The sequence below is a fragment of the Streptomyces sp. NPDC060205 genome (genome assembly GCF_042728395.1).
In the GTDB taxonomy this organism is placed as follows: Bacteria; Actinomycetota; Actinomycetes; order Streptomycetales; family Streptomycetaceae; genus Streptomyces.
Map to the genome: position 1 here is coordinate 1 of NZ_JBHWZP010000035.1, position 47,141 is coordinate 47,141.

The following is a 47,141-nucleotide window of genomic DNA, read 5'->3' on the forward strand; positions in this document are numbered from 1 at the left end:
ACCCCGGGGTGCGTTCTCGGCTGCGGGCCGGTGGGGGCTGGTCGCGCAGTTCCTCGCGCCCCTGGAGGGCGGGGCTGCGCCCCTGGCCCCCGGGGGGGGTTGTCGGGTGCGGGGTGGTGGGGGCTGGTCGCGCAGTTCCCCGCGCCCCTGACGGGGCTCCCGGGCCTGTCGACAATTCCCGTCCGCCGCGCGACGGGAATTGCCAGACAGGCCTACGACCAGGTGGCCACCACGTAGCCGACGCCGTAGGGCGCGTCCTCGTACAGCAGGCAACCGCTGAGGGGCGCTCCCTCGGCCGCGCCCGCCAGGACCTGCCAGGGGGCCCGGCCCGACGCCTTCAGTTCGTAGGCCAGCTCCACGTCCAGGGACTTGAGGGCGGCCACGTCCGCCGTGGCCAGCGCGCGTGCGACCTCCGCGTCGAAGGGCGCCGCCCGTTCGTCCAGGTAGCCCGGCGCCTTGAGCGTGCGGCACGCGCTGGAGTCGCCCATCACCAGCAGTGCCACTCTCCCGGGGCCGGCGGCGATCTGCCGCCCGACTTGGATACACCGCTCGGCGGCAAGTGGTTCCCCCACGCCGAGGCCCTCGACAGGAGCGTCGGACCAGTCCGTACGGCCGAGGAGCCAGGCGGCGACCGCCAGTGAGGCCGGCAGCACTCGTCCGGCGGCCGCGGAGGCGGGCTCGGCCGGGGCCTCGGACACCCCGGTTCCGTTTCGGAGACCGTTCCCGCCCAGCCGCACGTCGAGGTCCACACCGAAACCGCGGAACGAACCGCGCGAGCCCTCCGGATAAGGTCCGCGCCCGCTCTCCTCGGCCGGTCCCACGACCACCAGCCGGTCCGGGCGGGCGGCGGCCAGTACCCCCAGGGCGTCCGAGCAGGCGGCCCGCGCGGCGTCGAGTTCGGGCGCGGCCCCCGCGGCCACGTCGGGCACGAGCAGGGGCGGGCAGGGGCACACGGCGGCGGCGACAAGCATGATCGGCAGCGTAACCCCGAGCGGCGGCCGGGTGTCAGTCCTCGATCAGCACGTCGGTGAGGTCGATGAGGGTGAGCACGAGAACAACCAGTTTGCCGTCGCTGATCACGTACTCGACGAACAGGTTGCGCGACAACGCGATCTCACGCGTCGCCTCGTCACCGCGGACGGAATGGGAGAGCTTGTGCCGCGGCTCGGTCACCAATATGGCCAGACCGCGCTCCAGCACTTCACGCCGGTCGGCGGGCAGGCTGTCGCGCACCTGGGCAGCCTCTTCGGTGAACGCAACTCTGTAGGGCAACACGTGATGCTCCTTCCCGCCCGTAATGTGCCAGGACGTCAGTCCAGGCCGCAACCACTGCCCGTGGCGACCGGCAGCGGCTCCGGGACGCCGATCTGCGGCAGCCCCAGCATGACGCCGGCCGGCTTCGCGGCCTCGGCGGTGTTGCGCTTCTCCCAGGCGTCCCCCGCGCGCGTGCGGCGCACGTCCAGCGGGGCGCCCTCGGCGAGGAGGTGGTGCGGGGCGGCGTACGTGATCTCCACGGTGACGACGTCCCCGGGGCGGACCTCGGTGTCGGGCTTGGTGAAGTGCACCAGGCGGTTGTCGGGGGCGCGGCCGGAGAGGCGGTGTGTGGCGCCGTCCTTGCGGCCCTCGCCCTCGGCGACCATCAGCTCCAGCGTGCGGCCGACCTGCTTCTTGTTCTCGTCCCAGGAGATCTCCTCCTGGAGGGCCGACAGGCGCATGTAGCGCTCCTGCACGACCTCCTTGGGGATCTGCCCCTCCATGGTGGCCGCCGGGGTGCCGGGGCGCTTGGAGTACTGGAACGTGAAGGCCTGCGCGAAGCGGGCCTCACGGACCGCGTGGAGGGTCTGCTCGAAGTCCTCCTCGGTCTCGCCGGGGAAGCCCACGATGATGTCGGTGGTGATCGCGGCGTGCGGGATCGAGGCACGGACCTTGTCGATGATCCCGAGGAAGCGCTCCTGCCGGTACGAGCGGCGCATCGCCTTCAGGACGCTGTCCGAGCCGGACTGCATCGGCATGTGGAGCTGCGGCATGACGTTCGGGGTCTCGGCCATCGCGGCAATGACGTCGTCGGTGAAGTCGCGCGGGTGCGGCGAGGTGAAGCGCACCCGCTCCAGGCCGTCGATCTTCCCACAGGCCCGCAGGAGCTTGCTGAAGGCCTCACGGTCGCCGATGTCGGAACCGTAGGCGTTCACGTTCTGGCCGAGCAGGGTGATCTCGGAGACGCCTTCCCCGACAAGAGCCTCGATCTCGGCGAGGATGTCGCCGGTCCTGCGGTCCTTCTCCTTGCCGCGCAGCGCCGGGACGATGCAGAAGGTGCACGTGTTGTTGCAGCCCACGGAGATGGACACCCAGGCCGCGTACGCGCTCTCGCGGCGGGTCGGCAGCGTCGACGGGAACGCCTCCAGCGACTCGGCGATCTCGACCTGCGCCTCCTCCTGGATGCGAGCGCGCTCCAGGAGGACGGGGAGTTTGCCGATGTTGTGCGTCCCGAAGACGACGTCCACCCAGGGCGCCCTCTTCACGATGGTGTCGCGGTCCTTCTGGGCGAGACAGCCGCCCACGGCGATCTGCATGCCGGGCCGCTTCGTCTTCATCGGCGCGAGCCTGCCGAGGTTCCCGTAGAGACGGTTGTCGGCGTTCTCCCGCACCGCGCAGGTGTTGAAGACGACGACGTCCGCGTCACCGTCGGATCCTTCGGGAGCACGTACGTAACCGGCGCCCTCCAGCAGCCCGGACAGCCGCTCGGAGTCGTGGACGTTCATCTGACATCCGTAAGTGCGTACTTCATACGTTCTGGTCAGGTCCACTGCCCGGCTCCGGTCGCTGCTGCTCATGCGACAAGGGTAGGTGGTGCCCGGAGTGCGCCCCGCCCCATGGGTCCCGCGTGCGCCCCGCCCAGGGAGCCCCGCGTGCGCTCCGTAGACACCGCCCTGGTCATCCGTGCCGGTGAGCTGGCAGGATCGCGCGCATGTTCCAGGCACTCTCCCCCCTCGGCCGACGCCGGGCCCTGCAAGGCTCGGCCGCCGCCTTCGTGGCCTTCGGTCTGCTCCTGTGGTGGCTGCTGCCGCTGGGCGAGAGCTCGCCGGGCGGAAAGGTCGTCTTCAGTACGGGGACCCGGACCGGCGTGTACCAGCTGTACGGAAACCTGCTGCAGGACGCGCTCGCCAAGGACATGCCCCGCCTGGAGGTCGATCTGCGGCAGAGCGAGGGCTCCCAGGAGAACGTGGCACGGGTGGCCACCGGAAAGGCCGACTTCACCATCGCGGCGGCCGACGCGGTCGAGAAGTACAAGAACAGCGGCAAACCCGGCGCGGACCAGCTGCGCGGCTGCGCGCGGCTGTACGACGACTACGTGCACGTGGTCGTTCCGCAGGACTCCCGTGTGGACTCCATCGCGGACCTCAAGGGCAAGAGGGTGGCGATGGGGCAGCCGGGTTCCGGGGTGCTCCTGATCGCGGAGCACGTGCTCGCGGCGGCGGACCTCGGCCCGAAGGACGTCAAGCCGGTGTACGCCGGTATCTCGAAGATGCCGAAGATGCTGGAGGAGAAGAAGATCGACGCGTTCTTCTGGTCCGGCGGACTCCCCACCGGCGCCGTGAGCGAGCTCTCCAAGCGTTTCGACATCAAGCTGGTCCCGATCACGGCCGACCTGGTCGAGAAGCTGCACAAGCCGGGCGCGGGGTCCAGCTACTACCGGTCGGCCCTCATGCCGGCGGACACCTACCACGGGGACCGCAACGAGGTCGCGGTGCAGACGGTGGCGGTGGCGAACCTGCTGGTGACGCGGGCCGGGACGGACGCGACCCTCACCGAGGGAATGACCAGGACGGTGATCAACAGCCGCGACCGCATCGGCAAACAGGTGCACGCCGCACAGCGCGTGGACCTGAGGACCGCCATCTACACCGACCCCCTGGATCTGCACGAGGGCGCACAGCGCTACTACCGCTCGAACAAGCCGTAGCCGGCCGGGCGGATACGGGCAGGTGCACGCGCCTTTCCTGACCCCGCGGAGGGGCTCGCCTGACCCCGTGGGGACCCCGGCCTCGGAACGCCCCGCGCAGGCCCATGCGGCCCATGCAGGTTTGCAGGCCCTCTGAGGCCCCTGTACGCCCGCTCAGAGCCCGGACATCGTCCGAGGGACCGTAACCGTCACCTTGAGCCCGTGCGGCTCGTGGTGGGCGTACGCGATGGAGCCGCCGCCCGCCGAGAGCAGCGCCCGGGAGATCGACAGGCCGAGTCCTGAGCCCTTGATGTTCTGGTGGCCCGCGCTGCGCCAGAAGCGGTCGCCGACGCGGGCCAGGTCCTCGTCGCTCAGGCCGGGTCCGTGGTCGGTGACGACGATCGTCGAGACCTCGCCGTTCGAGGCCACCGCGACCTCGACGGACTCCCCCTCGGGTGTGAACTTCAGTGCGTTGTCGATGACCGCGTCCAAGGCGCTGGAGAGGGCGACGGCGTCGACCCACGCGGTCGTGGCGGGACACGTCCCGACGAGCCGTACGCCCTTGTCGTCCGCGACCGGCGACCAGGACGCCACGCGTTCGGCGGTGAGCTCGCCGATGTCGGTGAGCCGCAGGTCGGCGTCGGCGTGCTCGGCGAGGGCGAGGTCAAGGAGGTCGTCCAGGACGTGGGCGAGGCGCTTGCCCTCCGTACGGACGGCGCCGATCTCCTCGTTGCCCTCGGGCAGTTCCAGTGCGAGCAGTTCGATGCGCAGCAGCAGGGCGGACAGGGGGTTGCGCAGCTGGTGCGAGGCGTCGGCGACGAAGGCGCGCTGCTGCTCCAGGACTTCCTGGACGTTGTCGGCCATCTCGTTGAAGGACCGGGCCAGCCGCCTGAGTTCCGGCGGTCCGCCTGCGGCGGCGACCCGGGACTTCAGACGGCCCGTCGCGATGTCGTGGGTGGTGGCGTCGAGGACGCGCACGGGCCGCAGCACCCAGCCGGTCAGGCGCAGCGCCGCGCCGAGCGCGAGGAGCATCGCGCCGATCTCGCCTGCGCCGATGACGAGCCAGCCGTGCAGGATCCTGGAGCGCATCTGTCCGGTGGGCGAGTCGGTGACCACGACCGCGACGACGTCACCGTCCCGGATGACGGGGGACGCGACGACGAGACGGTCCCGCTGCCACGGCCAGACCTGCTCCGGGTCATGGCTGCGGCGGCTCTGGAGCGCTTCGTCGAAGGCGGCGCGGATCTCGCCCTTCCTGGGGATGGTCCAGTTCTCGGGCGCGTTGGCCATGATGTCGTCGTCGCGGTAGAAGACACCCGCGTTGATCCCGTACAGCTTCTGGTATGTGCGCAGTTCCTGCCGGAGTGTCTCGCCGCGCTGTTCGGTGGCGCTGACCCGTGAACCCTCCGGGCGGTCGGCCACGAACTGCGCCAGGGACGCGAAGCGCGCCGTGTCGTCGATGCGGTCGACGACGACCTTCTGCTGCTGGGCGGCCGCCAGGCTCGCGGCGAGGGGGATGCCCAGGGCGAGCAGGATGGCCGCCATCAGGACGATGAGCAGCGGAAGAAGACGTGTGCGCACCTGGACCCGCTACGCGGCGGGCGCGACGAGCCGGTAGCCGACGCCGCGCACGGTCTCGATCAGGGCCGGCATCCGCAGCTTGGAGCGCAGCGAGGCGACATGCACCTCCAGGGTGCGGCCGGTCCCCTCCCAGCTGGTGCGCCAGACCTCGCTGATGATCTGCTCCCGCCGGAAGACCACGCCGGGCCGCTGGGCGAGGAGCGCCAGCAGGTCGAACTCCTTGCGGGTCAGTTGGACGACCGAACCGTCGACGCTGACCTGCCGGGTGGGCAGCTCGATGCGTACGGAACCCAGGTGCAGCGCGTCGTCACCGGGGGCCGCCGTGTCGTCGGGGACGGTGCGCCGGGCGACGGCGTGGATACGGGCGAGCAGTTCCCCGGTGTCGTACGGCTTCACCACGTAGTCGTCGGCGCCGAGGTTGAGTCCGTGGATCCGGGAACGTACGTCCGCGCGCGCGGTGACCATGATCACGGGCGTGCTGGTCCGCTTGCGGATCTTGCCGCAGACCTCGTACCCGTCCTGGTCGGGCAGCCCGAGGTCGAGGAGCACCACGCCGAAGCCGTTGCCCTCCGGAACGAGGGCCTGGAGGGCCTCCTCGCCGCTGCGGGCGTGTGTGACGGCGAAGCCGTGGCGCGCGAGGACCGCGGACAGAGCGGCTGCTACGTGGTTGTCGTCCTCGACGAGGAGCAGTCTCATTACGGCCCCCTTCAGTTCATCGTTCGTACGTCGTCGGTGCATGAGCGGTGGATAGACATGCGTTCCCGGTGGTCGGACACGGCCACGCGCGCGTGTCACCTGGCAGTCAGGCCGATGGACGCCGATGGCGTCAAGCATGTTCGGGGCGCGGCCCCCATCCGTTACGCAGCCGGTACGCGCCCGAGGCGGGCTTCACGAAGAGTGTCTGTTTGCCGCCGGATCGTTATGCTCAATTTCCCCTCAGATGTAATGACGCTGATCGTGCGGCGTTACTACTGTCCTCCGCAACCGAGGAGGACGGAGCTAGAGGCCGATGACCGAAGTATCGGTGACCAAGGACGCCCTGCCCGCGGCCGACGATCTGGTCGTGCTGAAGAACGTGAACAAGCACTTCGGTGCGTTGCATGTACTTCAGGACATCGATCTGACGATCGCCCGTGGTGAGGTTGTCGTGGTCATCGGACCCTCCGGGTCCGGAAAGTCCACCCTGTGTCGCGCGATCAACCGCCTGGAGTCGATCGAGTCGGGAACGATCACGATCGACGGAAAGCCACTGCCCGAGGAGGGCAAGGCACTCGCCCGCCTGCGTGCAGACGTCGGCATGGTCTTCCAGTCGTTCAATCTGTTCGCGCACAAGACAGTGCTCGAAAACGTGATGCTGGGCCAGCTCAAGGTTCGTAAGGCGGACAAGAAGGACGCCGAGGAGAAGGCCCGCGGTCTGCTCGACCGGGTGGGTGTCGCCGCTCAGGCCGACAAGTACCCCGCGCAGCTCTCCGGCGGACAGCAGCAGCGTGTCGCGATCGCCCGGGCGCTGGCGATGGGCCCCAAGGTCATGCTCTTCGACGAGCCGACGTCGGCTCTCGACCCGGAGATGATCAACGAGGTCCTGGAAGTCATGCAGCAGCTCGCGCGTGACGGAATGACGATGGTCGTGGTCACCCACGAGATGGGATTCGCCCGTTCGGCGGCCAACCGCGTCGTCTTCATGGCGGACGGACGCATCGTCGAAGAGGCTGTGCCGGATCAGTTCTTCAGCAATCCGCGCAGTGACCGGGCGAAGGACTTCCTGTCGAAGATCCTGCACCACTGACGACCTACGGCACCCGCACGCCGGATCGCACTTCTTCACCACTCAAAGGATGTTCACCATGAAGCTCCGCAGGGTCACCGCCGCCTCGGCCGCCGTCCTCGCACTCGCCGTCGCCGCCACCGCGTGCGGTTCCGACGACAAGGACGACAGCAGCTCCTCTTCCTCCGGGGGCGGCAACAAGAAGATCACCATCGGCATCAAGTTCGACCAGCCCGGCATCGGCCAGAAGACGCCGGACGGCTACGCGGGCTTCGACGTCGACGTGGCGACCTACGTCGCCAAGAAGCTCGGCTACAGCGAGGACCAGATCACCTGGAAGGAGGCGAAGAGTGCCGACCGCGAGACCATGCTCCAGCGTGGTGACGTCGACTTCATCGCCGCCTCCTACTCGATCAACGACGAGCGCGCCGCGAAGGTCGACTTCGCCGGCCCGTACCTCCTGGCCCACCAGGACGTCCTGATCCGCTCCGACGACAACTCGATCAAGTCGCCGGAGGACCTCAACAGCAAGAAGCTGTGTTCGGTCACGGGCTCGACCTCGGCGCAGAACGTCAAGGACAAGCTCGCCCCGAAGGCCCAGCTGCAGCAGTACCCGACGTACTCCGCGTGTCTGACCGGTGTGCAGAGCGGTGCCATCGACGCGCTGACCACGGACGACTCGATCCTCGCCGGCTACGCCTCGCAGGCGAGCTTCAAGGGCAAGTTCAAGCTCGGCGGCTTCAAGATGACCAACGAGAACTACGGCATCGGCGTCAAGAAGGGCAGCGACCTCAAGGCCAAGATCAACACGGCCCTTGAGGCGATGGTCGCCGACAAGTCGTGGGACAAGGCCGTGGAGGCCAACTTCGGCCCGGCCGAGTACAAGAACGAGCCCGCCCCGAAGATCGGCAACGTCGTCAAGTAAAGCGGGATCCGTCCTGACCGGTGCGTCGCCCTCCTGGGGCGGCGCACCAGTCAGGAGGAGCCCTCCCCACACGCGGAAGCGCGGGAGATCGTGTTCGATTTTCTTGAAGGTTACGACTTGTGGGCAGCCTTCTGGACGACGGTGAAACTGACCGTGTTGTCCGCCGTAGGCTCCCTGATCTGGGGAACTCTGCTGGCCGCCATGCGGGTCGGCCCGGTGCCTCTTATGCGCGGTTTCGGAACCGCCTATGTCAACATCGTGCGGAACATTCCGCTGACTGTGATCATTCTGTTCTCCTCGCTGGGCCTCAGCCAGACGCTGGGCTTCAACATGGGCTCCAGCAACTTCGACGACGTCAACTTCCGGCTCTCGGTCCTCGGCTTGGTCCTCTACACCTCGGCGTTCGTGTGTGAGGCGCTGCGGTCCGGCATCAACACCGTGCCGGTCGGCCAGGCGGAGGCGGCCCGCGCCATCGGTCTGAACTTCACCCAGGTGCTGACGCTGATCGTGCTGCCTCAGGCGTTCCGTTCGGTCGTCGGTCCGCTGGCGAACGTCCTGATCGCGTTGACGAAGAACACCACGGTGGCCGCCGCGATCGGCGTGGCCGAGGCAGCGGCGCTGATGAAGGAGATGATCGAGAACGAGGCGCAACTCCTGCTGATCTCGGCAGTGTTCGCCTTCGGATTCATTTGTCTGACACTGCCGACCGGTCTGATCCTCGGTTGGGTGAGCAAGAAGGTGGCGGTGAAGCGATGAGCTCGGTCCTCTACGACTCGCAGGGCCCGCGCGCCAAGCGCCGGAACGTCGTCTTCACGGTGGTGTTCTTCGCCGCCCTCGTCGCGGCACTGTGGTGGGTCTACAAGACGCTGGACGACAAGGGCCAGCTGGAGTGGGTGCTGTGGAAGCCCTTCTTCACCGGCACCGAGGCCTGGACGGTGTACATCTGGCCCGGCCTGAAGAACACCCTGATCGCCGCGGCGCTCTCGATGATCATCGCTCTGCCGCTCGGTGCGTTCTTCGGCATCGCCCGGCTGTCCGACCACGCCTGGGTCCGTGTGCCCGCCGGCGCGGTGGTGGAGTTCTTCCGCTCCATCCCGGTGCTGATCCTGATGATCTTCGCCAACGCGGCGTACTCCGAGTACACGAACGTCAGCTCGGACGACCGCCCCCTGTACGCGGTCGTCACCGGCCTGGTGCTGTACAACTCCTCGGTCCTCGCCGAGATCGTCCGGGCGGGCATCCTCTCGCTGCCCAGGGGACAGGCCGAGGCCGCGTCGGCCATCGGTCTGCGCAAGAACCAGGTCATGCGGTTCATCCTGCTCCCGCAGGCGGTCACGGCGATGCTGCCGGCGATCGTCAGCCAGCTCGTGGTGATCGTGAAGGACACGGCGCTCGGCGGCGCGGTCCTCACCTTCGCCGAGCTGCTCGCGGCGGCCAACACGATGAGCGCCTACTACGGCGCGAACACCATCGCCAGCTTCACCGTCGTCGCCGTGATCTTCATCGTGATCAACTTCACGCTCACGAGCTTCGCCGGCTGGCTGGAGACCAGGCTGCGGCGCGGCAAGAAGTCCACGGGTGCGGTTCTCGGCGCGGACGCGGTCGAGGAGCTCAACACGCCCGGCGAGCATGTGGACGGCCAGAAGTAGGCACCCCCTGCGAACAGGGCACGCCCGACGCAGAACTGACGAGATGTGAGCAACCGGAGGCAGTGGCGTCGTCGCCACTGCCTCCGTCACTTGACGCAAGCACCGGCAATAGGTTGCATACGTTCTGTGATCGTGTACCCCGCTCCACCTGCAAGTCCCGGTAGGACACCCAGTACGGCTCTCCGGGCAGGGGGCACCACGCCGTGGACCCGGTGATCATCGTCGGAGCGGGGCCCGTAGGACTCACGCTCGCCCTGGCGCTGGCGCGTCAGGAGGTCCCTTCGGTCGTCCTGGACGAGGGCCCCGGCAAGGACGAACAGCGGCTGGCACGTACGGCCGTCCTGCGCGAGGACACGGCCGCGCTGATCGGCCGGCTGACCGGCTTCCCCGTCGCCGAGACCGGCTTCCGTTGGGCCGGATGGCGGTCGATGCGGCGCAAGCAGGTGATGCGGGAGATCACGTTCGGCGAGGACGATCCCACGCTGCTGCACCTCCCCCAGCACGTTCTCACCGCGGCCCTGCGCGAGGCGATCGGCACCGAACGCCTGGTCAAGGTCGCCGTGGACAGCCGTCTCGACTCCCTTGAACAGGAAGCCGCCGGCGTCACCGCGCACACCCGGGGCCCCAAGGGCACCTGGTGGCGCGGCAGCTACCTCGTCGGCTGCGACGGACCCCGCTCGACGGTACGCAAGCTCCAGGACATCCGTTTCCCCGGACGTACGGCCGTGGAACGCCACGCCGTCGCAGCACTTCGTACGGAACTCCCCTGGCCCGGCGAAGCGTTGCTGCACCGCATGCCACCGTGGCGGACCTCGGGCCCTCCGGTCTCCGAGGTGACCGCGCGCCCCCTCGCCGACGACGTGTGGCGCATGGACTGGCTGCTGCCGCCGGGCAAGGACCTGGTCACCCCGGACCTCTTGGTGGCACGCGTCCGGGAGACCCTCGCGGGCTGGAGCGGGGGCACCACCCCGCCGTACGAGCTGCTCGACACCGGGGTCCACACGGTCCACCACCGGCTGGCGCGGCGCTGGCGGGCCGGCCGGGTCTTCCTCGCCGGGGACTCGGCGCACCTGCTCGGCGCACTGGGCACCCAGGGCCTCGACGAGGGACTGCGGGACGCCGACAACCTCGCGTGGAAGCTGGCCCTCGCCTGGCACCACGGTCCGCACGAGGCACTGCTCGACAGCTACCAGGTGGAGCGGCGCGCGATCGTCGCCGCGCGCCTGCGCGCCGCCGACCAGGCACTGCCGCTGCTGCGCGGTGGAGGACTGCGTTCCGCGGTGCCCGGGGCGGCCCGCGGCCATGACGCCCTCCTCACGGACGGCCACCTGGGGCGCGGCCCACTTGGCGCGCCGGGGGCGTACGCCGATTCACCGCTCGCACCTCCGTACGCCGAGTCCGCGGTCGAGGTCGACACGGCGCCCGGTGCCGCGATCACCGATGTACGGGTGACCGCCGAGGACGGCTCGTCCGTGGCACTGCGCGACCGGCTGGGGCGGGGCGCGCTGCTCGTGCTGCTCATCGCGCCGGGAACCGTGGTGTGGGACCGCAAGCACTGGGTGACGGCCGGGATCATGCCGCGGCTCGCCGCCGCCGTGACCGCGCTGCCGCACCGGGCCGAACTGCTGGTCGCCGAGAGCTATCCGGGCGCGGCGGCGCACACCGTGCTGCTGATCCGCCCGGACGGACACCTGGTCACGGCGTTCGGCGGGGTGCGCCCCGCCGACCTGTACGAGGCCGCCGAGGCGGCCCTGGGTGGCCCCCGGACCACCGCGGAGGCGCCCGCGGGCAAGCCCTGAAAGGGGCTTGTGACCCCTGGGAAGAGGGCCACTGTCCAACCAATGACACTGAGTTGACCGGCCCGCACCGTCATGGTGTACTCCGGATCGTGACCGACACCTGTGTGCGCCTGTGGCGGAGGGTCCATATGGACCTCGTCCGCTATGCGGGCTGCGTGTGTCGCCCGTCCTGCTGAATTCGCATCTTCTGCAATCTCGCGCGTGAGGCCCTTCGGCTGCCGCGCGCACCCACGCGAACGCTCATCAGGACGGTACCCGTGTCTGTGTCACCCTCTGCTCCCGCTTCCGCCGGTTCCGCCGCCTCCACCGAGGCCCGTACGCCCACCCAGGCCGAGCTGCTGGACTTCGTACGGCGCACGGCCGCCGACGCCGAACTGATCGCCTCCCTGCCGCTCGACCCCGAGGGCCGTACGTGGGTACGTCTCGAAGGTCCCGGCGGAAGCGAGGCGTGGCTCATCGGCTGGCCGCCCGGGACGGGCACCGGCTGGCACGACCACGCCGAGTCGGTGGGCGCCTTCCTCACCGCGTCCGGCGAACTCAAGGAGAACTCGCTCGTCGCCCGGCTGCCCACCGACGGCTGGAAGACCCTCGAACTCAACGAGGGAATCGACCGTGAGCGCCGGCTGTCGGCCGGCAAGGGCCGCTCCTTCGGCCAGCACCACGTGCACGAGGTGCTCAACGAGTCCACCGAGGAGCACGCCGTCTCCGTCCACGCGTACTACCCGCCGCTGCCCCGGATCAGCCGCTACAGCCGCACCGGCCAGGTGCTGCGCCTGGAGCAGGTCGAGCGCCCCGAGGACTGGCAGTGACGGCCGAACACCCCGTGGGCATCGACGAGTTGTTGGAGCGGGTCCGTACGGACCTGGACCGGGTCGAGGCGGAGGCCGCCCACGACGCCGCCCGGACGGGCGACGCGCTGCTCGTCGACATCCGGTACGCGGCACTGCGCGAGCGCGACGGCCTGATCCCCGGCGCGCTCGTCGTCGAGCGCAACGAACTGGAGTGGCGGCTCGATCCGCAGGGCAGCCATCGCGCCCCCGAGGCCACGAGCCACGACCTGCGTGTCGTGGTCGTCTGCAACGAGGGCTACGCGTCGAGCCTCGCGGCCGTCTCCCTGCGACAGCTGGGACTGCACCGGGCCACGGACCTGGTGGGAGGCTTCCAGGCTTGGCGATCGGCGGGACTGCCGGTGACCACGGCTCCGGCTGCTTCGGCCACGGCCTAGAAGGCGTCGGCCTGCGGCTGCGGCACCGTCTGTGCACAGGCATCTGTGCACAGCGGTCGCCCGGCGTCCTGAGAGGGCACCCCCTCACTCCGAACCCGAGCGCGATGGGCGCCCCCGCGCGTGCACCGTGCCTAGCCGCCCCTGTCACTGCCCCCTCATCACAGGGCGCGCATCACAGGGCCCGAAAACCCCTCGTTGAAGCCCCTGGGCCGTCCTGGAACCGTCGGCCCCCTCAGAACTCCTCGTCGCCGAGGAACTCCGTGTCCTCACCCTCTTCCGCAAGCGCCTGCCGGACCACGCGCAGGGCGGTGCCCTGGGAGTAGCCCTTGCGGGCGAGCATGCCCGCAAGACGCCGTATGCGTTTGTCGCGGTCGAGACCGCGTGTGGAACGCAGCTTGCGCTCCACGAGTGCGCGTGCGGTCTCCTCCTCCTGGTCGGAGTCGAGTTGTGCGACCGCCTCGTCGATCAGCGTGGGGTCCACGCCCTTGGTCCGCAGTTCCTGGGCGAGTGCCCGCCGGGCGAGCCCCTTGCCGTGGTGGCGGGACTCCACCCATGCCTCCGCGAAGGCGCTGTCGTTGATCAGCCCGACCTCTTCGAAGCGTGACAGCACCTCGTCCGCCACGTCGTCCGGGATCTCGCGCTTGTGCAACGCGTCCGCCAACTGCTTGCGCGTCCGCGCGGTCCCGGTGAGCAGGCGCAGACAGATCGCCCGCGCCTGCTCAGCCGGGTCCTTCGACTGCTCCGCCTTCTCGGCCCTCGACGAGGAAGGGGCGCCTCCGTCCTGTGCGTCGCCGGACGCCTCTCCGAAGCCGCTACGCCGGCCCCGCCCCCGCCGGGCGCGGCCTCCACGCCCCGGGGCGCCCTCGTCCCGCGCCCCGCCGTTCCGGTCTCCTCCGTCCGCGCCCCCGTTCCCGTACGGCCACTCACCGACGCCGGACCCTGAGCCGGCACCCGATGAACCGCCACTTTCCCGCGAACCGTCACCGCGCGACATGCCACGGCCGCCTCGCCGACCACCTGCAGACCGGCTGTCCCCGCGCTCGCCGTATCCCCCGTTCGTGCCTGTGCCCGTGCCCGATCCCGAGGCGCCGGGACCGAACGGCTCGTCCCCGCCGTACGGTCCACCGTCCTCGTACACGCTGCCGTCTTCGTCCTCGCCACCTCTGCCGGCAGAGCCGAAGTCTCCCCCGCGACCCTGGCCCTGCCCTTGAGGAGCGACGGGGTAGACGTACTCGGCCCAGTCCGTTCGTCGTGTCACGGACTAGCTCTTGGCCGCCGCGGCCTTGGGCTTGACGGTCTTGGCCGCGGGAGCGGGAACAGTCTTCGCGGCCTCCCCCGCCGCGTCCGCGCCCGGTTCGGCAGCGGGCTTGTCCTTCTCCGCCTTCACCCCGACGCCCAGCTTCTCCAGGATCTTCTTCTCGATCTCGTTGGCCAGATCGGGGTTGTCCTTGAGGAAGTTGCGCGCGTTCTCCTTGCCCTGGCCGAGCTGGTCGCCCTCGTACGTGTACCAGGCGCCGGCCTTGCGGACGAAGCCGTTCTCCACGCCCATGTCGATCAGGCCGCCCTCGCGGCTGATGCCCTGCCCGTAGAGGATGTCGAACTCGGCCTGCTTGAAGGGCGGCGCGACCTTGTTCTTGACGACCTTGACGCGGGTGCGGTTGCCGACCGCGTCGGTGCCGTCCTTCAGGGTCTCGATACGACGGATGTCGAGACGCACCGAGGCGTAGAACTTCAGCGCCCGGCCACCGGTCGTGGTCTCCGGCGAGCCGAACATCACGCCGATCTTCTCGCGGAGCTGGTTGATGAAGATCGCGGTGGTCTTCGACTGGTTGAGCGCGCTGGTGATCTTCCGCAGTGCCTGGCTCATCAGACGGGCCTGCAGACCCACGTGCGAGTCGCCCATCTCGCCCTCGATCTCCGCGCGGGGCACGAGGGCCGCGACGGAGTCGATGACGATGAGGTCGAGCGCGCCGGAGCGGATCAGCATGTCCACGATCTCCAGAGCCTGCTCGCCGTTGTCCGGCTGCGACAGGATCAGGTTCTCGATGTCGACGCCGAGCTTTTTCGCGTACTCGGGGTCGAGGGCGTGCTCCGCGTCCACGAAGGCCACCTGGCCGCCGGCCTTCTGCGCGTTCGCCACGGCGTGCAGGGTCAGGGTCGTCTTGCCGGAGGACTCCGGGCCGTACACCTCCACCACTCGGCCACGCGGCAGGCCGCCGACGCCGAGTGCGACGTCGAGGGCCGTCGAGCCGGTGGGGATGACCTCGATGGGCTCGTTCGGCCGCTCGCCGAGGCGCATCACCGCGCCCTTGCCGAATTGCCGTTCAATTTGTGCGAGCGCGGCGTCGAGTGCCTTCTCGCGGTCGGTTCCTGCCATGGGTTCCACCCGATTTGCTTGTGTCGATCGCTTCACGTCAAAGACGCTAACGCCTGCCACTGACAATCCGCCCCGACGCCCGTCCAGCCTGTGGATAACTCGGGCACTTCCGCATGAAATCCCCGCCCGCATCCCGTTCCGGGCTTCGCCAGAGCCTCCATAAGAATGGATGTTCGATTTTGATGTCAAGCGCATCCCGCACCGGGGCGGGGGTGTGTCGCGGCCGTGCCGCCGAACCGTTCCGGGGCCGTGCGGGCGGCCCGGAACGACCTCAGGAAGAGGCGCGGGGCCCGTCGCCCTCACTCTGCGGCGGCCCCTGGGAGTCTCCGCTCTCCCGGGAGCCTCCGCGCAGCAGCTGCCGTACACGCTTCAGAAGGGTGCCCGAGCCCCGTTCGCGGCGCCCGTGCACCCGCGGGTCGTCCGTGACGGCGTACCGCTTCACGTACGCCCCCAGGAAGGCCTGCAGGGTGGCGACCGCCGGGATGGCGATCAGTGCGCCGACGGCTCCGAGCAGGGCGGTGCCCGCGATGACCGACCCGAAGGCGACCGCCGGGTGGATGTCCACGGTCTTCGCGGTCAGCTTGGGCTGCAGCACGTAGTTCTCGAACTGCTGGTAGACCACGACGAAGACCAGCACCCACAGCGCGTACCAGGGGTTGACCGTGAAGGCGATCAGCATCGGCAGGGCGCCCGCGAGATACGTACCGATCGTGGGGATGAACTGCGAGACCAGTCCCACCCAGACGGCGAGCACGGGTGCGTAGTCCACGCCGAGGAACTCCAGCAGGACGTAGTGCGCCAGGCCGGAGACGAGCGCCATCAGGCCGCGCGAGTAGAGGTACCCGCCGGTCTTGTTGACGGCGATCTCCCATGCGCGCAGGACCTCCGCCTGCCGGGACGGGGGCAGCACCGAGCACAGCGCGCGCCGCAGCCGCGGGCCGTCGGCGGCGAAGTAGAACGCGAACAGCGTGATCGTCAGGAGCTGGAAGAGGCCGCCCAGCACCTGCGCGGACACGTCCAGGACGCCGGTGGCGCTGTTCTGCACGTACTTCCGGAGCCAGTCGGAGCGCAGCAGGCTGTCCTGGATGTCGACGCGGCTCAGCTCGGTGTGGAAGGTGGTGTTGATCCAGCTGATCACCGACTCGACGTACTTCGGGAAGTCCTCGACGATGTCGATGATCTGCCCGGCGAGCATCGAGCCGAGCAGTGTGATGAAGCCCGCGCTCACGATCATCGTGATGAGGAACACGAGCCCGGTGGCCAGCCCTCTGCGCATGCCGAACGAGGACATCCAGCTCACCGCGGGCTCTATGGCGAGGGCCAGGAAGAACGCGATCAGGATGTTGATCAGCAGCCCGGTCAGCTGATGAAAGGCCCAACTGCCCAGTTGGAAGCAGGCGATGAGGGTAAGGGCGAGCACCATGGCCCGCGGCAACCAGCGCGGCATGCGGCTGCCCCCCTCGGCCGCGCCTCCGGCCGGGGGCCTGGGAGGTGTCGTGCCGAGCGGTGATGCGTGCTGTCCGACCTGCGCGGTCTCGTCTGTCGATGCCACGGGCCAAGTCTCGCCCACGTCAGGGGCAATCGACCCCACTCCCCGGGATCTTCGTGATCGCTCAGCGCGATTCGTGGGGAACGTTCACCGCCGTACACACCGCGCGCCACACGTCCTTCGCCTCCCAGCCCGCGTCCAGCGCCTGCCGCACCGTACGCCCGCCGAGTTCCGACATCACATGATCGCGCGCGAAGGTGTCGGCGTACTCCGTACCGAAGTGCTCCGACATCCGCTCCCAGAAGACCGTCAACCGCATGACTCCATTATCCCGCCCCTGAGAGTGGGCCCTGGCCGGGACCGCTTGCCGAGAACGCTTTCCGCCCTACGGTCTGACCCATGGCCGAAACAGGAGCATCCCCACTCCCCCCGACGCCCCCGGCGCACACTCCCGTCGCCCGCGCCGAGCATTTCGTCTGGCTCACCGCGCGCGTACTGGAGCAGCGGCGTTTCGCGTACCACTTCCTGGACGGCGGCGCGGACGCGGTCGAGACCGCGCTGTCCGCCTACCGCAACGAGGACGACGGGTACGGCCACGCGCTGGAACCCGACCTGCGCGGCCCGGTCAGCCAGCCCCTGCACGTCGGGCACGCACTGCGCGTCCTGGACTCGATCGGGCGCTGCGGCGGACAGCGGGTGGAACGCGTGTGCCGTTACCTGACCTCCGTGTCGACGCAGGACGGCGCGCTTCCGGCGATCCGTCCCAGCCAGCGGGGTTATCCGTCGGCCCCCTTCGTCCCGATCGTGGACGACCCGCCCAGCGAACTGCTCGCCACCGGCCCCGTGGTGGGCCTGCTGCACCGCAACGAGGTGTGGCACGCCTGGCTGTTCCGGGCCACCGACTTCTGCTGGCAGGCGGTGGAGTCCCTGGAGAAGACACATCCGTACGAGATCGAGGCCGCCGTGGCCTTCCTCGACTCCGCCCCCGACCGGCCGCGCGCGGAGGCGGCCGCCGACCGCCTCGGCCGTCTGGTGCGCGAACAACGACTGGCGGTGCTGGATCCGGAAGACCTCGACGCGTTCCCTGTGGCACCCGGTTACGCGCCGGGGGAACACCACCTGCCGCACGACTACGCGAAGACTCCGGGCTCCCTCGCGCGCGCGTGGTTCACCGACGAGGAGATGACCCGCTCCCTGGGCTTCCTGAGAAAACAGCAGCAGGAGGACGGCGGCTGGCCGATCCGCTGGCGCCAATGGGCCCCTGGCACGGCCCTGGAGGCCCGCCCCATGGTCACGATCGAGGCCCTGCGCACCTTGAGGGCACACGGCCTCCCCATCAGCTGACGCCACCCCACTCCGCCTCAACCGGACATGGCCCGCACCCCTGCCGTCACCACCACAGCCGCAGCGACGACCACCAGGAAGGGAGCACGCAGCAACAGCGCCACGGCGGCCGCCGCAAGCCCCGCGGCCTTCGCGTCCAGCACAAGGAGACGGCCGTCGGCGAAGGTCTGCTGGGCGGTCAGGGCGGCCAGCAGGGCGACGGGCAGCAGAGCGGCCAGCCGCTGGACGAGCGGCCGCTCCAGAACGCCCGCGGGAATCAGCAGCCCGATGAGTTTCACCGCATAACAGCCGACAGCGGTCACACCGATGGCGATCCAGACGTTCAACGCTTCTCCTCCACCACGTCCCGCCCACCGACGGACTCCGTACGCACCCTGCGCCGACCGTGGACCCACAGGGCGACCGGAGCGGCCAGCGCAGCCACCAGGACGGGAACACCGGCAGGCAGGACGGGCAGCAACCCAAGCCCGAGAACGACCGCAAGACACGCGACGACACGCTCCAGGGCCGTCCTGACCATGGGCGCGAGCAATGCCAGGAAAACGGCCGGCCCGGCCGCGTCGAGCCCCCAGACATCGGTGTCCCCGATGGCCTCGGCACCCAGCGCGCCAAGCAGCGTGGTCAGGTTCCACAACACATACAGAGACAGTCCGGTCACGGTGAACCCGATCCGCACACTGCGCCGCGTGGGCTGCGCGAGAGCCACGGCCGTGGTCTCGTCGATGACCCACTGAGCGGCGAACGGCCGCACCGCGCGCGGGAGGGCCAACAACTGCGACAGCCGAAGTCCGTAGAAGGCGTTGCGCACCCCGAGGAAGAACGCGCCCGCCGCGGCGGCGAACGGATTACCGCCACCCGCCAGCGCCCCCACGAGGGCGAACTGCGAGGCACCGGTGAACACCAGAAGACTGAGAGCACAGGTCTGCAGCACGGTGAGTCCGCTACCCGCCGAGGTCACCCCGAAGGCAAACCCGGAAAGCCCGACAGCCACTCCCACCCCGAGCGCATCCCGCACGACAGCGGCATCAGCTTTCCCACGCGGCGCATCCGCCCGTACACCTACCCCACCCCTCGCATCCCCTACGCCCGCTCTGTCCGTTATGCCCGCGAAACCTGTTTCATCTGCCACGCCTGGGACGGTAGAGGGGCCCTTCCCGCGAATCTTGTACGTTCTTGCGCTCGCGCTGGTAGGCCCCCGGCGGCACACCCACGATCCGGGTGAAATGCCGGCTGAGGTGCGACTGATCGGTGAAGCCCACGGTCAGCGCCACCTCGGCAGGCACGATCCCCGCGTCCAGGAGCCGACGCGCACGCCGCACGCGCACATCGGTGAGCCAAGCGTGGGGCGGCATGCCATAGGCGTCGCGAAAGGCACGCAGCAACGCGAAGGAACTGGTCCCCAGATCCCCGGCGAGCCGCTCCAGAGTGGGCGGCCGCACGATCCGCTCTTCGAGAACGGCACGCGCGCGTGCCGCCACCCGGGCCCCCGCCGTCCGCGGAACCCGCTGAGGCAACGTTCCCCCGTTGACCCTCAGCAGCCGGGTGACAGCCACCCGCAACAACGTGTCGGCGGCCAGCGCATTGCCCTCATCGGCGGCGCGCAACACCTGATGCACCAGCCCCACGGCATACGGATCATCGACGACCGGACGCACAAAACCGGGCGCACCACGAAGAACGACGGTCTCGGCGGCGATCTCCGCCACCAGCTCGGGCGACGGATAGACAGCCCCGTACCGCCACCCCTCGGGAACACCGGCACGCCCCGTGTGCGGAGTATCGGGATTGACCAACGCGAGAGCCCCGGCCCCGGCGTACTGATCGCCCCCACCGTGATGGAAGACCTCCACCCCGTCCGAGATGGCAGCGATGACGAAGTTCTCATGCGTATGCCGCACAAAGGTCTTACGAACATACCGAGCACGCAGCAGATCGACACCGGGCAGCTCCGCATACTGCCAGTGCCGAGCCAGCTCCTGCCCCACACCCGCCATGCAGCCATTCTCCGCCACCCCACCAAACGACAGAGACCACTCCCCAGCCCCAGCCCCAGCCCCAGCCCCAGCCGAGGCCTACCCGCAGACGCCGGACGACAGCGAGGGCCTACCCGCAGACGCACGACGACAGCGAAGGCCTACCCGCGGACGCCGGACGACAGAAGGGGCCGGTCCGGGGGTATCCGCCCGCAGCGGCTGGCGCGCAACGGGAGCACTCAAAAAACACACAGCATCGCGCCAGACCGAGGACGGATACCCCCGGACCGGCCCCGCCCCCACCGAACAGGCAAGCGCTCCGGGCCTGCCACCTCCCCCGCAGGTCAAAGCCATTGTCAGTGCCCGGGTGCAGGATGGACGCATGGTCAGCCACGCACACCGAGCCCTGGACGGCTTCTCCCCCGCGACCCGCGCCTGGTTCACGGGGGCCTTCTCCGCGCCCACAGAAGCCCAGGCCGGCGCGTGGAAGGCCATCGGCGAGGGCTCGGACGTGCTGGTGGTGGCCCCGACCGGCTCCGGCAAGACCCTGGCCGCATTCCTGGCCGCACTGGACCAGCTGGCCTCGACCCCACCCCCCGCCGACCCCAAGAAGCGCTGCCGAGTCCTCTACGTCTCCCCACTCAAAGCCCTCGCGGTGGACGTGGAACGAAACCTCCGCAGCCCCCTGACCGGCATCCGCCAGGAAGCCGTCCGCCTGGGCCGGCCCGAGCCCGAGGTGAAGGTCGGCATCCGCTCGGGCGACACCCCACCCGCGGAGCGCCGCACCCTGGCCACCCGCCCCCCGGACATCCTGATCACGACTCCCGAGTCACTGTTCCTGATGCTCACCTCGGCCACGCGCGAGGCGCTGACGGGCATCGAGACGGTGATCCTGGACGAGGTGCACGCGGTCGCGGGCACCAAGCGCGGCGCCCACCTCGCCCTCACCCTGGAGCGCCTCGACGAACTACTGCCGAAACCGGCCCGCCGGATCGGCCTGTCCGCAACGGTCCGCCCGGTGGACGAGGTCGCCCGCTACCTCTCCCCCCACCGCAAGGTGGAGATCGTCCAGCCCCCCTCCGGCAAGGAATTCGACCTCTCCGTGGTCGTACCCGTCGAGGACCTGGCCGAGCTGGGCGGCTCCCCGGTGGCCGACGCCAACGAAGGCGCGGAGAAACCCTCCATCTGGCCGCACGTAGAAGAAAAGATCGCCGACCTGGTCCAGTCCCACCGCTCGACGATCGTCTTCGCCAACTCCCGCCGCCTGGCGGAGCGCCTCTGCAACCGCCTCAACGAGATCGCGTACGAGAGGGCGACGGGCGAACCCCTGGAGGAGCACCACTCCCCCGCCGAACTCATGGGCGGCTCAGGCGCCACCCAGGGCGCCCCCCAGGTCATCGCCCGAGCCCACCACGGCTCGGTCTCCAAGGAGCAGCGCGCCCTGGTCGAGGAGGACCTCAAGGCAGGCCGCCTGCCCGCGGTGGTGGCCACTTCCAGCCTTGAGCTGGGCATCGACATGGGAGCGGTGGACCTGGTCATCCAGGTGGAGTCCCCGCCCTCGGTGGCATCGGGCCTCCAGCGCGTGGGCCGCGCGGGCCACCAGGTAGGGGCGGTCTCCACAGGCGTGGTCTTCCCCAAGTACCGAGGCGACCTCGTCCAGGCCGCGGTGGTCACCGAGCGCATGCGCACCGGCTCCATCGAGTCCCTCCGCGTCCCGGCGAACCCCTTGGACGTGCTGGCACAGCAGATCGTCGCGATGACGGCGCTGGACACGTGGCAGTACGACGACCTCCTCGCCACGGTCCGCAAAGCGGCACCGTTCGCCTCGCTCCCCGAGTCGGCGTTCACGGCGGTCCTGGACATGCTCGCCGGCCGGTACCCGTCGGACGCCTTCGCGGAACTGCGCCCACGCGTCGTGTGGGACCGCGTCGCCGGCACGGTCACGGGCCGCCCCGGCGCCCAGCGCCTGGCCGTCACCTCCGGAGGCACGATCCCGGACCGCGGCCTCTTCGGAGTGTTCCTCGCCGGCTCCGACCCGAAGAAGGGCGGCGGCCGGGTGGGCGAACTCGACGAGGAGATGGTCTACGAGTCCCGGGTGGGCGACGTCTTCACCCTGGGGACCAGCTCCTGGCGCATCGAGGACATCACCCGCGACCGCGTCCTGGTCTCCCCCGCGCCCGGCGTGCCGGGCAGGCTGCCGTTCTGGAAGGGCGACCAGCTCGGACGCCCGCTGGAGCTGGGCCGCGCGCTGGGCGCGTTCCTGCGCGAGGTCGGCTCGATGTCCAAGGACGAGGCCCGCCCACGCCTCCTCTCCGCGGGCCTGGACGCCTGGGCCGCGGAGAACGTCCTCTCCTACCTGGCCGAGCAGCGGGAGGCCTGCGGCCACATCCCGGACGACCGCACCATCGTCGTCGAGCGGTTCCGCGACGAGCTGGGCGACTGGCGGGTGGTCGTGCACTCCCCGTTCGGCGCGCAGGTCCACGCCCCCTGGGCGCTGGCGCTGGCTGCCCGTCTCTCCGAGCGGTACGGCATGGACGCGCAGGTCATGCACGCCGACGACGGGATCGTGCTGCGCCTCCCGGACGCCGACCTGATGAGCCTGGACCTGCTGGACCAGGAGCCCGTGAAGCTCGGCGCGGAGTACGACGCCGAGCAGGCCCCCGTGGGCGCGGCTGACATCGCCTTCGACAAGGGCGAGGTCAACCAGATCGTCACGGACCAGGTAGGCGGCTCGGCCCTGTTCGCGTCCCGCTTTCGCGAGTGCGCGGCCCGCGCGCTGCTGCTGCCGCGCCGCAGCCCGGGCAAGCGCACTCCCCTGTGGCAGCAGCGTCAGCGCGCCGCACAGCTGCTCCAGGTGGCCAGCGAGTTCGGCTCCTTCCCGATCGTCCTGGAGGCGGTCCGGGAGTGCCTCCAGGACGTCTTCGACGTACCGGGCCTCGTCGAGCTGATGGGCGACCTGGAGTCGCGCAAGGTCAGACTCGTCGAGGTCACGACCCCGGAACCGTCCCCGTTCGCCCGCTCCCTGCTGTTCGGCTACGTCGCCCAGTTCCTGTACGAGGGCGACTCGCCCCTCGCCGAGCGGCGCGCCGCGGCCCTGTCGCTGGACTCACGCCTGCTCGCCGAACTGCTGGGCCAAGCGGAGCTGCGCGAGCTTCTGGACGCGGATGTCCTGACAGAGCTGGAGCGTGAGCTGCAGTGGCTGACGGAGGACCGCCGCATCAAGGACGCCGAGGGTGTCGCGGACCGGCTGCGGATGCTCGGCCCGATGACCGAGGCCGAGCTGTCCGAGCGGGGAGCGGATCCGCAGTGGGCCCGTGACCTGGCCGCGGCCCGCCGCGTGATCCAGGTCAGGATCGCCGGGGCGGACCACTGGGCGGCGATCGAGGACGCGGGCCGGCTGCGCGACGCGCTCGGCACCGCGCTGCCCGTCGGCGTCCCAGAGGCTTTCACCGAGCCGGTCAAAGACCCACTCGGTGACCTCCTCGCCCGGTACGCGCGCACGCACGGCCCCTTCACGTCGACCGCGGCGGCGGCACGCTTCGGGCTCGGTGTGGCGGTCACCGAGGGCGTCCTGCAGCGGCTCGCGGGCAGCGGCCGTGTCGTCCAGGGCGAGTTCCATCCGGCGGGCATCGGCCAGGAGTGGTGTGACGCGGCGGTGCTGCGCAGACTGCGGCGCCGTTCGCTCGCCGCGCTGCGCCATGAGCTGGAGCCGGTGCCGCCGACCGCACTGGCGCAGTTCCTGCCGCAGTGGCAGCACCTGGGCAGCGGGCACGGCCTGCGCGGCCTCGACGGACTCGTACGCGCGGTGGAGCAGTTGCAGGGCGCCTCGGTACCGGCGTCCGCACTGGAGAAGCTCGTTCTGCCGTCCCGCGTCTCGCACTACGCTCCCGCGATGCTCGACGAGCTGACGGCCGCGGGAGAAGTGGTGTGGGCGGGCGCCGGCGCACTGCCGGGCAAGGACGGCTGGGTGTCCCTGTACCTGTCGGACGCGGCCCCTCTCCTCCTGCCGGCCCCGCACCCCCTGGAACTGACGGCGCTCCACCAGTCGGTCCTGGACGCCCTTTCCGGCGGCTACGGCCTCTTCTTCCGCCAGATCACCGACCAGGTCCGGGCCACCACGCACCCGGGGGCCACCGACCCCCAGCTGGCTGACGCCGTCTGGGACCTGGCGTGGTCGGGCCGCCTGACGAACGACACGCTCGGCCCGATGCGCTCCCTGCTGGGTTCGGGCCGCACCGCCGGCTCCACCGCGCATCGCGCGAAGCGCACGGTGCCCCGAGGGAGGTACGGAAGCCTGACGGCGTCCGCGCGCCCCACCTCGCGTACGGGCCCGCCGACCGTGGCGGGCCGCTGGTCACTGCTGCCCGACCAGGAGCCCGACGCCACCGTGCGGGCGCACGCCCTGGCCCGCACCCTGCTCGACCGGCACGGGGTGGTCACCCGTGGCGCGGTCGCCGCGGAGGGCGTCGAGGGTGGCTTCTCCGCGGTCTACCGCGTCCTGTCCGTCTTCGAGGAGAGCGGCCAGGCGCGCCGAGGCTATGTGGTGGAAGGGCTGGGGGCCGCGCAGTTCGCGATGGACGGCGCGGTGGACCGGCTGCGTGCGGCGGCCACGGCACGCGAGCGCGGCGAGTCCCTTCCGGAGCCGGCTTTCGCGGGTGCTCCGGCGCTCGGTCATTCCGGCGCGCCCACCCCGAACCCCTTCGACGGCTCCGCCGGACACCCGGACCCCTTCGACGGCAACCTGGACTTCCTGTCCACCGACACGGACACAGGCACAGGCACAGGCACAGGCACAGGCACAGGCACGAACAACGACCCGTACTCCTTGAACGGCGCTTCCGCACGCCCTTCCGGCTCCCGCCCGGGCTCCTCGGCAGCCGGGTCCGGGCGAGGTTACGCGTCCCCGTACGCCGACTCCCCCCGTTCGGCCCCGCAGGCGTTCCCCGGCGGCCCTTCCTCCCGCACCCGTGCGAGCAGTGCGAACCGCGCTGTCGTGCTGGCCGCCGCCGACCCCGCGAACGCCTACGGCGCGGCGCTCCCCTGGCCGGAGCCCCCCACCGGTGCCGGCCACAAGCCCGGCCGCAAGGCAGGCTCCCTGGTCGTGCTGGTGGACGGCGAACTGACTCTCTACATGGAGCGAGGCGGCAAGACGCTCCTGGCCTGGCCCGCCACCCCGGACGAGGCGACCCTGCACGACGCCCGTCTGCGCACGGCCGCCGAGGCGCTCGCCGCGTCCGCCGGCGCGGGTGCCCTCGGCACGGTCACCGTGGAGCGGGTGAACGGCGCCTCCGCGCTGACGTCCGAGTTCGGCACGCTCCTGGAAGCGGCCGGCTTCCACGCGACCCCCCGTGGCTTGCGGCTACGCGCTTAAAAGCACCCACGGTGGGACACCCAACCCAGCCGACCCACCCCACCCCAGACCACAACCAGCCAACCCCACCCCCAGACCACAACCCACCACGCACCACCCACCACGGACCACCCGCCACTCACCACCCGCCACCGACCCACAAGACGCCCCCACCCACCCCATGCCACCCTGGATCCCATGCCCGAAGGAGACACGGTCTGGCAGGCCACCCGGCGCCTGCACAACGCCCTCGCGGGCCACGTACTGACCGTTTCCGACCTCCGGGTCCCCAAGTACGCCCTGACCGACCTCACGGGGCGCAAGGTCCTGAGCGTCATCCCGCGCGGAAAGCACCTGCTCACGCGCGTCGAGGGCGGCCTGACCCTCCACTCGCACCTGCGCATGGACGGTTCCTGGAAGATCTACGCCCCGGGCGAGCGCTGGCGCGGCGGCCCCGCCCACCAGATCCGCGCGATTCTCGGCACCGAGGAACGCACGGCCGTCGGCTACCGCCTCCCCGTCCTGGAACTGCTCCACACCGCCGACGAGGACCGCGCGGTCGGCCATCTCGGCCCCGACCTCCTCGGCCCGGACTGGGACCCCGACAAGGCCCTCGCGAACCTCCTCGGCGACCCCGACCGCGCCCTCGGCGAAGCCCTCCTCGACCAGCGCAATCTCGCCGGCATCGGCAACGTCTTCAAGAGCGAGATCTGCTTCCTGCTCCGCGTCACCCCCTGGCTCCCCGTCGGCGCGCTCCCCACCGAGTACGCCGCCCACCTGCCGACGGTCTCCAAGAAGCTCCTGGACTTCAACCGCGAGCGTCCCACCCGCGTCACCACCGGCCGCAGCGACCAGACCCTGTTCGTCTACGGCCGCGCGGGCCGCCCCTGTCTGCGCTGTGGCACCCGGATCCGCGTGGCGAACCAGGGCGACGGCTCCCGCGAACGCCCCACGTACTGGTGCCCGTCCTGCCAGCCGGGCCCGTCCCCGCAGCCCGGCCGACGGTGAGGTCGTACGCCGTTCCCGACGCCCGCCCCGCCCCACTCAGCCCCGCCAGGTGAGATCGGCCCCGCCCAAGCCGCCCCGCAAGACCAATTGACGACCCGTCAGATCGCTCGTACGTTCCCTGCATGCCCGTCATGGCGTACGACCTCACCGGACGCACCGCTTTCGTCACCGGCGCGGCGAGCGGCATAGGCCGCGCCTGTGCCGTGCTGCTCGCGGAGGCGGGTGCGGCCGTCCACTGCGCGGACCGGGACGCCCAGGGTCTGGACGAGACGGCGGCCCTGATCAAGGACGCGGGCGGTACGGCCCGTACCCACCCCCTCGATGTCACCGACCGCGTCCGGCTCGACGAGGCGGTCGCGACCTGCGCGCGCCTGGACGTGCTGGCCGCTGTCGCGGGGATCATGCACAGCAGCCCGGTGCTGGAGACGCGCGACGAGGACCTGGACCGGGTCCTGGGGGTCAATTTCAAGGGCGTCCTGTATGCCTGCCAGGCGGCGGCCCGTTCGATGCTGGCCGCCAAGACACGCGGCAGCATCATCACGATGGCGTCGGGAGCCGTGGACACCGGTGGGCCGGGCCTGCTCTGCTACGGAGCCGCGAAGGCGGCCGTCGTCCAGCTGACGAAGACCCTGGCGACCGAGATGGGCCCGCACGGCATCCGGGTGAACGCGGTCGCACCGGGCTGGATCCGTACCCCCATGACCGACCGCCACGACGACGGGGCTCAGGCGCGGACGGAGGCGTTCATGGCACGGATGTCGCCGCTGGGCCGGGTCGGCGAGCCCGAGGACATCGCCCACGCGGTGCTGCACCTCGCCTCCGACGCCTCGACGTTCACGACGGGCCAGATCATCCGCCCCAACGGAGGCGTGGCGATGCCTTGGTGAAACCCGCACCCCCCACAGACACCACAGGCACCGCAGGCACCGCAGACGCCACGGGCACCACAGACGCCCCAGACTCCACGCACACCACAGGGCCTACAGGCTCACAGGCACCACAGAACCAGCCGAACAAGCACCTCAGTAGGGTTCACCCCGCTCCAGCACCGGCCCACGCCACCTCCGCCAAACCCCGGAAGCCCGCCGCATCCACTGATCGGACCCCGCCGCCCCCACGGCCCGCCCCTTGGGCACGCAGTGCACCGGAAGGAGGCTCAGCCCCCATCCGCCGGCCGCGACCGCCCCCTCCAGCACACCGGCATCGGCGGCGAAGGCCAGCCGTATCACCGCCCACCACCACAGCCCTCCGGCACCCAGAGCAAGCCCCCACCTGCCTATTCGCCCGACCCGCCCCATCCGTTTCGTTCGCCCAGTCATGGCACCGCCTTCAGCCCGACGCTAGACCGCCGCGTTTCCCTCTCGACAGGGCGCACCAGCACAACGGGAGCGCGCCGGGCGCACCAACGGCTCCCGTCCCGTCGCGGCACGCCCCGAACCGAAGCGACCGCGCCGCTACCCGTTCTCCGCCTGGAACATCCAGTGGTGCTTCTCCAGGTCCGCGGTGATCTGGATGAAGATGTCCTGGCTCACCGGGTCCGCCTCGCCCGTCGCCTCCACCCGCTGACGCATTCGCCCGATCACGGCTCCGAGGGCGTCCACCAGGGTTCCCACCGCGTCGGTGTCCTTCACCCAGCCGTCCTTGACGGATCCGATCCCGCTGCTGTGCGCGACGGTCGCGGCCCGTCCGTCGGGCGAGACGCCGAGCGTGGAGGCACGCTCCGCCACGGTGTCGGAGTGCAGCCGGGCGGTGTCGACGACCTCGTCGAGCTGGAGGTGGACGGACCGGAAGCGCGGGCCGACCACGTTCCAGTGGATCTGCTTCGCCACGAGCGACAGGTCCACCAGGTCGACCAGGGCGCCCTGCAGCGCCTCGGACACGGTCTTCAGATCGGCATCGGACAGCGGGCTCTTCACGACGTACATCGACATCCTCCGGTCAGCAGCACCCCCGGCCTTGCCCCCGACCTCCACCATCGCCGCCCCGACCGATACCGGCAAACGCGACAAAGCCACCTCTCCCCGGAAGCCGCGCCTCCCTCTTCCCGGAAGCCGCGTCCTCGACGCAACGCAGAAACCCCGGCCGCGCTCCCCCGGGTCTCCCCGGAGAAGCCCCGGCCGGGGCTCTCGCACAGTTCTTCTCAGTGCCGCTGTCAGCTCTTCCCAGTGCCGCTGCCGGCGCTGCGAACGGCGCTCTCCTCAGCCCACGGACGTGGACCGATTCAGCTCACAGGCGTGAGCCGGTGAGCGTCACGCGGCGACGACGTCGACCGCCTCCGCAGGCGCCTTGATGGTCACCCGTTCCGGCGGCACACTGCTCACCGAGACGGAGTTGAGCCTCGGGCGTACCGGTGTGGGTACAGGCTCGGTGGCCGCTGCCGACTGGGCCAGCTCGGCCAGAGCGAGTTCGTCGCTCACTTCCCGCATGAGCTCGGACATCCGTACGTCCAGCGCGTCGCAGATCGCGGAGAGCAGTTCGGAGGAAGCCTCTTTCTGCCCCCGCTCCACCTCGGAGAGATAGCCGAGTGAAACTCGGGCGGACGAGGAGACTTCGCGCAGAGTACGGCCCTGGCGCTGGCGCTGCCGACGCAGCACGTCACCAAGCAGGCGACGGAGCAGAATCATCGGTGGCTCCCTCCTCGGTCCGCGTAGCCGCATCCTTCTCGCCCCACCGTACCGCCTTGCGCCGCGGCCGTGCGGGGAGCGATGTCGTGTTCACTCAGGGCTGCAAACATCAAAACCCCCCGTTCTGTTCCGTATCCTGTGCCCGATCATTCCCAGGGTGTTCGCTCACAAGCCGCTCCAGAAGCAGGGCGAGCACGCTCCGTACACTCTCCATACGGATTTCCGTCCGGGAGCCGTTCAACCGCAACGCGGACACTTTCCCGCCAAGAGCGCGTTCATGCGTCGTCCCGGACGGCCCGTCCACGGCGATGTATACCGTGCCGACCGGCTGCCCGTCCTGGGGCTCCGGGCCCGCGACTCCGGTGGTCGATATCCCCCAGTCCGCGCCGAGGACCTTGCGGGCGCCGGCCGCCATCTGGGCCGCGACCTGCGGATCCACCGCTCCGCGCTGATCCAGCAGGGTGGCGTCGACGCCGAGTACGTCACGCTTGAGGTCGGTGGCGTAGGCGGTCACCGAGCCGCGGAAGGCCTTGGAGGCGCCGGGCACCGCGGCGAGTTCCGCGGCCACCAGACCGCCGGTCAGCGACTCGGCGACAGCAAGGGTCTCGCCCCTCACTGTGAGTAGTCGCAGCACTTCGGCGGCCGTGGAGGTCACGCCTGCGCCTCCTCGGCGGCGGCCTTCCGCTCGGCGATTCCCTCGCGCCGCAGCACAATGGCCTGTCTCACATAGTCGGCTCCGGTGACGACGGTCAGAGCGACCGCCCCGGCCATCACCCAGAACCTCAGGGTCGCCAGCGGCCCCGTCAGCGCCAGGACGTACATCCCGACGGCGATGCCCTGCGTCAGTGTCTTCAGCTTGCCGCCGCGGCTGGCCGGGATCACGCCGTAGCGGATCACCCAGAAGCGCAGCAGGGTGATCCCGAGCTCCCGCCCGAGGATCACCGCCGTCACCCACCACGGCAGATCGCCGAGGTAGGAGAGACAGATCAGCGCCGCCCCCATGATGGCTTTGTCGGCGATCGGGTCGGCGATCTTCCCGAAGTCGGTGACGAGGTTGTACGTCCGCGCGAGGTGGCCGTCGAAGACGTCCGTGATCATGGCGACGGCGAAGGCCGCCCAGGCCCACGCCCGCCACACGGGGTCGTAGCCGCCGTCGGCGAGCATCAGCGCCACGAAACCCGGCACGAGTACGAGCCGGAGCATGGTGAGCAGATTGGCGACGTTCCAGACGCTGGCCTGGTTGACGGCCGCGTCGATCAGCTTGCCGCCGCGCGGCGGCTTCGGACCCTGAGCACCGGATACGCCCGTACCGGACGTACTCGTACCGGAAGCGCTCGTACCGGAGCCGACGGCTCCCGAACCGGTGACTCCCGAACCGCTGACTCCCGAACCAGTGATTCCCGAACCGGAGGTTCCCGTACCGGAGATCCCCGCGCCAGGGGCGCCCGGAGCACCGGCGGCACCGCGTGTACCGGGCGCGCCGGAGCCGCCCGCCGCAGGTGCCGGGACTCCGGTCATCTGGCCGCCTCCTCAGTACATACGAGCGAGCCCGGGAGCGGCTCGGCCACCAGGTCGACACCTTCCGTACCGACCACCTTCGCCTCGACCATACGGCCGACGGTCAGTCCTTCGCCGCTCGTGAACACGACCTGGCCGTCGGTCTCGGGGGCCTGGTGCGCGGCGCGCCCGTGGGCGGGCTCGCCCTCGGCGACCGATCCGAGGGACTCGACCAGCACCTGGAGGGTCTCGCCGACGCGCTCCTCCGCCCGCTGGGAGACCAGTTCCTCGGCGAGCCGGGACACGCGCGCGAGGCGCTCGGCGACGACGTCCTCGTCCAGCTTGTTCTCGTACGTGGCGGCCTCGGTGCCGTCCTCGTCGGAGTACCCGAAGACACCGATGGCGTCCAGGCGCGCGGCCGTGAGGAAGCGCTCCAGCTCCGCCAGGTCCTCCGCGGTCTCGCCGGGGAAGCCCACGATGAAGTTCGACCGCACACCGGCCTGCGGGGCCTTGGAGCGGATCGTGTCGAGGAGCCCCAGGAACTGCTCGGTGTTCCCGAAGCGCCGCATCGCGCGCAGCACTCCGGGGGCGGAGTGCTGGAAGGACAGGTCGAAGTAGGGGGCGACGTTCGGCGTGGAGGTCAGTACGTCGATGAGTCCGGGGCGCATCTCGGCGGGCTGGAGGTAGCTGACCCGCACCCGCTCGATGCCCTCGACCTCGGCCAGCTCGGGCAGCAGCGTCTCCAGGAGGCGGATGTCGCCGAGGTCCTTGCCGTACGACGTGTTGTTCTCGGAGACCAGCATGACCTCCTTCACGCCCTGCTCGGCGAGCCAGCGCGTCTCACCGAGGACGTCGCTGGGGCGGCGCGAGATGAAGGAGCCGCGGAAGGACGGGATGGCGCAGAAGGAGCAGCGCCGGTCGCAGCCGGAGGCGAGCTTCACGGAGGCCACCGGGGAGCCGTCGAGCCGCCGGCGCAGGGGCGCACGGGGGCCGGACTCGGGGGCGAGTCCCTCGGGGAGGTCGGCGGGGCCGTGTCCCGGAAGGGCGACCTCCGCTCCGGCGTCCTGGCGCTCGGCGGGGCTGATCGGCAGCAGCTTGCGCCGGTCGCGCGGGGTGTGGGCGGCGTGGATGCCGCCGTTCAGGATGGTCTGGAGCCGGTCGGAGATGTCGGCGTAGTCGTCGAAGCCCAGTACGCCGTCGGCCTCGGGCAGGGCCTCGGCCAGTTCCTTGCCGTACCGCTCGGCCATGCAGCCGACGGCGACGACCGCCTGGGTTCTGCCGTGACCCTTGAGGTCGTTGGCTTCCAGGAGGGCGTCGACGGAGTCCTTCTTGGCGGCTTCGACGAAGCCGCAGGTGTTGACGACGGCGACGTCCGCGTTCTCGGCGTCCTCCACGAGGTGCCAGCCGTCCGCCTCCAAGCGGCCTGCGAGCTCCTCCGAGTCCACCTCGTTACGGGCGCAGCCAAGGGTGACGAGTGCGACGGTACGGCGTTCAGGCATGGGCTCAAGACTACTTCGTCCCACCGACAGCCCACGTCGACGGGGTTGGCCGATCCTGGCCAACCCCGTTCCCGCCTGCCCGAGAGGCCGGGCGGATGTACGAACAAGCGCCTCTCGGTACGCCGGCTCAGCCGACCTCGGGGTCGCCCTTCGTGTACGTCAGGCGCTCCACCTGGCCGGGCTGGAACTCGTCGTCGATCTTTTTGCCGTTCACGTACAGCTGGATGGCGCCCGCGTCGCCGAGGACGAGGTCGACCTTCTCCTTGTCCTGGAAGGTCTTGGAGTCGCCCTGCTCCAGGAGGCCGTCGAAGAGGAGCCGTCCGTTGTGGTCCTTGGCCGAGATCCAGCTGCGGCCGTCGGGGGCGCTGACCTGGACGGTGACCTTGTCCTGCGGCGCGGCCGCGATGGCGTCGGACGGGTCGGTCTTCGGGGTCTCCTGCTTGGTCGGCGTCGGCTTGGTCTTGACGGGCTTGCTCGCGGTGGGCGTCGAGCCCTCCGCGACCTGCGTCGTCCTGCCGTCCTCGTCGTCGCCGCTGAACATCGTGAATCCGACGAAGCCGATCACGGCGACGATCGCGGCGACCATGGCCGCGGTCCAGTTGGGGCCCCGGCGCTCGGGACGGATCCGCTCCGCCTCGAACATGGGTGCGGCCGGGGTCGGCGCGGGCCGCCCACCGTGGTCCGCGTCGTAGCGCGCGAGCAGCGCGGCGGGGTCGAGACCGACGGCGCGGGCGAGCGTCTTGATGTGCCCGCGCGCGTAGACGTCGCCGCCACAGGGGCCGAAGTCGTCCTGCTCGATCGCGTGCACGATGGCGATACGGACCCGGGTGGCGTTACTGACGTCGTCGACGGTCAGCCCCGCCGCGATGCGCGCCTGCCGCAGGGCGTCGCCGACCGAAGGCCGATCGTCCTCTACGGAGGGGCGCTCGTCCTGAGGGGAGTTGTCGTCAGAGGAGTGGTCGTCAGAGGAGTTGCCGATGGACACGGGGGCGCCTTTCGAGCGTAAAGCCACCTGTGCTGGGGGTTCAGTCTAGGGGGGGTGCGAAAGGGTGGGGCAACCGGGCGGTAGGACTTTGTACGCCATCAGAATGGCCGGTCATCCTGATGCTGGGACATGGCTCTGTCCCCTCCCTCAACTTGACGTGCGACGAAGGGAAACGGTTGCTCACCGTTTCCTTACGGGTGAGTCACGTTCGGATCACCCCGGCTGCCCCGACAGGGACACCCGGGCGGTCCGACCCACCGCACGGAGGGAAGCGGTCCACTCGCGTGGAGGGAAACGGCCCGCTCTCCCGGAAGGCCGGCCCGCTCTCGCCCGGAAAGCGGCCGTCCTGTCTCCCTAGGACTCCGCCTGCCCCCGGATCACCGCAAGCACTCCGTCCAGCTCGTCAGCCTTCACAAGAACGTCACGAGCCTTGGATCCCTCGCTGGGCCCGACGATGTTGCGGGACTCCATGAGGTCCATCAGCCGCCCGGCCTTGGCGAACCCGACGCGCAGCTTGCGCTGGAGCATCGAGGTCGACCCGAACTGCGTGGAGACGACCAGTTCGGCGGCCTGGCACAGCAGGTCGAGGTCGTCGCCGATGTCCTCGTCGATCTCCTTCTTCTGCTTGGTGCCCACGGTGACGTCGTCCCGGAAGACGGGCGCCATCTGGTCCTTGCAGTGCTGCACGACGGCGGCGACCTCGTCCTCGGTGACGAAGGCACCCTGCATACGGGTGGGCTTGTTGGCCCCCATGGGCAGGAAGAGCCCGTCGCCCTTGCCGATCAGCTTCTCGGCGCCGGGCTGGTCGAGAATGACGCGGCTGTCCGCGAGCGAGGAGGTGGCGAACGCGAGCCGGGACGGCACGTTCGCCTTGATCAGACCCGTGACGACGTCGACGGACGGCCGCTGGGTGGCGAGCACGAGGTGGATGCCGGCCGCGCGCGCGAGCTGCGTGATGCGCACGATCGAGTCCTCGACATCGCGCGGCGCGACCATCATGAGATCCGCGAGCTCGTCGACGATCACCAGCAGGTACGGGTACGGGGACAGCTCCCGCTCGCTGCCCTCGGGCAGCTTGACCTTGCCCTTCCTTATGGCGGCGTTGAAGTCGTCGATGTGCCGGTACCCGAAGGCCGCCAGGTCGTCGTACCGCAGATCCATCTCCCGTACGACCCACTGCAGCGCCTCGGCGGCCCGCTTCGGGTTGGTGATGATCGGCGTGATCAGGTGCGGAATGCCCTCATACGCCGTCAGCTCGACGCGCTTGGGGTCGACCAGGACCATGCGCACGTCCTCGGGCGTCGCCCGCACCATGATCGAGGTGATCAGGCAGTTGATGCACGACGACTTTCCGGAGCCGGTCGCTCCGGCCACCAGGACGTGCGGCATCTTCGCGAGGTTGGCCATCTCGTAGCCGCCCTCGACGTTCTTGCCGAGCGCGACGAGCATCGGATGGTCGTCCTCGGCCGCGTCCGCGAGCCGCAGGACGTCACCCAGGTTGACCATCTCGCGGTCGGAGTTCGGGATCTCGATGCCGACCGCGGACTTGCCGGGGATCGGGCTGATGATCCGCACGTCGGGGCTGGCGACGGCGTACGCGATGTTCTTGGCGAGCGCCGTGATCCGCTCGACCTTCACGGCCGGGCCCAGTTCGACCTCGTACCGGGTGACCGTCGGGCCGCGCGTGAAGCCGGTGACCGAGGCGTCGACCTTGAACTCCCGGAAGACGTTCTGGAGGGAGGCGACGACCGCGTCGTTGGCGGCGCTGCGCGTCTTGCCGGGGCCGCCGCGCTCCAGCAGGTCGAGCGACGGCAGGGAGTACGTGATGTCGCCGCGGAGCTGGAGCTGCTCGGCCCGCGCCGGGAGGTCCCGGGAGGTGTCGGGAGCGGGTTTGGTGAGGTCGGCGACCTCGGCCTTCAGCATCTCCTGCTTGGGCCTGGCGCCCTTCGCGCGCGCGGCGGGCACCGGAGTGGGCTCCTCGCGCCGGCCGGCCTCCTCGCCGGTGCCCGAGTCCTCGTACTCGCCCCGGTCGGTGCCGACGCCCTGCGTGAGGTCGGCCACCAGGGGCGAGGGCGGCATCCCGTGCATCACCGCGCCGTCGAGGGCAGCGGCGGCGGCAGCGGCCACGTCGACGGCGTCCAAGGGCCGGTCCAGCGCGGGCTGCTGCACGGCGGGCCGCCTGCGGCGGCTCCGGCGCTCCGAGAGCGCCTCCTGCTCGGCCTCGTCCGGGTCGTACGCCTCGGGCGCCGTACGGCGCCTCCGGGGGCTCTCAGGCAGCACCTCACGCCACTGCTCGTCGTAGCGCTCGTCGTCGTCCTCGGCGAACACGTCGTCGCTCGCCCGCGGCTGCAGGACGCCAAGCCGGACCCCCAGCAGCCGCAGCCGCTGCGGAATCGCGTTGACCGGGGTCGCGGTGACCACCAGCAGCCCGAAGACCGTGAGCAGCACCAGGAGCGGCACCGCCAGCACGTCCCCCATGGTGTACGTCAGCGGAGTCGACGCGCCCCAGCCGATGAGCCCGCCCGCGTCCCTTATCGCCTGCATGCCGTCGCTGCGCGCGGGCGCCCCGCAGGCGATGTGGACCTGACCGAGCACACCGACGGCGAGCGCGGACAGACCGATGACGATGCGTCCGTTGGCCTCGGGCTTCTCGGGGTGCCGGATGAGCCGGGCGGCGACGACCGCCAGCAGTATCGGCACGAGCAGGTCGAGACGGCCGAAGGCACCGGTCACCAGCATCTCGACGAGGTCGCCCACCGGGCCGCGGAGGTTGGACCAGGTCCCCGCCGCGGTGATCAGGGTGAGACCGAGCAGCAGGAGCGCGAGACCGTCCTTGCGGTGCGCGGGGTCGAGCCCCTTGGCGCCACGCCCTATGCCGCGGAACACGGCGCCGACGGCGTGCGCGACGCCGAGCCACAGGGCGCGTACCAGCCTGTACAAGCCCCCTGTGGGACTGGGCGCCGGCTTCGGGGGCGGGGCTTTGCGGACTGCGGCCTTCTTCGCGGGCGGCCTTTTCGCGACGGCTTTTTTCGCGGCGGGAGCCCGCTTCGCCACAGCCTTGGTCGGAGCGACCGCCTTCTTCGCGGGCGACTTCTTGGCTGCGGGCTGACGTGAGGCCATGGGTGTGAGGTTACCGGTGGAGACCACTGCGGACACGTGTGCCTACTGCTTCACCCGTTCGTGTCGCCCGTTCCCCGGCGCCGGGCTGACGCCGCCTCGGCCGCAACCCCGGCCGTGCAGAACGCCGTTCGGCCCACCGACAGCCGAGCGGCGCGAGGGGCCGATCAGGGTGGACCCACCGTGCCCGCGGCAACCCGCAAGCCGCACAAGGCGCCTGAGCCGCCACCGCCGAACCCGCGGACGCCTCGCGGCCAGGGGCCGAGCCCGCCGGAGTTCAGCTCCGTAAGGACTCAGCTCCGCGAGGGCTCAGTTCTGGGAAGGCTCAGTTCTGGGACGGCAGCGAAGCCGCCCCGCTCCCCGTGCCCGGCTCCAGCGCGTCCAGCGCGCGGCGCAGCCCCGTCAGTTTCCGTTCGAGATGGGCCGCGGTGGCCACCGCCGCCGCGTCCGCCGAATCGTCGTCCAGCTGTTTGGAGAGAGCCTCGGCCTGCTCCTCGACGGCCGCGAGCCGCGCGGAGAGTTCGGCGAGCAGTCCGGCCGGCTCCTTGGTGTCGCCGAGCACCGACTTGCCGCCGCCCTCCAGCTGCAGACGCAGCAGCGCCGCCTGCTCCCGCAGTTGGCAGTTCTTCATGTAGAGCTCGACGAAGACCGAGACCTTCGCGCGCAGCACCCACGGATCGAACGGCTTGGAGATGTAGTCCACCGCACCCGCCGCGTACCCGCGGAACGTGTGGTGCGGCCCGTGGTTGATCGCGGTGAGGAAGATGATCGGGATGTCCCGGGTCCGTTCCCGCCTCTTGATGTGCGCGGCGGTCTCGAAACCGTCCATGCCCGGCATCTGGACATCCAGCAGAATGACCGCGAAGTCGTCCGTGAGCAGCGCTTTGAGCGCTTCCTCCCCGGAAGATGCCCGTACCAGTGTCTGATCGAGCGCAGAGAGGATGGCCTCCAGCGCCAGCAGATTCTCCGGCCGGTCATCGACCAGGAGGATCTTGGCCTTCTGCACCATGGCCCGCCCTCCTCGTCCCGGCAGTGCACCGGGCGCCGCCCCAGGGGACGGCTTCTGAGCGCCGCCCGTCCTTGTGCCGGTCATGGTAGCCGCACCCCGCCTGTCGCCACACCCTGTCACCGCGATGTCACTGTGCACGTAGCAGAAACGCAGCGGGAGACCAGAAGGTTCCCCGAATCCCGGGTTTCTACACGGCTCCGGGCACAGTCAGTCAGCAACTCGCCATGGCGCGCCGCCGTCCGACCGGCCCGTGGACGCGATCATTTCCCTGCCACTCAATCATCCTCGGCCGCCCGACGAAACCCGCCCCTCGATCACTGCCCCCGCATCCACTGCTCCATCACCGAGAGCAGATGATCGGGATCGACCGGCTTCGTCACGTAGTCGGAGGCACCCGACTCGATGGCCTTCTCCCGGTCGCCCTTCATCGCCTTCGCGGTGAGCGCGATGATCGGCAGCCCGGCGAACTGGGGCATCCTGCGGATCGCCGTCGTGGTCGCGTATCCGTCCATCTCCGGCATCATGATGTCCATCAGGACGACCGTGACGTCGTCGTGCTGCTCCAGGACCTCGATGCCCTCGCGGCCGTTCTCGGCGTACAGCACCGAAAGGCCGTGCTGCTCCAGGACGCTGGTGAGCGCGAACACGTTGCGGATGTCGTCGTCGACGATCAGCACCTTCTCGCCCTCGAAGCGGAAGACGGCACGCGCGCGCGTGGCCACCTCCTCGCCGTTCGAGCCCCAGGCCTCCGGGACCTGCGCCTGGGCCCCCGGCAGCGCGGGCCGGTTCTCGGCCGCGGACACCGCCCTGCGACGCCGCCTGAAGAGCGCGGCGGGCCCGTTCTGGGTCTCCTGGTACGACCTGACCTCCGCCGGTGTCTCCACACGGGCCTCGGCCTCGTCGTCCGCTCCGGCCGGCAGCGCGCCGTTCTCCATGGGCGGGGACAGCTGCGGGTAGCCCTGCGGCGGGAGTTCGCTCGGGTGCAGCGGCAGGTACAGCGTGAACGTCGAGCCGCGCCCCGGCTCGCTCTGCGCGTGGATCTCGCCGCCCAGCAGCCGCGCGATCTCCCGCGAGATGGACAGACCCAGGCCCGTACCGCCGTACTTGCGGCTCGTCGTGCCGTCCGCCTGCTTGAACGCCTCGAAGATCACCCGCATCTTGCTGGCCGCGATCCCGATGCCCGTGTCGGTCACGGAGAACGCGATCAGGTCGGCGTCCGCGTCCCGCAGCGAGCCCGCCTCCAGCAGCTGCTCCCGGATGGCGACCGGCACCTCCGCGCCCGCGGGCCGGATGACGAGTTCGACGGCTCCGGAGTCGGTGAACTTCACCGCGTTCGAAAGGAGGTTGCGCAGCACCTGGAGGAGCCGCTGCTCGTCCGTGTGCAGCGTGGCGGGCAGTTCCGGCGACACCCGTACGGAGAAATCGAGCCCCTTCTCCGCCGTCAGCGGACGGAAAGTGGCCTCTACGTAGTCGACGAGCTGGACCAGCGCGATACGCGTCGGCGACACGTCCATCTTGCCCGCCTCGACCTTCGACAGGTCGAGGATGTCGTTGATCAGCTGGAGCAGGTCGGAACCCGCCCCGTGGATCGTCTCGGCGAACTCGACCTGCTTGGGCGTGAGGTTGGAGTCCGCGTTGTCGGCGAGCAGCTTGGCGAGGATCAGCAGCGAGTTGAGCGGCGTACGCAGCTCGTGGGACATGTTGGCCAGGAACTCGCTCTTGTAGCGCATGGAGACCGCGAGTTGCTCGGCGCGCTCCTCCAGGACCTGCCGCGCCTCCTCGATCTCGGTGTTCTTGACCTCGATGTCGCGGTTCTGCTGGGCCAGCAGTTCGGCCTTCTCCTCCAGCTCGGCGTTGGACGCCTGGAGGGCCTTCTGCCGGTTCTCCAGCTCCGCCGACCGCTCCCTGAGCTGCTCGGTCAGTTCCTGCGACTGCTTGAGCAGGACCTCGGTCTTGGTGTTGACCGCGATGGTGTTGACGCTCGTCGCGATCATCTCGGCGATCTGGCTGAGGAAGTCCTTCTGGATGTGCGTGAACGAGTGGAACGACGCCAGCTCGATCACCCCGAGTACGGTCCCCTCGAAGAGCACCGGCAGCACGATGACATGCGCCGGGGGTGCCTCCCCGAGGCCGGAGGCGATCTTCAGGTACCCCGGCGGCACGTTCTCCACGAGAATCGTGCGCTTCTCCTTGGCGGCCGTCCCGATCAGCGTCTCCCCGGGCCGGAACGACGTCGGCATGGAGCCCATCGAGTAGCCGTACGACCCCAGCATGCGAAGTTCGTACGAGTCGTCGTTCGCGGCGCCCACGTGCTTGCCGTCGTCCAGCGGCATCGCCATGAAGAACGCGCCGTGCTGCGCCGAGACCACCGGCGTCAGCTCGCCCATGATGAGCGAGGCCACGTCGGCGAGGTCGCGGCGGCCCTGCATCAGACCGGAGATCCGGGCGAGGTTGCCCTTCAGCCAGTCCTGCTCCTTGTTGGCGATGGTGGTGTCGCGGAGGTTCGCGATCATCTTGTTGATGTAGTCCTGAAGTTCCTGGATCTCGCCGGAGGCGTCCACGTCGATCTTCAGGTTGAGGTCGCCGCGGGTCACCGCGGTCGCCACGCGCGCGATGGCACGCACCTGCCGGGTCAGGTTCCCGGCCATCTCGTTCACCGACTCGGTGAGGTCGCGCCAGGTGCCGTCGACGTCCCGCACCCGCGCCTGGCCGCCCAACTGCCCCTCGGTGCCCACCTCGCGGGCCACCCGGGTGACCTCCTCGGCGAACGACGACAGCTGGTCGACCATCGTGTTGATGGTGGTCTTCAGCTCCAGGATCTCGCCGCGCGCGTCGATGTCGATCTTCTTGGTCAGGTCGCCCTTGGCGATGGCCGTGGTGACCATCGCGATGTTGCGCACCTGCCCGGTCAGGTTGGACGCCATGCCGTTCACGGACTCCGTGAGGTCCTTCCACGTGCCCGACACGCCCGGTACGCGCGCCTGGCCGCCCAGGATGCCGTCCGTGCCCACCTCGCGGGCCACCTTGGTGACCTGGTCGGCGAACGAACTCAGCGTCTTCACCATGGTGTTGAAGGTGTCGGCGAGCTGCGCGACCTCGCCGCGCGCCTCGATCGTCACCGTCCGCGTCAGGTCGCCGTTGGCGACGGCCGCCGCAACCTGGGAGATGTTCCGCACCTGCACGGTCAGGTTGTTGGCCATCAGGTTGACGTTGTCGGTGAGGTCCTTCCAGATGCCCGTGACACCCGACGCGTGCGCCTGCCCGCCCAGGATGCCCTCGGTACCCACCTCACGCGCCACCCGCGTCACCTGCTCGGCGAACGAGGACAGCTGGTCGACCATCGTGTTGACGGTGGTGACGAGTTCGAGGATCTCGCCCTTCGCGTCGACGGTGATCTTCTTCGACAGATCGCCCTTGGCGACGGCGGTCGTGACCTCGGCGATGTTGCGCACCTGGATCGTCAGGTTGTTCGCCATGAAGTTCACGGACTGCGTGAGGTCCTTCCAGGTGCCGGAGACACCCTGCACCTCGGCCTGCCCGCCGAGGATGCCCTCCGTACCCACCTCACGGGCCACCCGCGTCACCTGCTCGGCGAAGTTCGAGAGCTGGTCCACCATCGTGTTGAGGGTGTTCTTCAGCTCCAGGATCTCGCCGCGCGCGTCCACGTCGATCTTCTGCGAGAGGTCACCGCGGGCCACCGCGGTCGCGACCTGCGCGATGTTGCGCACCTGCGCGGTGAGGTTGCCGGCCATGCCGTTCACCGAGTCGGTGAGGTCGCGCCACACGCCCGCGACGCCCGGCACCTGCGCCTGGCCGCCGAGACGGCCGTCGGTGCCCACCTCACGGGCCACCCGGGTCACCTGCTCGGCGAAGGCGCTGAGCTGGTCGACCATCGTGTTGATCGTGTTCTTCAGTTCGAGGATCTCGCCGCGCGCGTCGACCTCGATCTTCTGCGAGAGGTCACCGCGCGCCACCGCCGTCGTCACCTGGGCGATCTGCCGCACCTGGGACGTGAGGTTGCCCGCCATGAAGTTGACGGAGTCGGTGAGGTCCTTCCACGTACCGGACACGCCGTCCACGCGCGCCTGGCCGCCCAGGCGGCCCTCCGTGCCCACGTCACGCGCCATCCGCGTCACCTGGTCGGCGAAGGACGACAGCTGGTCGACCATCGTGTTCACGGTGTTCTTCAGCGCGAGCATCTCGCCGGAGACGTCCACGGTGACCTTCTGCGACAGATCACCGTTGGCCACCGCCGTCGTCACCTGGGCGATGTTCCTCACCTGTCCGGTGAGGTTGCGGAACGCCGTGTTGACGGAGTCGGTGAGGTCCTTCCACGTACCGGCCGCGCCGGGCACCTGGGCCTGACCGCCCAGCTCGCCCTCGACACCGATCTCCCGCGCCACCCGGGTGACCTCCGCGCCGAAGCTGGAGAGCTGGTCGACCATCGTGTTGACGGTGTTCTTCAGCTCCAGCATCTCGCCGGCGACCTCGACACTGACCTTCTGCGACAGATCACCGTTGGCGACCGCAGTAGTTACTGCGGCGATGTCCCGCACCTGGGTGGTGAGGTTCCTGAAGACCGTGTTCACCGAATCGGTGAGGTCCTTCCACGTGCCCGCCGCGCCCGGCACGTTGGCCTGCCCGCCGAGCCGCCCCTCGCCACCGACCTCGTTGGCGACACGTGTGACCTCGTCCGCGAACGTCCGCAGCGTCTCGGTCATCTGGTTGATCGTCTCGGCGAGCTGCGCGACCTCGCCGCGCGCGGACACCGTCACCTTCTGCGACAGATCACCGTTGGCGACCGCCGTCGTGACCTGCGCGATCCCGCGCACCTGCGCGGTCAGGTTGCCGGCCATGAGGTTCACCGAATCGGTGAGGTCCTTCCACACCCCGGCCACCCCGGGCACCTGCGCCTGCCCGCCCAGCTCGCCCTCGGTGCCCACCTCGCGCGCTACCCGCGTCACCTCGGAGGAGAACGAGGACAGCTGATCCACCATCGTGTTGACGGTGTTCTTCAGTTCGAGCATCTCGCCGGCCACGTGAACCGTGACCTTCCGGGACAGGTCACCCTTGGCGACCGCCGTCGTCACCAGCGCGATGTCCCGCACCTGGGCCGTCAGCCGGTACGCCATCGTGTTGACCGAGTCCGTGAGGTCCTTCCACGAACCGGACATACCCCGCACCCGGGCCTGCCCGCCCAGCTTGCCCTCGGTACCGACCTCACTGGCCACCCGTGTGACCTCGTCGGTGAACGTGGACAGCTGGTCGACCAGGTTGTTGACCGTGCGCCCGACCTTCAGGAACTCGCCGCGCAGCGGATGCCCGTTGCCGTCCGCGGCCTGCGCCCGCAGCTCCATGCGCGGCGACAGATCGCCCTCCGCGACCGCGGACAGCACCCGGCCGACCTCGGAGACGGGCCGTACGAGATCGTCGACGAGCGCGTTGGAGGCGTCGATCGCCGCGGCCCAGGAACCCTCGCAGGCGCCCGTCTCCAGCCGTTCCGTGAGCTTTCCCTCACGACCGACCATCCGCCGCACCCGCGACAGCTCACCCGTCAGCTGCAGATTCCGGTCGCCCACCTCGTTGAAGACAGCCGCGATCTCGGACATCACGCCGTCGCCGGAGACCGTGAGCCTCTTGCGGAAGTTGCCGTCCCGCATCGACACCAGGGCCGCCAGCAGCCTGTTGAGGGCCGCCGTGTCCACCTCGGTGGTGCCATTGCGCGGTTTACGCTGATTACTCAGGGACTGTCCGCCTTTCGCGCGCGTTTTAGTGCCCCGCGTCGCTGCGCCAGACTCCACTGTGTCCCTCCCGCAAGGGTCGACCATTTACTGCTCGGCGTACTCGGGTACTTCTCGCTCCGCGTGCCGGAAGGCTCTCAACCTGCCCGGACCTTCCCTTGAAGCCTGCCCAGTGTTTCACCATGGCAGAACCAGGCCATAACAGTTCGGCAGCTTCGCACACGGTCCGCACACCCTCCGGACGTAAACACTGGCGACCGGCATCCGCATGGACCGCGAAGGTAAGTAACCTTGCATGCGGCTGTCCAGCCACGCCGGTCCTTCCGGCCTGGGCGGTGGCACGAGCACGAGCGGGCAGGCAGGCATCGGAGGGCACCGCACCATGACCACCGGACTGCATCCTGGGGGACCACCCCAGGATCCCCGGCCGACCGAGAACCAGCTCCTGCCCCGGCAGGGGCAGGTCGGCCACGGAGCCCTGCCCGCCGACGACCGGACAAGGAGTTCTGTGATCACCGCGCGCGCGGCCGCCAGCTTCGACCCCGTCGGGCGGTCCGTCGCGACCGCTCGTTCCTTCGTCCGTGACACCCTCCAGGGCTGGGGCTTCGCCGACATCGTCGACGACGCCGTGGTCCTCACGAGCGAGCTGGTCACCAACGCCGTGGTGCACGCCGGCACGTCCGCGGACGTCCTGTGCCTGCGCAGCGACGACGGCGTACGGATCGAGGTGGCGGACCACTACCCGGAACGGGAGATTCCACTCCAGGGCAGCGCCATCAACATGGGCAACCCCGACCGCGAGGGCGGACGCGGCCTCCAGCTCTGTGCCGCCCTGGCGGGCCGCTGGGGCGTCGAGTACACGCCCACCCGCAAACAGGTCTGGTTCCAGCTGGACCTCCCCGAGCGCGCGGTGGGCACCCGCACCGCGGGCCCGTCCCTGCCCTCCCACCTGCTCCCCCTCGCCGACGGCCGCGTCCGCGTGGCGGTCGTCCAGATCGACCGGGCCGGCGCGATCAACGCCTGGAACGAGGACGCGGAAGAGCTCTTCGGCTACGCGGCGGAGCAGGTCGTCGGCAAGCCGCTGACCGATCTCGCGGCCTGGCCGCACACCCCCGGCACCAGCACCGGCATCGTCGAGGCCCTCAAACTCTCCCGCTGGGAGGGCAGTTACGGCCTGCGCGGCGCCAACGGCCGCGTCACTCCCGTATACGCCTCGCACCTGCGCGTCCGCGACACCGGCGGCGAGCCCTCCACGGTCTGCCTGCTGGTCCGCGACCACGAACGAGCGGTCCTGCAGACCCCGTTGCGCGTCTCGGCCACGGACACGACCACCAGCTCCGAGGGCCACGCCTCGGACCCCTTCGAGGTCTTCATCGGCTCACCGGCCCCCGACGACCTGGACGGCCTCCTCCAGCGCACGGTGGAACGCGCCCGCGACATGCTCGACGGCGACTCCGCCTTCCTCCTCCTCGCGACCGACGACGAGACGGAACTGGAAGTACGCGCCTCCACCGGGCTCCCCTCCGCCCGCCAGCGCTTCGCCCGCGTCCCTGTGGAGGCGGGTACCGGCCGTTACGGCTCGGCCCGCATGCCGGCCGTCCACGAGGACCTCACGGCCGTCCCAGGGGCCGTACCGCTCCTCAGCGGCACCGGTATGCGTTCGGTCGTCACGGTCCCCCTGAAGGTCGAGGGCAGACTCACCGGCTCGCTCGGGGTGGCCGCCGAATCACCGGCCCGCTACTCGAACGAGGAGGCCCTGCGCCTCCAGTTCGCCGCCGACCGCATCGCGCTCGCCGTGGAGTCGGCCCGCCTCGGCGAGCTGGAACGGTTGCGCCGCGGCTCGCTGTCCTTCCTCGTCGAGGCCTCGGACCTCCTCGCGGGCACCCTGGACCGCGACCAGACACTGGCCCTGATGGCCCAGATGACGGTCCCGACCCTGGCCACCTGGTGTGCCGTCTACACGATTGCCGACCAGGCCTCCGACCCCTACCTTTCGTACGTCCTGCACGAGGACGAGGAGCGCATCGACGGCCTCAAGGCCCTCCTGTCGAAGATCGACCCCCCGGACCCGGTCCCCACACCGGGCGCCCGCGTGTGGGCGGCTCCCTCGGAGGCGGCCCACACGGCCGCTCTGCGCACCTCCATGCGCAGCCTCGGCCTGGGCGGCGGACCGTCCTCGGTCAGCTCCGGCATCGGTACGACACTGGCGACGGCCGGCGCCGTGGGCGGCGAGACGGTCGTCCTGCCCCTGGTGGCCCGCAACCGCGTGATCGGCATGCTGACGCTCGGCAAGCCGACGGACGAACACTTCCGCCAGGAGATCCTGGAACTGGCCGAGGACCTGAGCCGCCGAGCCGCCCTCGCCTTGGACAACGCGCGCCTGTACTCGGAGCGCACGGCCATCAGCCAGTCCCTCCAGCGCAGCCTGCTGCCCCCGGAGCTCCCTCACATCGAGGGCGTCGAGGTCGAGGTCATCTACCGCGCGGCGGGCGAGGGCAACGAGGTCGGCGGCGACTTCTACGACCTCTTCCCCATCCGCGACGGCGCCTACGGCTTCGCCATCGGAGACGTCTGCGGTACGGGACCGGAGGCCGCCGCGGTCACCGGCCTCGCCCGGCACGCACTGCGCCTGCTGGCCCGCGAGGGCTACGGCGGCCCGGCGGTCCTGGACCGGCTGAACTCCGCGATCCTCGACGAGGGCGCCCGCAGCCGCTTCCTCACGCTCCTGTACGGGGAGTTGTGGCCCCAGGAGGACGGCTCGGCGCTCCTGAAGGTGGTCTGCGCCGGCCACCCGCTCCCCCTGCGTCTGCGCCCGGACGGCACGGTGGAACCGGCCGCCGAACCCCAGCCGCTCCTCGGCGTGATGGACGACCTGGAGCTGTACGAGCAGGAGGTGACGCTCGATCCGGGGGACGTCCTGCTGTGTGTGACGGACGGTGTCACCGAGCGCCGCGAGGGCACCCGCATGCTGGGCGACGACGGCCTCGCCGATGTCCTCACTACCTGCACGGGTCTGACGGCCGGTGCGGTGGCCGCCCGCATCATGCGCGCGGTCGAGCGTTTCGCGAGTGACGCCCCGTCCGACGACATGGCCATTCTGGCGATGCGCGTCCCGGGTCTGCAGAAGGACTGACGGTCCGTTCCCGGGGTCGCACCGGCCCCGGGAAACGCGAAAGGCCCCCGCCCACAAGGGCGGAGGCCTTTTCTGTCTGAGCCCCCAAACGGAATCGAACCGTTGACCTTCTCCTTACCATGGAGACGCTCTACCGACTGAGCTATAGGGGCCTGTTGCTTTCGAGGTTTCCCTCGTGGCAACGGAATAAAGCATACCCCGAACGCCGGTGTGCTCCCAACTGCGTTCGATACCGCGTCCGTACCGCGTCCGTACCGCGTCCGGCACTGCCTTGGCGCCCCTAGAAGGCGGGCTGCAGCAGTCCGCCGAGGGCATTGCACGCGGACACGATCCGCTGCATCTCCCGCTTGGTCAGCGACGCGTCGACAGGCAGGGCCAGCGTCTCGTCGGCGGCCCGCTCGGTCTCCGGCAGACAGACGTCCCGCCGGAACGCGGGCATCCGGTGCACCGGCGTCTTCACCGGCACCCTGCACTCGACGCCCTTGGCCCGCACGGCCCGCGCGAAAGCGTCCCGGTCCGGCCGTCCGTTGCCCAACACCCGCACGACGTACTGCTGGTAGGTGTGTCCCGCGCCGCGCTCCGGAGTCCGTACACCCCGCAGCCGCCCATCGAGGTAGGTCGCGCGCGCCCTGCGCTCCTCGACCTCGGCGTACGGCGCTTCGGACTCGCCCTGTTCGAGCACCAGCAGCCCTCGCCGTCGGCCGATGTCCCACAGGCGCGGCATGTCGGCGAGCCGTCCGAAGCGGTGCACGGCGACCAGGGCGGCCGTCCGCGGCCCCACGGCCGCCTCGACCTCGGCGGCGTCGAGGCAGTAGGTACTCGGATCGATGTCGACGAACACCGGCAGCGCGCCGGCCAGCATGACGGCCTCGGCCACCTCGGCGTTCCCGAACGCCGGCACGATGACCTCGTCACCGGCTCCGACACCCGCGGCCCTGAGCATTGCAGCAGTACTCATGCACGTGATGTTGGTCGCGCAACGTGAACTCCAAGTGACGCACAACAAAAAAGAGCTGGTCCCTGAACCTAAGTTCAGGGACCAGCTCTCTTAATAATAGTTCGGCGGCGTCCTACTCTCCCACAGGGTCCCCCCTGCAGTACCATCGGCGCT

At 70.1% G+C, this 47,141-nt stretch carries 36 protein-coding genes and 1 tRNA gene; 14 read left to right on the top strand and 23 right to left on the bottom strand.

Annotated features, from left to right (window positions below; all coding sequences use genetic code 11):
• Nucleotides 1-212: 212 nt before the first annotated feature.
• From ACFWGJ_RS08955 to miaB, 3 genes are read right to left on the bottom strand one after another with little or no spacing between them, the layout of a single operon-like run.
• The gene (locus tag ACFWGJ_RS08955; protein ID WP_387321974.1) at nt 213-971 is read right to left on the bottom strand and encodes a class III extradiol dioxygenase subunit B-like domain-containing protein; all 759 of its coding nucleotides are present in this window, start codon (nt 969-971) and stop codon (nt 213-215) included.
• Between the two features lie 34 nt (nt 972-1,005).
• Nucleotides 1,006-1,275 carry a hypothetical protein gene (locus ACFWGJ_RS08960; protein ID WP_387321976.1) on the bottom strand — a complete coding sequence of 90 codons (270 nt, stop codon included), beginning with the start codon at nt 1,273-1,275 and terminating at the stop codon, nt 1,006-1,008.
• A gap of 35 nt (nt 1,276-1,310) precedes the next feature.
• Complete coding sequence (gene miaB / locus ACFWGJ_RS08965) at nt 1,311-2,831, bottom strand: tRNA (N6-isopentenyl adenosine(37)-C2)-methylthiotransferase MiaB (RefSeq protein ID WP_387321978.1); 1,521 nt, start codon at nt 2,829-2,831, stop codon at nt 1,311-1,313.
• A 134-nt stretch (nt 2,832-2,965) separates the two neighbouring features.
• Here miaB and ACFWGJ_RS08970 point away from each other — a divergent pair, with 134 nt between their 5' ends.
• Nucleotides 2,966-3,961 (top strand): TAXI family TRAP transporter solute-binding subunit, encoded by a 996-nt coding sequence (locus ACFWGJ_RS08970; protein WP_387321980.1) that lies wholly within the window; start codon nt 2,966-2,968, stop codon nt 3,959-3,961.
• Nucleotides 3,962-4,114: 153 nt separating this feature from the next.
• Here ACFWGJ_RS08970 and ACFWGJ_RS08975 read toward each other — a convergent pair whose 3' ends face one another.
• Entirely contained in the window at nt 4,115-5,521 is a 1,407-nt protein-coding gene (locus tag ACFWGJ_RS08975; protein ID WP_387321983.1) for an ATP-binding protein, read from the bottom strand.
• Between the two features lie 9 nt (nt 5,522-5,530).
• Nucleotides 5,531-6,217: a response regulator transcription factor gene (locus ACFWGJ_RS08980; protein WP_387321985.1), complete on the bottom strand. Its 687-nt coding sequence runs from the start codon at nt 6,215-6,217 to the stop codon at nt 5,531-5,533.
• Nucleotides 6,218-6,530: 313 nt separating this feature from the next.
• Between ACFWGJ_RS08980 and ACFWGJ_RS08985 the strand changes: the two genes are divergently transcribed.
• From ACFWGJ_RS08985 to ACFWGJ_RS09020, 8 genes are all read left to right on the top strand, one after another.
• Complete coding sequence (locus ACFWGJ_RS08985; protein ID WP_387321987.1) at nt 6,531-7,307, top strand: amino acid ABC transporter ATP-binding protein; 777 nt, start codon at nt 6,531-6,533, stop codon at nt 7,305-7,307.
• Between the two features lie 58 nt (nt 7,308-7,365).
• Entirely contained in the window at nt 7,366-8,211 is an 846-nt protein-coding gene (locus tag ACFWGJ_RS08990; protein ID WP_387321989.1) for a glutamate ABC transporter substrate-binding protein, read from the top strand.
• Between the two features lie 90 nt (nt 8,212-8,301).
• Nucleotides 8,302-8,967: an amino acid ABC transporter permease gene (locus tag ACFWGJ_RS08995; protein ID WP_387321991.1), complete on the top strand. Its 666-nt coding sequence runs from the start codon at nt 8,302-8,304 to the stop codon at nt 8,965-8,967.
• Nucleotides 8,964-9,860, top strand: a complete 897-nt coding sequence (locus ACFWGJ_RS09000; protein ID WP_387321993.1) for an amino acid ABC transporter permease — start codon at nt 8,964-8,966, stop codon at nt 9,858-9,860. Before ACFWGJ_RS08995 ends, ACFWGJ_RS09000 begins: the two co-directional genes overlap by 4 nt.
• 203 nt (nt 9,861-10,063) lie before the next feature.
• Nucleotides 10,064-11,659 (top strand): FAD-dependent monooxygenase, encoded by a 1,596-nt coding sequence (locus ACFWGJ_RS09005; protein WP_387321995.1) that lies wholly within the window; start codon nt 10,064-10,066, stop codon nt 11,657-11,659.
• A 104-nt stretch (nt 11,660-11,763) separates the two neighbouring features.
• Nucleotides 11,764-11,835: a putative leader peptide gene (locus ACFWGJ_RS09010; protein WP_309544753.1), complete on the top strand. Its 72-nt coding sequence runs from the start codon at nt 11,764-11,766 to the stop codon at nt 11,833-11,835.
• Between the two features lie 81 nt (nt 11,836-11,916).
• The gene (locus ACFWGJ_RS09015) at nt 11,917-12,468 is read left to right on the top strand and encodes a cysteine dioxygenase (protein ID WP_387321997.1); all 552 of its coding nucleotides are present in this window, start codon (nt 11,917-11,919) and stop codon (nt 12,466-12,468) included.
• On the top strand, nt 12,465-12,884 hold the full coding sequence (locus tag ACFWGJ_RS09020; RefSeq protein ID WP_387321999.1) for a rhodanese-like domain-containing protein: 420 nt from the start codon (nt 12,465-12,467) through the stop codon (nt 12,882-12,884). The genes ACFWGJ_RS09015 and ACFWGJ_RS09020 overlap by 4 nt, the downstream gene beginning before the upstream one ends.
• 232 nt (nt 12,885-13,116) lie before the next feature.
• Here the strand turns inward: ACFWGJ_RS09020 and recX are convergent, their stop codons facing one another.
• The 4 genes from recX to ACFWGJ_RS09040 all read right to left on the bottom strand — a co-directional run bounded on the left by recX (nt 13,117) and on the right by ACFWGJ_RS09040 (nt 17,069).
• Nucleotides 13,117-14,142, bottom strand: a complete 1,026-nt coding sequence (gene recX, locus ACFWGJ_RS09025; protein WP_387322001.1) for a recombination regulator RecX — start codon at nt 14,140-14,142, stop codon at nt 13,117-13,119.
• Between the two features lie 3 nt (nt 14,143-14,145).
• On the bottom strand, nt 14,146-15,261 hold the full coding sequence (gene recA, locus ACFWGJ_RS09030; RefSeq protein ID WP_387322003.1) for a recombinase RecA: 1,116 nt from the start codon (nt 15,259-15,261) through the stop codon (nt 14,146-14,148).
• 271 nt (nt 15,262-15,532) lie between these two features.
• Nucleotides 15,533-16,813, bottom strand: coding sequence for an AI-2E family transporter (locus ACFWGJ_RS09035; RefSeq protein WP_387322005.1), 1,281 nt, complete (start codon nt 16,811-16,813; stop codon nt 15,533-15,535).
• A 61-nt stretch (nt 16,814-16,874) separates the two neighbouring features.
• Nucleotides 16,875-17,069, bottom strand: coding sequence for a DUF3046 domain-containing protein (locus ACFWGJ_RS09040; protein ID WP_210889294.1), 195 nt, complete (start codon nt 17,067-17,069; stop codon nt 16,875-16,877).
• Between the two features lie 80 nt (nt 17,070-17,149).
• Here ACFWGJ_RS09040 and ACFWGJ_RS09045 point away from each other — a divergent pair, with 80 nt between their 5' ends.
• On the top strand, nt 17,150-18,094 hold the full coding sequence (locus ACFWGJ_RS09045; protein WP_387322007.1) for a hypothetical protein: 945 nt from the start codon (nt 17,150-17,152) through the stop codon (nt 18,092-18,094).
• Between the two features lie 17 nt (nt 18,095-18,111).
• On the opposite strand, the gene ACFWGJ_RS09050 is transcribed toward ACFWGJ_RS09045, so the two are convergent.
• From ACFWGJ_RS09050 to ACFWGJ_RS09060, 3 genes are read right to left on the bottom strand one after another with little or no spacing between them, the layout of a single operon-like run.
• Nucleotides 18,112-18,420: an AzlD domain-containing protein gene (locus ACFWGJ_RS09050; RefSeq protein ID WP_387322009.1), complete on the bottom strand. Its 309-nt coding sequence runs from the start codon at nt 18,418-18,420 to the stop codon at nt 18,112-18,114.
• A complete protein-coding gene (locus ACFWGJ_RS09055; RefSeq protein WP_387322035.1) occupies nt 18,417-19,196 on the bottom strand; it encodes an AzlC family ABC transporter permease in 780 nt (259 codons plus the stop codon). The genes ACFWGJ_RS09050 and ACFWGJ_RS09055 overlap by 4 nt, the downstream gene beginning before the upstream one ends.
• A gap of 16 nt (nt 19,197-19,212) precedes the next feature.
• On the bottom strand, nt 19,213-20,088 hold the full coding sequence (locus ACFWGJ_RS09060; protein WP_387322011.1) for an AraC family transcriptional regulator: 876 nt from the start codon (nt 20,086-20,088) through the stop codon (nt 19,213-19,215).
• 361 nt (nt 20,089-20,449) lie between these two features.
• Between ACFWGJ_RS09060 and ACFWGJ_RS09065 the strand changes: the two genes are divergently transcribed.
• The 3 genes from ACFWGJ_RS09065 (at nt 20,450) to ACFWGJ_RS09075 (ending at nt 27,312) form a co-directional block, all read left to right on the top strand.
• Entirely contained in the window at nt 20,450-25,438 is a 4,989-nt protein-coding gene (locus ACFWGJ_RS09065) for an ATP-dependent helicase (protein ID WP_387322013.1), read from the top strand.
• Nucleotides 25,439-25,615: 177 nt separating this feature from the next.
• Nucleotides 25,616-26,425 (top strand): DNA-formamidopyrimidine glycosylase family protein, encoded by an 810-nt coding sequence (locus ACFWGJ_RS09070; protein WP_387322015.1) that lies wholly within the window; start codon nt 25,616-25,618, stop codon nt 26,423-26,425.
• A 122-nt stretch (nt 26,426-26,547) separates the two neighbouring features.
• On the top strand, nt 26,548-27,312 hold the full coding sequence (locus ACFWGJ_RS09075; RefSeq protein WP_381833877.1) for an SDR family NAD(P)-dependent oxidoreductase: 765 nt from the start codon (nt 26,548-26,550) through the stop codon (nt 27,310-27,312).
• Nucleotides 27,313-27,879: 567 nt separating this feature from the next.
• On the opposite strand, the gene ACFWGJ_RS09080 is transcribed toward ACFWGJ_RS09075, so the two are convergent.
• From ACFWGJ_RS09080 to ACFWGJ_RS09120, 9 genes are all read right to left on the bottom strand, one after another.
• On the bottom strand, nt 27,880-28,350 hold the full coding sequence (locus tag ACFWGJ_RS09080; RefSeq protein ID WP_387322018.1) for a Dps family protein: 471 nt from the start codon (nt 28,348-28,350) through the stop codon (nt 27,880-27,882).
• Between the two features lie 324 nt (nt 28,351-28,674).
• On the bottom strand, nt 28,675-29,049 hold the full coding sequence (locus ACFWGJ_RS09085) for a helix-turn-helix domain-containing protein (RefSeq protein ID WP_107022501.1): 375 nt from the start codon (nt 29,047-29,049) through the stop codon (nt 28,675-28,677).
• Between the two features lie 109 nt (nt 29,050-29,158).
• Nucleotides 29,159-29,704: a CinA family protein gene (locus tag ACFWGJ_RS09090; protein WP_387322021.1), complete on the bottom strand. Its 546-nt coding sequence runs from the start codon at nt 29,702-29,704 to the stop codon at nt 29,159-29,161.
• Nucleotides 29,701-30,567, bottom strand: coding sequence for a CDP-diacylglycerol--glycerol-3-phosphate 3-phosphatidyltransferase (gene pgsA / locus ACFWGJ_RS09095; protein WP_387322023.1), 867 nt, complete (start codon nt 30,565-30,567; stop codon nt 29,701-29,703). The genes ACFWGJ_RS09090 and pgsA overlap by 4 nt, the downstream gene beginning before the upstream one ends.
• A complete protein-coding gene (rimO, locus tag ACFWGJ_RS09100) occupies nt 30,564-32,045 on the bottom strand; it encodes a 30S ribosomal protein S12 methylthiotransferase RimO (RefSeq protein ID WP_387322025.1) in 1,482 nt (493 codons plus the stop codon). Before rimO ends, pgsA begins: the two co-directional genes overlap by 4 nt.
• A 127-nt stretch (nt 32,046-32,172) precedes the next feature.
• Complete coding sequence (locus ACFWGJ_RS09105; protein WP_387322027.1) at nt 32,173-33,030, bottom strand: helix-turn-helix domain-containing protein; 858 nt, start codon at nt 33,028-33,030, stop codon at nt 32,173-32,175.
• 354 nt (nt 33,031-33,384) lie between these two features.
• Nucleotides 33,385-36,150, bottom strand: a complete 2,766-nt coding sequence (locus ACFWGJ_RS09110) for a DNA translocase FtsK (RefSeq protein WP_387322029.1) — start codon at nt 36,148-36,150, stop codon at nt 33,385-33,387.
• 322 nt (nt 36,151-36,472) lie between these two features.
• Complete coding sequence (locus ACFWGJ_RS09115) at nt 36,473-37,156, bottom strand: two-component system response regulator (RefSeq protein ID WP_387322032.1); 684 nt, start codon at nt 37,154-37,156, stop codon at nt 36,473-36,475.
• Nucleotides 37,157-37,470: 314 nt separating this feature from the next.
• A complete protein-coding gene (locus ACFWGJ_RS09120; protein WP_387322034.1) occupies nt 37,471-42,957 on the bottom strand; it encodes a HAMP domain-containing protein in 5,487 nt (1,828 codons plus the stop codon).
• A gap of 322 nt (nt 42,958-43,279) precedes the next feature.
• Here ACFWGJ_RS09120 and ACFWGJ_RS09125 point away from each other — a divergent pair, with 322 nt between their 5' ends.
• Complete coding sequence (locus ACFWGJ_RS09125; protein WP_387322037.1) at nt 43,280-46,030, top strand: SpoIIE family protein phosphatase; 2,751 nt, start codon at nt 43,280-43,282, stop codon at nt 46,028-46,030.
• A 79-nt stretch (nt 46,031-46,109) separates the two neighbouring features.
• Here the strand turns inward: ACFWGJ_RS09125 and ACFWGJ_RS09130 are convergent.
• Nucleotides 46,110-46,182, bottom strand: a tRNA-Thr gene (locus ACFWGJ_RS09130).
• Nucleotides 46,183-46,310: 128 nt separating this feature from the next.
• Complete coding sequence (locus ACFWGJ_RS09135) at nt 46,311-46,973, bottom strand: DegT/DnrJ/EryC1/StrS family aminotransferase (protein WP_387322038.1); 663 nt, start codon at nt 46,971-46,973, stop codon at nt 46,311-46,313.
• Nucleotides 46,974-47,141: the final 168 nt, after the last annotated feature.

Coding starts and splice junctions, on each gene's coding strand:
- ACFWGJ_RS08955 (WP_387321974.1), bottom strand. CDS start 971: ATGCTTGTCGCCGCCGCCGTGTGCCCCTGCCCGCCCCTGCTCGTGCCC.
- miaB (WP_387321978.1), bottom strand. CDS start 2,831: ATGAGCAGCAGCGACCGGAGCCGGGCAGTGGACCTGACCAGAACGTAT.
- ACFWGJ_RS08970 (WP_387321980.1), top strand. CDS start 2,966: ATGTTCCAGGCACTCTCCCCCCTCGGCCGACGCCGGGCCCTGCAAGGC.
- ACFWGJ_RS08980 (WP_387321985.1), bottom strand. CDS start 6,217: ATGAGACTGCTCCTCGTCGAGGACGACAACCACGTAGCAGCCGCTCTG.
- ACFWGJ_RS08985 (WP_387321987.1), top strand. CDS start 6,531: ATGACCGAAGTATCGGTGACCAAGGACGCCCTGCCCGCGGCCGACGAT.
- ACFWGJ_RS08990 (WP_387321989.1), top strand. CDS start 7,366: ATGAAGCTCCGCAGGGTCACCGCCGCCTCGGCCGCCGTCCTCGCACTC.
- ACFWGJ_RS09000 (WP_387321993.1), top strand. CDS start 8,964: ATGAGCTCGGTCCTCTACGACTCGCAGGGCCCGCGCGCCAAGCGCCGG.
- recA (WP_387322003.1), bottom strand. CDS start 15,261: ATGGCAGGAACCGACCGCGAGAAGGCACTCGACGCCGCGCTCGCACAA.
- ACFWGJ_RS09040 (WP_210889294.1), bottom strand. CDS start 17,069: ATGCGGTTGACGGTCTTCTGGGAGCGGATGTCGGAGCACTTCGGTACG.
- ACFWGJ_RS09045 (WP_387322007.1), top strand. CDS start 17,150: ATGGCCGAAACAGGAGCATCCCCACTCCCCCCGACGCCCCCGGCGCAC.
- ACFWGJ_RS09060 (WP_387322011.1), bottom strand. CDS start 20,088: ATGGCGGGTGTGGGGCAGGAGCTGGCTCGGCACTGGCAGTATGCGGAG.
- ACFWGJ_RS09065 (WP_387322013.1), top strand. CDS start 20,450: ATGGTCAGCCACGCACACCGAGCCCTGGACGGCTTCTCCCCCGCGACC.
- ACFWGJ_RS09070 (WP_387322015.1), top strand. CDS start 25,616: ATGCCCGAAGGAGACACGGTCTGGCAGGCCACCCGGCGCCTGCACAAC.
- ACFWGJ_RS09075 (WP_381833877.1), top strand. CDS start 26,548: ATGCCCGTCATGGCGTACGACCTCACCGGACGCACCGCTTTCGTCACC.
- ACFWGJ_RS09080 (WP_387322018.1), bottom strand. CDS start 28,350: ATGTACGTCGTGAAGAGCCCGCTGTCCGATGCCGATCTGAAGACCGTG.
- ACFWGJ_RS09085 (WP_107022501.1), bottom strand. CDS start 29,049: ATGATTCTGCTCCGTCGCCTGCTTGGTGACGTGCTGCGTCGGCAGCGC.
- pgsA (WP_387322023.1), bottom strand. CDS start 30,567: ATGACCGGAGTCCCGGCACCTGCGGCGGGCGGCTCCGGCGCGCCCGGT.
- rimO (WP_387322025.1), bottom strand. CDS start 32,045: ATGCCTGAACGCCGTACCGTCGCACTCGTCACCCTTGGCTGCGCCCGT.
- ACFWGJ_RS09110 (WP_387322029.1), bottom strand. CDS start 36,150: ATGGCCTCACGTCAGCCCGCAGCCAAGAAGTCGCCCGCGAAGAAGGCG.
- ACFWGJ_RS09115 (WP_387322032.1), bottom strand. CDS start 37,156: ATGGTGCAGAAGGCCAAGATCCTCCTGGTCGATGACCGGCCGGAGAAT.
- ACFWGJ_RS09125 (WP_387322037.1), top strand. CDS start 43,280: ATGACCACCGGACTGCATCCTGGGGGACCACCCCAGGATCCCCGGCCG.
- ACFWGJ_RS09135 (WP_387322038.1), bottom strand. CDS start 46,973: ATGCTCAGGGCCGCGGGTGTCGGAGCCGGTGACGAGGTCATCGTGCCG.